49 protein-coding genes and 1 pseudogene are annotated in these 57,671 nt (G+C 47.0%); 17 read left to right on the top strand and 33 right to left on the bottom strand.

Features of this window, described 5'->3' with window-relative positions:
• Positions 1 to 8 precede the first annotated feature (8 nt).
• The 3 genes from AB4Z29_RS23475 to AB4Z29_RS23465 are packed head-to-tail and all read left to right on the top strand — an operon-like array spanning position 9 to position 3,501.
• Positions 9 to 986 (top strand): ABC transporter permease, encoded by a 978-nt coding sequence (locus tag AB4Z29_RS23475; protein ID WP_441945411.1) that lies wholly within the window; start codon positions 9 to 11, stop codon positions 984 to 986.
• Positions 987 to 1,003: 17 nt separating this feature from the next.
• Entirely contained in the window at positions 1,004 to 1,894 is an 891-nt protein-coding gene (locus AB4Z29_RS23470) for a carbohydrate ABC transporter permease (RefSeq protein WP_441945410.1), read from the top strand.
• A 53-nt stretch (positions 1,895 to 1,947) separates the two neighbouring features.
• Positions 1,948 to 3,501 (top strand): ABC transporter substrate-binding protein, encoded by a 1,554-nt coding sequence (locus AB4Z29_RS23465; protein WP_441945409.1) that lies wholly within the window; start codon positions 1,948 to 1,950, stop codon positions 3,499 to 3,501.
• A 419-nt stretch (positions 3,502 to 3,920) separates the two neighbouring features.
• Here the strand turns inward: AB4Z29_RS23465 and AB4Z29_RS23460 are convergent, their stop codons facing one another.
• The 5 genes from AB4Z29_RS23460 to AB4Z29_RS23440 form a co-directional block, all read right to left on the bottom strand.
• On the bottom strand, positions 3,921 to 4,976 hold the full coding sequence (locus AB4Z29_RS23460; protein WP_441945408.1) for an S-layer homology domain-containing protein: 1,056 nt from the start codon (positions 4,974 to 4,976) through the stop codon (positions 3,921 to 3,923).
• Positions 4,977 to 5,093: 117 nt separating this feature from the next.
• Positions 5,094 to 7,904, bottom strand: coding sequence for a cohesin domain-containing protein (locus tag AB4Z29_RS23455; protein ID WP_441945407.1), 2,811 nt, complete (start codon positions 7,902 to 7,904; stop codon positions 5,094 to 5,096).
• A gap of 929 nt (positions 7,905 to 8,833) precedes the next feature.
• Complete coding sequence (locus AB4Z29_RS23450) at positions 8,834 to 9,391, bottom strand: eCIS core domain-containing protein (RefSeq protein WP_441945406.1); 558 nt, start codon at positions 9,389 to 9,391, stop codon at positions 8,834 to 8,836.
• Positions 9,392 to 9,500: 109 nt separating this feature from the next.
• A complete protein-coding gene (locus AB4Z29_RS23445) occupies positions 9,501 to 10,562 on the bottom strand; it encodes a Gfo/Idh/MocA family protein (RefSeq protein WP_441945405.1) in 1,062 nt (353 codons plus the stop codon).
• Positions 10,555 to 11,655, bottom strand: coding sequence for an FG-GAP repeat domain-containing protein (locus AB4Z29_RS23440; protein WP_441945404.1), 1,101 nt, complete (start codon positions 11,653 to 11,655; stop codon positions 10,555 to 10,557). Before AB4Z29_RS23440 ends, AB4Z29_RS23445 begins: the two co-directional genes overlap by 8 nt.
• 128 nt (positions 11,656 to 11,783) lie before the next feature.
• Here AB4Z29_RS23440 and AB4Z29_RS23435 point away from each other — a divergent pair, with 128 nt between their 5' ends.
• Both AB4Z29_RS23435 and AB4Z29_RS23430 read left to right on the top strand, forming a co-directional pair.
• Entirely contained in the window at positions 11,784 to 12,626 is an 843-nt protein-coding gene (locus tag AB4Z29_RS23435; protein ID WP_441945403.1) for a helix-turn-helix domain-containing protein, read from the top strand.
• A gap of 304 nt (positions 12,627 to 12,930) precedes the next feature.
• The gene (locus AB4Z29_RS23430; protein WP_441945402.1) at positions 12,931 to 14,280 is read left to right on the top strand and encodes a lytic polysaccharide monooxygenase; all 1,350 of its coding nucleotides are present in this window, start codon (positions 12,931 to 12,933) and stop codon (positions 14,278 to 14,280) included.
• Positions 14,281 to 14,580: 300 nt separating this feature from the next.
• Here the strand turns inward: AB4Z29_RS23430 and AB4Z29_RS23425 are convergent, their stop codons facing one another.
• Together AB4Z29_RS23425 and AB4Z29_RS23420 are read right to left on the bottom strand one after the other, a co-directional pair.
• Positions 14,581 to 16,413 carry a UbiD family decarboxylase gene (locus AB4Z29_RS23425; protein WP_441945401.1) on the bottom strand — a complete coding sequence of 611 codons (1,833 nt, stop codon included), beginning with the start codon at positions 16,411 to 16,413 and terminating at the stop codon, positions 14,581 to 14,583.
• A gap of 170 nt (positions 16,414 to 16,583) precedes the next feature.
• Positions 16,584 to 17,780 carry an MFS transporter gene (locus AB4Z29_RS23420; RefSeq protein ID WP_441945482.1) on the bottom strand — a complete coding sequence of 399 codons (1,197 nt, stop codon included), beginning with the start codon at positions 17,778 to 17,780 and terminating at the stop codon, positions 16,584 to 16,586.
• 203 nt (positions 17,781 to 17,983) lie between these two features.
• Here AB4Z29_RS23420 and AB4Z29_RS23415 point away from each other — a divergent pair, with 203 nt between their 5' ends.
• Entirely contained in the window at positions 17,984 to 18,565 is a 582-nt protein-coding gene (locus AB4Z29_RS23415; protein WP_441945400.1) for a TetR/AcrR family transcriptional regulator, read from the top strand.
• Between the two features lie 254 nt (positions 18,566 to 18,819).
• Here AB4Z29_RS23415 and cysC read toward each other — a convergent pair whose 3' ends face one another.
• Entirely contained in the window at positions 18,820 to 19,434 is a 615-nt protein-coding gene (gene cysC, locus AB4Z29_RS23410) for an adenylyl-sulfate kinase (protein WP_441945399.1), read from the bottom strand.
• 17 nt (positions 19,435 to 19,451) lie between these two features.
• Entirely contained in the window at positions 19,452 to 20,477 is a 1,026-nt protein-coding gene (locus AB4Z29_RS23405) for an AraC family transcriptional regulator (protein WP_441945398.1), read from the bottom strand.
• Positions 20,478 to 20,649: 172 nt separating this feature from the next.
• Between AB4Z29_RS23405 and AB4Z29_RS23400 the strand changes: the two genes are divergently transcribed.
• Positions 20,650 to 21,231 (top strand): NAD(P)H-dependent oxidoreductase, encoded by a 582-nt coding sequence (locus AB4Z29_RS23400; RefSeq protein ID WP_441945397.1) that lies wholly within the window; start codon positions 20,650 to 20,652, stop codon positions 21,229 to 21,231.
• A 97-nt stretch (positions 21,232 to 21,328) separates the two neighbouring features.
• On the opposite strand, the gene AB4Z29_RS23395 is transcribed toward AB4Z29_RS23400, so the two are convergent.
• The 5 genes from AB4Z29_RS23395 to AB4Z29_RS23375 all read right to left on the bottom strand — a co-directional run bounded on the left by AB4Z29_RS23395 (position 21,329) and on the right by AB4Z29_RS23375 (position 27,419).
• A complete protein-coding gene (locus AB4Z29_RS23395; protein WP_441945396.1) occupies positions 21,329 to 21,919 on the bottom strand; it encodes a TetR/AcrR family transcriptional regulator in 591 nt (196 codons plus the stop codon).
• A gap of 58 nt (positions 21,920 to 21,977) precedes the next feature.
• On the bottom strand, positions 21,978 to 22,406 hold the full coding sequence (locus AB4Z29_RS23390; protein ID WP_441945395.1) for a VOC family protein: 429 nt from the start codon (positions 22,404 to 22,406) through the stop codon (positions 21,978 to 21,980).
• A gap of 180 nt (positions 22,407 to 22,586) precedes the next feature.
• Positions 22,587 to 24,299 carry a helix-turn-helix domain-containing protein gene (locus AB4Z29_RS23385; RefSeq protein ID WP_441945394.1) on the bottom strand — a complete coding sequence of 571 codons (1,713 nt, stop codon included), beginning with the start codon at positions 24,297 to 24,299 and terminating at the stop codon, positions 22,587 to 22,589.
• 97 nt (positions 24,300 to 24,396) lie between these two features.
• Positions 24,397 to 25,347, bottom strand: coding sequence for an ABC transporter substrate-binding protein (locus tag AB4Z29_RS23380; protein WP_441945393.1), 951 nt, complete (start codon positions 25,345 to 25,347; stop codon positions 24,397 to 24,399).
• Positions 25,348 to 25,499: 152 nt separating this feature from the next.
• Positions 25,500 to 27,419, bottom strand: a complete 1,920-nt coding sequence (locus AB4Z29_RS23375) for a serine hydrolase domain-containing protein (RefSeq protein WP_441945392.1) — start codon at positions 27,417 to 27,419, stop codon at positions 25,500 to 25,502.
• A gap of 309 nt (positions 27,420 to 27,728) precedes the next feature.
• On the opposite strand from AB4Z29_RS23375, the gene AB4Z29_RS23370 reads away from it, so the two are divergent.
• Positions 27,729 to 28,616, top strand: a complete 888-nt coding sequence (locus AB4Z29_RS23370; protein WP_441945391.1) for an ATP-binding cassette domain-containing protein — start codon at positions 27,729 to 27,731, stop codon at positions 28,614 to 28,616.
• Positions 28,613 to 29,401 (top strand): ABC transporter permease, encoded by a 789-nt coding sequence (locus AB4Z29_RS23365; RefSeq protein ID WP_441945390.1) that lies wholly within the window; start codon positions 28,613 to 28,615, stop codon positions 29,399 to 29,401. The genes AB4Z29_RS23370 and AB4Z29_RS23365 overlap by 4 nt, the downstream gene beginning before the upstream one ends.
• Positions 29,402 to 29,599: 198 nt before the next feature.
• On the opposite strand, the gene AB4Z29_RS23360 is transcribed toward AB4Z29_RS23365, so the two are convergent.
• Entirely contained in the window at positions 29,600 to 30,394 is a 795-nt protein-coding gene (locus tag AB4Z29_RS23360) for a TetR/AcrR family transcriptional regulator (RefSeq protein WP_441945389.1), read from the bottom strand.
• 391 nt (positions 30,395 to 30,785) lie between these two features.
• On the opposite strand from AB4Z29_RS23360, the gene AB4Z29_RS23355 reads away from it, so the two are divergent.
• On the top strand, positions 30,786 to 31,415 hold the full coding sequence (locus AB4Z29_RS23355; protein ID WP_441945388.1) for a transmembrane-type terpene cyclase: 630 nt from the start codon (positions 30,786 to 30,788) through the stop codon (positions 31,413 to 31,415).
• On the opposite strand, the gene AB4Z29_RS23350 is transcribed toward AB4Z29_RS23355, so the two are convergent.
• The 7 genes from AB4Z29_RS23350 to AB4Z29_RS23320 form a co-directional block, all read right to left on the bottom strand.
• Positions 31,402 to 31,689, bottom strand: coding sequence for a hypothetical protein (locus AB4Z29_RS23350; protein ID WP_441945387.1), 288 nt, complete (start codon positions 31,687 to 31,689; stop codon positions 31,402 to 31,404). The two genes, AB4Z29_RS23355 and AB4Z29_RS23350, sit on opposite strands and share 14 nt — an antisense overlap.
• Positions 31,686 to 32,300, bottom strand: coding sequence for a glycerol-3-phosphate acyltransferase (locus tag AB4Z29_RS23345; protein WP_441945386.1), 615 nt, complete (start codon positions 32,298 to 32,300; stop codon positions 31,686 to 31,688). The genes AB4Z29_RS23350 and AB4Z29_RS23345 overlap by 4 nt, the downstream gene beginning before the upstream one ends.
• Positions 32,297 to 33,391, bottom strand: a complete 1,095-nt coding sequence (locus AB4Z29_RS23340; RefSeq protein ID WP_441945385.1) for a glycosyltransferase family 2 protein — start codon at positions 33,389 to 33,391, stop codon at positions 32,297 to 32,299. The genes AB4Z29_RS23345 and AB4Z29_RS23340 overlap by 4 nt, the downstream gene beginning before the upstream one ends.
• A 217-nt stretch (positions 33,392 to 33,608) precedes the next feature.
• Positions 33,609 to 34,604, bottom strand: a complete 996-nt coding sequence (locus tag AB4Z29_RS23335) for a cell wall hydrolase (protein WP_441945384.1) — start codon at positions 34,602 to 34,604, stop codon at positions 33,609 to 33,611.
• Positions 34,605 to 34,788: 184 nt separating this feature from the next.
• Positions 34,789 to 35,808, bottom strand: coding sequence for a glycoside hydrolase family 43 protein (locus AB4Z29_RS23330; protein ID WP_441945383.1), 1,020 nt, complete (start codon positions 35,806 to 35,808; stop codon positions 34,789 to 34,791).
• A gap of 110 nt (positions 35,809 to 35,918) precedes the next feature.
• Positions 35,919 to 38,645, bottom strand: coding sequence for a LuxR C-terminal-related transcriptional regulator (locus AB4Z29_RS23325; RefSeq protein WP_441945382.1), 2,727 nt, complete (start codon positions 38,643 to 38,645; stop codon positions 35,919 to 35,921).
• A 153-nt stretch (positions 38,646 to 38,798) separates the two neighbouring features.
• Complete coding sequence (locus tag AB4Z29_RS23320) at positions 38,799 to 39,422, bottom strand: hypothetical protein (RefSeq protein ID WP_441945381.1); 624 nt, start codon at positions 39,420 to 39,422, stop codon at positions 38,799 to 38,801.
• A gap of 186 nt (positions 39,423 to 39,608) precedes the next feature.
• Between AB4Z29_RS23320 and AB4Z29_RS23315 the strand changes: the two genes are divergently transcribed.
• Positions 39,609 to 41,069, top strand: a complete 1,461-nt coding sequence (locus tag AB4Z29_RS23315) for an MFS transporter (protein WP_441945380.1) — start codon at positions 39,609 to 39,611, stop codon at positions 41,067 to 41,069.
• A gap of 18 nt (positions 41,070 to 41,087) precedes the next feature.
• Here the strand turns inward: AB4Z29_RS23315 and AB4Z29_RS23310 are convergent, their stop codons facing one another.
• Complete coding sequence (locus AB4Z29_RS23310) at positions 41,088 to 42,002, bottom strand: NAD(P)-dependent alcohol dehydrogenase (RefSeq protein WP_441945379.1); 915 nt, start codon at positions 42,000 to 42,002, stop codon at positions 41,088 to 41,090.
• A gap of 201 nt (positions 42,003 to 42,203) precedes the next feature.
• A complete protein-coding gene (locus AB4Z29_RS23305) occupies positions 42,204 to 43,007 on the bottom strand; it encodes an AraC family transcriptional regulator (protein WP_441945378.1) in 804 nt (267 codons plus the stop codon).
• 187 nt (positions 43,008 to 43,194) lie between these two features.
• Between AB4Z29_RS23305 and AB4Z29_RS23300 the strand changes: the two genes are divergently transcribed.
• Complete coding sequence (locus AB4Z29_RS23300; RefSeq protein ID WP_441945377.1) at positions 43,195 to 44,679, top strand: FAD-dependent oxidoreductase; 1,485 nt, start codon at positions 43,195 to 43,197, stop codon at positions 44,677 to 44,679.
• 188 nt (positions 44,680 to 44,867) lie between these two features.
• Here the strand turns inward: AB4Z29_RS23300 and AB4Z29_RS23295 are convergent, their stop codons facing one another.
• The 4 genes from AB4Z29_RS23295 to AB4Z29_RS23280 form a co-directional block, all read right to left on the bottom strand.
• Positions 44,868 to 45,398 (bottom strand): GNAT family N-acetyltransferase, encoded by a 531-nt coding sequence (locus AB4Z29_RS23295; protein ID WP_441945376.1) that lies wholly within the window; start codon positions 45,396 to 45,398, stop codon positions 44,868 to 44,870.
• Positions 45,399 to 45,452: 54 nt separating this feature from the next.
• A complete protein-coding gene (locus AB4Z29_RS23290) occupies positions 45,453 to 46,610 on the bottom strand; it encodes an acyltransferase domain-containing protein (RefSeq protein WP_441945375.1) in 1,158 nt (385 codons plus the stop codon).
• 405 nt (positions 46,611 to 47,015) lie between these two features.
• The gene (gene sigJ, locus AB4Z29_RS23285) at positions 47,016 to 47,882 is read right to left on the bottom strand and encodes an RNA polymerase sigma factor SigJ (RefSeq protein WP_441945374.1); all 867 of its coding nucleotides are present in this window, start codon (positions 47,880 to 47,882) and stop codon (positions 47,016 to 47,018) included.
• A gap of 32 nt (positions 47,883 to 47,914) precedes the next feature.
• A complete protein-coding gene (locus AB4Z29_RS23280) occupies positions 47,915 to 49,099 on the bottom strand; it encodes an NAD(P)/FAD-dependent oxidoreductase (protein ID WP_441945373.1) in 1,185 nt (394 codons plus the stop codon).
• 141 nt (positions 49,100 to 49,240) lie between these two features.
• Here AB4Z29_RS23280 and AB4Z29_RS23275 point away from each other — a divergent pair, with 141 nt between their 5' ends.
• Positions 49,241 to 49,891 (top strand): glycosyltransferase, encoded by a 651-nt coding sequence (locus tag AB4Z29_RS23275; protein ID WP_441945372.1) that lies wholly within the window; start codon positions 49,241 to 49,243, stop codon positions 49,889 to 49,891.
• A 253-nt stretch (positions 49,892 to 50,144) separates the two neighbouring features.
• Here AB4Z29_RS23275 and AB4Z29_RS23270 read toward each other — a convergent pair whose 3' ends face one another.
• Both AB4Z29_RS23270 and AB4Z29_RS23265 read right to left on the bottom strand, forming a co-directional pair.
• Positions 50,145 to 50,930, bottom strand: coding sequence for an IucA/IucC family C-terminal-domain containing protein (locus tag AB4Z29_RS23270; protein ID WP_441945371.1), 786 nt, complete (start codon positions 50,928 to 50,930; stop codon positions 50,145 to 50,147).
• 1 nt (position 50,931) lies between these two features.
• Complete coding sequence (locus AB4Z29_RS23265; RefSeq protein ID WP_441945370.1) at positions 50,932 to 52,893, bottom strand: ABC transporter substrate-binding protein; 1,962 nt, start codon at positions 52,891 to 52,893, stop codon at positions 50,932 to 50,934.
• A 195-nt stretch (positions 52,894 to 53,088) separates the two neighbouring features.
• Here AB4Z29_RS23265 and AB4Z29_RS23260 point away from each other — a divergent pair, with 195 nt between their 5' ends.
• The 3 genes from AB4Z29_RS23260 (at position 53,089) to AB4Z29_RS23250 (ending at position 54,422) form a co-directional block, all read left to right on the top strand.
• Positions 53,089 to 53,433, top strand: coding sequence for a ribosomal protein L7/L12 (locus AB4Z29_RS23260; RefSeq protein WP_441945369.1), 345 nt, complete (start codon positions 53,089 to 53,091; stop codon positions 53,431 to 53,433).
• 130 nt (positions 53,434 to 53,563) lie between these two features.
• Positions 53,564 to 54,016 carry a VOC family protein gene (locus tag AB4Z29_RS23255; protein WP_441945368.1) on the top strand — a complete coding sequence of 151 codons (453 nt, stop codon included), beginning with the start codon at positions 53,564 to 53,566 and terminating at the stop codon, positions 54,014 to 54,016.
• A 265-nt stretch (positions 54,017 to 54,281) separates the two neighbouring features.
• A complete protein-coding gene (locus AB4Z29_RS23250) occupies positions 54,282 to 54,422 on the top strand; it encodes a hypothetical protein (RefSeq protein WP_441945367.1) in 141 nt (46 codons plus the stop codon).
• Positions 54,423 to 54,565: 143 nt separating this feature from the next.
• Here AB4Z29_RS23250 and AB4Z29_RS23245 read toward each other — a convergent pair whose 3' ends face one another.
• Positions 54,566 to 55,444 carry an SDR family NAD(P)-dependent oxidoreductase gene (locus AB4Z29_RS23245; RefSeq protein ID WP_441945366.1) on the bottom strand — a complete coding sequence of 293 codons (879 nt, stop codon included), beginning with the start codon at positions 55,442 to 55,444 and terminating at the stop codon, positions 54,566 to 54,568.
• Between the two features lie 152 nt (positions 55,445 to 55,596).
• Between AB4Z29_RS23245 and AB4Z29_RS23240 the strand changes: the two genes are divergently transcribed.
• A complete protein-coding gene (locus AB4Z29_RS23240) occupies positions 55,597 to 56,073 on the top strand; it encodes a MarR family winged helix-turn-helix transcriptional regulator (RefSeq protein WP_441945365.1) in 477 nt (158 codons plus the stop codon).
• A gap of 269 nt (positions 56,074 to 56,342) precedes the next feature.
• Here the strand turns inward: AB4Z29_RS23240 and AB4Z29_RS23235 are convergent, their stop codons facing one another.
• Entirely contained in the window at positions 56,343 to 56,711 is a 369-nt protein-coding gene (locus AB4Z29_RS23235; protein ID WP_441945364.1) for a DoxX family protein, read from the bottom strand.
• A 477-nt stretch (positions 56,712 to 57,188) separates the two neighbouring features.
• Positions 57,189 to 57,671, bottom strand: a pseudogene (locus AB4Z29_RS23230) (ABC transporter substrate-binding protein); the annotation flags it as partial.

The raw sequence follows: 57,671 nt of genomic DNA, 5'->3' as shown, positions 1-57,671 counted from the left end.
GATCACAAGTGGCCAAAACAGAACCGGGACTTTCGGGTCTAAAGGCAGCAAGCAAACAGAACAAGCCCGGCTGGCTTCGCACGGAATGGAAGCATTTGAAAAAAAATCGGGAGCTGCTGCTGCTCGCCATGCCAGGCATATTATTTAAGTTTGTAATCGCCTACATTCCTATGATCGGGCTCATTCTAGCCTTCAAGTATTTCAGGTATGATCAAGGCATCTTCGGCAGCAAATGGGTCGGCTTCGACAACTTTGAATTTTTATTCAAAGCACAGGATGCCGTCCGTATTATCCGCAACACCCTGCTCTACAATATGTCGTACATCATCCTGGGAACCGTAGCCGCCCTGCTGCTCGCCTTGCTCCTCAATGAGCTAAGCGGCAAGCTCATCAAGATTTATCAGACAACGATGTTTTTACCTTACTTTATATCCTTTGTGCTCGTCGGCTATATCACGAACGCCTTTCTCGATCATAAAGGCGGATACCTTAATACGATTATTGGCTGGTTTGGCTTAGATCCTCACAAATGGTATTTGGAAACGGCGCCTTGGATCTTTATCCTGCCGCTCGTCTCCTTGTGGAAAGGCATCGGCTTCTCTACGCTCGTCTATTATGCCGGCATTACAGGCATTAGCACCGATTATTACGAGGCTGCCAGGCTTGACGGTGCTTCCCGCATTCAGATGATGTGGCGGATCACGCTGCCGCTCCTTAAACCGCTCGTCATTATATTGTTCATTTTGGGACTGGGCAACATATTCCGCGGCGACTTCGGCTTGCATTATTTTGTACCGAACAACGTCGGTCCGAATTTCCCAACCACCGATATTATCGACACCTATGTATACCGCGCCCTTACTAAGCTAGGCGACATTAATTCCGCGGCGGCGGTCGGCTTCCTGCAATCAGTAGTTGGTTTGATCACAGTTGTATCCGCCAATTATCTGGTGCGCAAAACAGACAAGGATAATGCGCTCTTTTAAAAATGGAGGAATCATATATGCCAACTACCAAAAAATTCAACGTGATGAACGGGGTCATCAATGTTTTTCTAACCGTGCTTTGCCTGATGATTGCCCTTCCATTCGTACTCGTGGTTATCATATCCATAACCTCTGAGAACAGCCTTGTCCAGAATGGCTATCAATTCTTGCCGAAGGAATGGAGCTTCGAGGCTTATCGAATCGTGTTCCAGAAGCCTGATCCCTTAATTAAAGGATATCTCGTTACGATACTGATCACGGTTGTCGGCACCGTGCTCTCGCTGCTTCTGACAGCCATGACCGCATATCCCATCTCACGCATGGACTTTCGCTACAACAGGCCGATTACGTTTTATATTTTTTTCACCATGCTGTTTAATGGCGGCCTCATCCCGTTCTACATTATGATGACGCAATACTTGCATTTGAAAAACTCGCTGCTCGCTCTCATTCTTCCGACGCTGCTTAGCCCCTTCAATATTATGATTATGAAGGGCTTTCTGGACAAAATCGGTAAAGAAATTATTGAATCGGCAAAGGTTGACGGAGCCAAGGAATTCAGGATTTTCTTCCGTATCATTTTGCCGCTGGCTACTCCCGCACTAGCTACGCTAGGCTTATTCATCTCTTTTGGCTACTGGAATGAATGGTTCTATGCGCTGTTATTTATTGACAATGACAAATACATTCCTTTGCAGCTGCTGCTCGTGCGCATTTTGTCACAGATCGAGTTTTTGGCTAATTCACCGCTTGCCCAGGTCGCTGATAAGCTGGCATATGCGAATTTCCCAACCTTATCTGTCCGAATGGCCATGGCTATTCTCGCAGGCGGTCCTATGCTTATCATATTTCCTTTCTTTCAGAAGTATTTCGTGAAGGGTATTACAGTAGGTTCCTTGAAAGGATAAGGAGCGACTATTGTGCCATATAAAAAAACATTATATAAACGGAGGGTTCAAACGTGAAAAAAACAAAAACAGCGTTACTGATTAAATGCTTCGCGCTCATGCTTTGCCTCGCAATGATCGCGGCATGCTCCAACAATGGCAATACGCCGGCAAACACTAACGAGCCTAGCAACGCCGCCGAAAAATCTCCCGAAGCAGCAGCTTCAGAAGAACCTGCGCTGCCCGAAGCCAAGCTGACCTTTATCTACCCGGTTTCTGCCAATCCAGGTCCGGACCAAAAGCTTGTCAACGATGAGATCAACAAATATTTGAAAGAAAAAATCAACGCAACGGTTGATCTGAAGCCCCTTACCTTCGACGAGTATGAGCCTAAGCTGAACGCTATGCTAGCTGCAGGCGAGGACTTCGACTTGGCATGGAGCTCCAAAGGATGGCTTGGCAATTACCAGCCGTATATCGATAGGGGCGCTTACCTAGAAATTACAGACGAGATGATCAGCAAGTTCGCGCCGGAAGCCCGCGCTAACATTCCTGATAAATTTTGGCCGGATATGCTTGCGGTTGACGGGAAAGTATACGGCTTCCCAATTTATCAGGTTGCTGCCAAATCCAAAAGCTTAGCAATCCAAAAACGCTTTATCGAAAAATACAATCTGGACGTCAGCACGATTCAAACTTACAAGGATATCGAGCCATTCCTGAAAACGCTCAAAGAAAGCGAGCCTGACATTATTCCGCTCGGCCTTGCTCAAAACTCTTGGGGCTTGTACACGGACCGCACAAAGGTCGGCGAGGGGCTGCCGCTTAGCTACGCTAAAGACGATGCGTCGCTCAAATACATTAGCAATCTGCAAATCCTTGACGAGAAAAAAGCTTATTATGATGATATGCGCAGCTGGTACCAAGCTGGCTATATTAACGAGGATGCTCCCATCATTCAAAACATCAATGATTTGAAAAGCAAAGGAAATGTAGCTGTTTCACTTGAATTCACATCCAAGCCTGGCGGCGAAGTTGGGGAAATGGCCGTTAACGGCGGCAACGAGGCCGTCTACGTTCCAATCTCTGACAGCTACTTCACAGGTATCGCCGGTGCTATGCACGTCATCAACAAAGGCTCCAAAAACGCAGAACGCACGCTTATGCTGATTAACCTGCTGAATACGGACAGCTACCTTTACAACCTCATTTGCAACGGCATCGAGGGCAAGCACTACAACAAGGTTGACGATAAAAATATCGAGCCGATCAAGGATTCCGGTTATGCGCCAAACGGCGACTGGGTATTCGGCAATCAATTCAACGCATTCCTGAAGCCAGGCCAGGCTGCAGATACATGGGAGAGAACCATCGCACTTAATGAAAGCGCGATTGTCCCAGCAACAAGCGGCTTTGGCGTAAACGAAGAAACGATTAAAGCGGAGATTGCGAACATCACAGCCGTCAACAATGAGTATCAGGTTGCGCTTGAATCCGGCTCGGTTGATCCTGCCAAAGAGCTTCCGAAGTATAAGGAAAAGATGATTGCTTCCGGCCAAGAGAAAATCCAGACAGAAACAGAAGCACAGTGGGAGAAATTCAAGCAAGAAAAAGGCCTTGTAAAATAATAAGTACTGACAGTACTGACAGTACTGACTTGATAGACGGAATTTACAAAAGGGGCTGTCTCAAAAGTAGCAAGCTCGCTGAAGAGATAGCTCGCTTTGAACAGAAATGTTGGAAAACATGAAAAAACAGCGCTACAGCGGGCTATTACTGTAGCGCTGTTTTTCTATTCTGGTCTATAGCTGCTTGCTTATGTAGATTGTGGGCAAGCATTTTCGAATTCGTCTACTTCGCAGAGGGATCACCATTTTATTAATCGTAGTCAATAAGGTAAGAACTGGAATACGAACTACTTTATGATGGTACGGGGGGCGGCAAGTTCAATACCTAATTATATAGCCTGTCTGTACATAAGAGCGACCCCCGCTTGGAGTCGATTCTTCGTGTATAGACAGGCTATAGAGGATGTGCCGAATGAAGGTCAGCTGACGGTGGAAGTGGAAGAAATACGGTCTAATATTCTTAGAATCAAGGTAACAGATTCTGCCCGGGTCGTATAACCGCCTGGTGCAAACTTATTATTGCCCCTTCCCTTGACTATGCCTATGTCCGAGGCTGTTGCAATGGCTGGGTAAGCCCAATCTGGAATTTGGACAGTATCATCATAGGCGAGCGGAGGACTCGAGTCCAACTTGTCTTCGTACCCTAATACGCGCATCAGCATGACCGTAATCTCAGAGCGAGTAATCCATCGTGACGGCCTGAACGTCGCGTCTTCGTATCCCCTCACCAATCCGGCAGCAGCCGCTTGCGATACATGGGATTTTGCGTACTCCGGAATGCTCTCATGGTCCTTAAAGGTCTGTGCTAGGTCTGATGGAGATGATGGAGATGATAGAGCGAGCGCTCTTGATAGCATCGTGGTGAATTGAGCACGAGTTACCTCGTTCTGCGGAGCGAATCTGCCATCCGGATAGCCGTTGATCCAGCCCATTTCCGTCGCCCTTGCAATGTTTTCCTCGGCCCAATGCCCTTTAATGTCAAGATAGTTAATCGGATTCTTCATAGAAATATTGACCTTCAACAACAAGCCGGGTTCTGTAATTGTGCTGCCACCTATACTGTCAACCAATTTGACACGCGTTAATTGAATAGCAGCATCGCTCTGACGTATGGCTTCGAATCGCAACGAAGCGAAGCGCACATGTCCGCTCTCCCCCTTGATATTGCTTACCTTAGTGTGTGCGAATGTCATTTTTCCGTTCTCGACGATTGGAGGGACCGTGAAGCCCTCCCAAGTAGTGGATGCTTGACGGAACTTTAATACCTTCGGGTCGTAGGATAGACGAAGCTCGTATCCATAGACGTCCTTCACGCTATGGCCTTCAACAGTGACGACTACTTCATCGCCAACCTTTACTTTGCTGATGGAGCTGCTTAGTGAGAAAGTGGTTTTGTCCTCGGCGTATGCCATGGTCGGCAAGATCGTGAATAGCAGAAGCGTGGACAGCAGAAGCAGAAATATTCGATTTTTCAAGCGGGTCATCTCCCTTGTTAATAGGCATCGGAAATTGGAATGAATAGGCTAGAACAAGGCAAAGGGGTATCGACAGCATCAAGCTCTATCGATACCCCTTTGGCTGTATTAGAACAATTATTTAGTCAGGATAAGACGTGCCAATGCGACAAGGTCTTCAATGTCGATTGTGCCATCTTTATTGATATCGTACTGTTTAACTTGATTCCAATTTGGACTATCCGAAGATTGGCCATAAGCCTTCGCAATCAAAGCCAAGTCGCCAACACTTACTTTGTTGTCGTCATTGAAATCTCCTGGAATTATTGGTTTGGAAATCTCGACCGTATGCGTATCTCCGCCAATTTCCGCTTCCACGCCTTCGCCATCCGCAATTACTAGATGCGTGACTTTGATATCCGAGATACCAGCTGTGTTCTTTGCCTTGAAGCTAAGCTTAAAGAGATTCTGATTTGGATTAATTACGCTGTCATTCAAATGAGTGCCTATAATTCGAATGCTTCCTTCTTGGCTGTCTGTGCCTACAATAACAAACTTCTCGGAATCCACGGATACTGGCTGACCAACAAGCTCCAGCTTATTAGCGTCATATTCGATTGTAATGTCTTGTGCATACACTTCCTGTTTCAAGCTTTCAAGACCGTAGGTCACATCGAATGTATCACCAAACTGCACTAAAGCTGGACCTGACAAAGTTGCTGAGCTAGTCGTGCTGTTTCTGTACTGCGCGAACATCCAATCGAAGATGTTCTTATCTGCGTACTCTTCTTGGCTTGCGCCATACCTGAAGCTGGCGTTTGATTGGCCGAGAAGGTTGCTGAACACTTGGGCTTCGGTTTCGTGCGGTGTCCAGTCAAAGCCGTAGTACGGGAAATTAAAGGCCTGGTTGGTTTCCAGAACATTCACATTGGCTGCTGAATATAAGCCGCTTGCGCCAGCGCCTGTTGTGAAATACTGTGTCCATGCATTACCAGCGCCGTCATTCTTATGTGTATGCGCCCATATGGCCGTTTTTGTGAGCTCGGGGTTCGCGGTAAGCTGCTCCACGGTTGGCAAGGTGCCTCCTGCAAGCGGAACGATTGCTGCGAGAAACTCAGGATTGCGGTTATAGAAACCGATTGTGTACATGCTGCCCATCGAGAAGCCGGACATGTAGATACGGCTCAGATCCACCTTGCCCTCAGCGGCAAGTTTCTCCACGTATGCCATAAGGGCCTCGTTGTTGTCCTGATTGTTCGAGTGGTTCTGCGTAGCTATGATGTGCACGTTGTACTTGCCGGGGTTCTCCAATTGGCGCTTGGAGAGCACGGCTGCGCCGTTCGCGGTTTGCACTGGCGCGAAGAAGTCCCCTGAAGGACCGCCGCGGCCGCCGCCATGATTGTAGATGAACAGCGGGAGAGGACCGAGGTCTTCCCAGGACTCGTCGATCGAAATCAGGATGTCCATGCTGCCAGTGCCGTCCGGGTTTGTTTTGTCCGGGACAAACTTGTCGAGCGCCGGGTTTACTACCGCTGCTTGAGTGAATCTCGGGGTTATGGTAGTGCCGTCTGTCAGCTTGATCTCACGATCCATGTTGACGCGGTAATTGAGGAGTGCCGAGAATGCGTTTTGCAAGGTGCCCGAAACCATTGCGCCGGATGTATAGCCATTGGCATTCCAGAACTCAAGTTCGACGATGATGTAGCGTCCGCTCGGGGGCATATTTGTTACGAGGTCGTCGGATCCCGGTGCGGGCGAAATGTAGCCAAGCGGATTGGGATCATTATTTACGTATACTCTGGTGATATTGCGCAAGCCGTCGAAGATCACGGTCGAGCCATCAAGCCTTGTGTTCCTCGCGGCCGCCGTGAACATGTCGGCGCTCAGGTCGGCAAGGTTTGCCGCATTGCCTTCGCCAAGGTCGATGATGACCGCTGTAGTGACGTTGCCGACTGAGAATATGTCGTTATACACTGTGAACGGTAAATCCGCTGCGTTTGAAATAGGCTTGAATGTCACGTGGATGCTTGTGCCGCTCGCGGTGACGTTCTTTAAGGTGTATGTGTTGTCTGCAACAGCCACTTCTTCGTCGTTAACCGTAACCTTTGCCACTTCAAACCCGAAAGCGGGATTTAACGTGAAGGTCACGTCTTTGCCATCGTTTACCCAAACATGGCCTGCCAGAGAGGACGGACTTATACTGCCGTTCTCGCCCGATGACGCCATGACGTAGTGCTGAACGCCGACGTTCACGTTCGGTTCATACAGCCGCAATGACGGTGACTCCTGCATCTGCTCAATCAATTGAGCTGCGCTCGTCGTGCCCGCCGCCTTGCTCTTCGCGGTGAAGCCGTCTTCCGTACTCGTCAGGGCAAAATTAAACTGGTTGTTTCCGCCCCAAACGTACAGGGACACTGTGTCTTCTTTTTCATCCAGAACATGCAGCAAAAGGCTCTGCTGGTTGCCATTGATGGCTGCGCCGGTCGTATTGAGGGGCGCATGCTGCGCGTTGAAGCTGGATTCCCTTCTCAGAGGTTCCGTGCCTCCGCCTGCGCCGGGAGCGTTGTTCAATACATAGTAGCCTGGGCCTTCGCCAAGACCGCCGGATGCCGCCGCAGTATTTGCGCCAAGGCCAAACTGCCAGATCATGTCGTCCGTCACTTCGGATGTGATTAAGCCGTCTTCAATCGTCACGGTTTTGGACACCATGCCAACCTGAGTGTCGCCGGTGACGTCGCCGGGTGTGTTGATTGTCGCTTGAGCGTTAGCAAGCGCGCCGTGCTCGGACACGATAAGATAGCTTTTGCCAATCTGGACATCAGCAGGGTCGACCTGCCTCCACGTGTCGTTTGGTTCCGGCGCTGCCTCCGCCTTGGTCTGGTGTAAGTTGAAACCTGCAACCATAATGAAGCAAACCAAGAGAGCCACCACTACTCTTATTTTACGCATTACCTAAAACTCCTCTCTTATTCCTTGTCTCTTCCCTTTCATTTACCGGTATCATAAGGAGAACCGGCATTGTTCACCTGGCAAGTATAAACAATCTTGATCTCGCGGGTACCGATATAGAAAACAAAATCAGGTCTGACTTTTCTTGTCGCTTTCACGTTCGCGATAAAGTTCGATACAGCAAATTCGGAACCGCTTACATTTTTTCCTACGACAATAATGACAGCATCTGTACGCTCGTGAAAGGAAAATTAAGTTACCGATTGATACTCTCTATCGTATATAATTCCATTCCCCCTTTTCATTTGTTAATACATGTGTGTGTTTCAGGAGCTCCTTTTGTATACGCTTTCAGTATATGAACATTTTTATTGAACAACAATGTGCATTTTTTTACTTACTTACCAGATGTTTACCTGAATATTATTTTCTTTTAGGACATTCCATGTACAAAGATTATTTCGGACCGAACATTATGCAGCATGGAGAACCCAACTGCGAACGCCAAAAAAACCTACATCCGATAGGAAGATAGGCTAGAGCACTAGTGTTGCATAAACCTTCAGATTTATTTAGTTAGAATATTCAGAGAGGTCGTTTCATACGTCTTAGCCATTGCCCCTATGGTTTCAACCATGTGTTGGCTACGCGGAACTACGTGATGTCGGTTACCCAATTTCATGCCCCCCACCACATGTAAACGCAGGGCTCTAACCGTTATTAATTCTACATAAGCCTCATACTTTTGTCCCTTTAACGCTGGCATAAAAAATGCACCACTTAGTATTTTCACCGGTTTAACCCTTGGGTTTTTCCAATGTCAATTCTAAGTGGCGCACTTCAGCATGCATATTCCAGACTTTTACGTATGTATAACTATTCCAAATAAATGGATCCGGTTCTTTCTGCTAGTCATGACTAACGAACGATTATTTAGTGCTGTCCATCTTGGCTGCCTTCGCTCCCATAATGTCCGCTTCATGCTCCAATCCGACATCATCGTTAATGGCCGCATCCTTCATTTGAACAGTCGGTTTCACCCTGCCTTGCTTCTGCTGGGCTACATGCCATGCCTCATGCGGCAAATGCTTTTCCTGACCCGGCCCGATATGTATATCCGTTCCTTGAGCATACGCGAGTGCGTTTACACCAGAGGGCTTCGCAGAATTGTAATGCACCTTCACATCATCCATAGCAAGACCCGAAAGATTCTCAACACCCGCTTTCAGACCATCAGGCATGCCGGTTTGATTTCCCTTTTTCTGAATCGTATTCTGAGCTTGATTGCCCGATTGCGATCTCATTAATTGCGTAACGCCCCGATTGCCAATTTTGCTCTGCAATTGCAGAAGTGCGCTTGGCTGCATCCCTGACACCTGCTGCGAAGGTGCGACTTCAGATGACAGGGAGCCTGGTGTGCTGTTAGATAAAGACTTCTCGGCTCCCGCGCCTCCGGATTTGTTTTTGTCCATCCTTTGTGATACCACGACCGGCACCTACTCTCTCGTAATTGATCTGCTAGCCTAATAGTATCACATCGGACGAGGTGCATCATAGAGAAATGATCAGGTTTTGCCAACTGGCTTCGTATATTGATCAACGCGCAGAATATGCAGACATAAGACGAATGTAATTTTCTGCAAGCTTCAAATCCTCAAGCGCTTCTTTGGCTGTGCAAATCCCTGTTGGAGCTCCCTTAACGGCTGCCAAAAAGTTGATTGCTTGCTTTCTCATCGCCGATACGTTAGGCATAATGGGCTGGGTTAATGCTGGCTGTCCATGACCGTTATCGGTCATTACCGACACCTTTCCTGCCAATTGCCTAGCTAATGGGGCAGGTAGCTCAACTTGAATATAACCTTTTTCGAAAGCTATGAATACGGTCTCATGCCATGCTATGCTCGTATGGTAAGCAGCCATTTCAAGGGACACACATACGCCGCTTTCACTTTCGCCAGTCAATAGAACGCCCGACCGATCACCGAATGTTAATTGATAGGGCTCACCCAACACATACCGTATCGCGTTAATTTGATGAATATAATAGTTGACAAAGCTGTCATAATTACGATTTTGCTGTTCAGAGAAATGTGGCGAGTACGGCTCCCACTCTCCTTCAGGGTAAGGCTCATCAGTCATAAGCGGCTTGTCCGCGCCCATCCACCAGTCACCCGGCGGCATTGAAATACGGACATAGCGCAGCTTGCCGTAATCACCGGAGATCTTCCAAGCTTCCACGCATGCTTTGGCGTACTCCATTGCCGGATCCGATCTTTTATGATAACCAACCATATGCCGCGTTTGCAGCTGCTCCCCCATACGTACAAGCTGTTCTCCTGCTTCTACGGTCAAGCAAAGCGGCTTCTCGGTAAGAATCGGCTTGCCTGCTCGCAATAAATCCGGGATGATAATGCTATGCTTTCGATATTGCTGCGGCGCTATTATAGCATCAAAGGAGCTCTCCTTCTCCAGCAAGGCTTGGTAATCATGATAGACCTGTCTAACGTTATATCGGGCCGCCACTGCCGCAGCCAGCATCGGGCGAGGCTCAACAATAGCCGTAATTTCGCAAAGCTCATCCAGCGCAGCATAATTAGCGAGATGCGCCTGCTGTCCCATGCCGCCAGTACCAACAAAAACAACCTTCACTTTATCCATTTAAGATGTCCTCCCATCCAAGATTCTCAAAAAGATAGAGCCCCTCCTTCCCTGGTGCGATAATATCCAGGTACCCATTGCCTGTCAGATCCTGCAGCCAGAAATAAATGCCAACACCTGAAGCCCCGTCCTCGGCTTGCCCAAAATCGATTACATGCTTCTCAAAACGCCCCTGATCGATTCTATAATAGTAAATGCCAATGGGATCGAACGCCCCCGGGTCTCCATCGTTATGCGCGCGGTAACGTTTTCCCGTTACAAGCTCAAGCTGTCCATCTCCGTCGATGTCGGCTAGCTGCATATCGTGGAATTGCGACCCGGCCAATTCGATATCATGTTTCTTCCATACGCGAGCACCATCGACCCCAATCTGCTGCTCCAGCCAAAATAACCCGTAATCATGAGCCGCCCCATAAATCAGATCGCAAAGCCCGTCTCCGTTTACGTCATAGCCCAGAATCGGAATGCTGGCAGCACCTAGGTCAAATTCCTGATGAAATACCCATGGTCCGGCATAAGGATCTTCTGGGTGCTCCAACCATCCCTTCTGCAGGACGACATCCATTCTCCCATTTCCGTTAATATCGGCAAAGCCCATTCCATGCCCGGCATTTTCGCTGCCGATTACTATCTTTGTGAATTGGCCAGTACCCTTGCCCAAGGCATCGCGAACAAGCTTAAAAAAGGCTTGCGGCTCGTCGATCGCATTAGGAAAAATTTCGGGAGTACCGCATCCGTCGATGTCATAAAACCGCAGCGTTTCCGTATGGCCCGTCGGACCCGCTTCTACGGTTTCCCATAACGTTTCCGTATCGCCTGGGTTTCTGCGCCACCGAACGGAGAGACTCCAGAATGATGCCGTAACGATATCCATTCTGCCATCACCGTCAACATCCAAGGGGTAGTCGCAAAAGTCATCATAATAGCCGTCTATTTCTGCAATATCGCAGATTCGATGCTTCTTCACGTAGTCGGGACCTTCATACCAATACGCCCCGCTAACAATGTCCAATACGCCATCACCATTGACATCAAACACAGAGCAGGCCTCGAAACGCTCGTCGGACAGCTTTCTTTTACGGAAGTTAAGCATTCCAACTATCTCCTTTCTTCTTATATTGCTATTTTCACAACCCTAATATATCCTATAATCTAAAAGGTTTTTATGTTCTTTCTTGCTATTCCAGCTCTTCATTCTTGCTTTTCTAAAGGAGAGTTCTCATGTATCGCTCAATTATTGAAAAGCTGCCTAAACTACAATTCGTTTCCCCGTTCACTTATTCCGCCAAGCCTGGCATGCATTACCCCTTGCATCACCATTCCGATCAGACCGAACTGTTGTTTATTGTTGACGGTCAAGCGAAATACGTCATTGATGGCATAAGCTATCGAGCAGAAAAACATCATTTTGTTCTCTTCCAGCAAGACCTTTGGCATGAGGAATGGAGCTTGCCGAACGAAGACATCGCGTTTTTCTGCGTGAGCTTCTCCGGTCTGCAGCTAACCGGTCTTCCGCCTAATTATTTGCTTGACCCCGAGAAACCAGCTATCTTCCATATGCCCACCTTCTCTACGGAAGCGCTTTCGATAATTCGAGAGATGTATGAGGAAGCAAGCAGCGGTGCTCCGGAGTCTGCGCTCATCGCTGAGCAGCAGCTTGCGATTTTAATTGCCCGATTATGCAGACATTTGTATTATGCGCCCTATGCCCCAGCAAATGAGCAAAACAACCGTGCCCATGTCGTTAAACTTGCCAAAAAATTTATTGCCGAGCATTATAACCAACCGCTTTCGCTAGCTGAAATTGCTAGATCGGTATGGGTAAGTTCCTCGTATTTAAGTCATTTGTTTCAAACAGAAACGGGTATAAGTCCGATACAATATACGATTCGCCTTCGCATGGATGCAGCCAAGCATTTGCTGAAAACAACGAACGATGCGGTTGAGCAGATTGCTGAACGTGTAGGATATTCGAGCGCAACCTCCTTTCATAACATTTTCAAACGTGAAGTTTCCCTAACTCCGGGAGAGTATAGAAAAAGCGTGGTGCATACGGTCAACTAACCGAATAATGAGTGGAGAATACTTCCAAAGACCTACAAGCAAAAGGCTGATGCTAGCATGCATCGGCTAGATTTTACGCTGCCAATTTTACCAATAACCCAGGAATTACGTATGTTTTTAATATTAATAAGGGATTTAAATACATATTTATTCGCATTTATTTCGATTAAATTTATATTAATCCAAAGTACCCTCATCTTTTTTCAGTTTATGTTGTACACTGTACACACACCATCATGTTGCCGCATACATCCTAAATTATATTTTTAGTCACTAATCTCACATCTCAAAGGAGGCAATGATATTGTCAACCATCCGTTTCAAGCACATGAAGGCTAGACAACTCTTTACTTACTGTACCATGGCACTTATTGCAGCGCTTAGCTTAACGCTTTTCTCGAATCTCGCTTCTGCACATGGATATGTAGAAGGACCTGCAAGCCGGGCGGCGCTCTGTAAATCAGGAGAAAATACGGATTGCGGATCAATCGTTTACGAGCCACAAAGCCTAGAAGCGCCAAAAGGATTTCCTGCCGCTGGTCCAGCTGACGGCAAGATCGCCAGCGCAAATGGCGCATTCCCTAAACTCGATGAGCAATCCGCTACCCGCTGGGCAAAGGTCAACCTATCCTCCGGCCAGCATACTTTTACTTGGAAGCTAACAGCCAACCATTCAACAGCAAGCTGGAAATACTATATAACAAAAGCCAACTGGAATCCGAATGCCGTGCTGAAGAGAGATTCCTTCGACCTTACACCATTCTGTTCCGTCAACTATGGCGGCGCTCAACCGCCATTCTCCTATTCCAACAGCTGTAATATCCCCCAGCGCAGCGGCTATCATGTCATTCTTGCCGTTTGGGAAGTCGCAGACACAGCCAACGCCTTCTATAATGTCATCGATGTCAATTTCAGCGGCACCAATCCAGTAGACACGCAAGCGCCTACAGCGCCGTCATCCCTCACATCCCCTGCCAAAACAGCAACAACCGTATCCTTGGCATGGAAAGCATCAACGGATAATGTCGGCGTCACCGGCTACAACATTTATAATGGCGCAAATGTCACTGCAACAGTTTCCGGAACGACACTAGCTTATCAAGCGACCGGCTTAACCTCGAATAGCGCTTATACCTTTAACGTCAAAGCAGTGGATCGTGCCGGCAACGAATCAAAAGCAAGCAACGCCATCACGGTGACAACGAATGCCTCTGTCGGTGTTGATACGCAGGCTCCGACTTCTCCAGGCGGGCTGCATGTCATGGGAGCTCCAACATCATCAAGCCTAATGCTGATGTGGAACGCTTCGACAGACAACGTTGCTGTAACCGGTTATAAAATTTACCGCGGTACGTCATTGGTCACGACCGTCCCTGCAGCTAATGCTTCCTATACGGTTACGGGTCTAGCTGCCAATACGACGTATTCCTTCAGCGTGTATGCAATCGACGCTGCAAACAATCAATCGGCAGCAAGCAGCATTAACGGCAAAACAGCTGCTTCTTCTACGGCTCCTGCTTGGTCAGCAGGGACGGCCTACAAAATCGGCACGCTCGTGACCTTTAAAGGCTCCGTATACGAATGCCGTCAAGCCCATACAGCTATTGCAACCTGGGAGCCTTCCATCGTCCCTGCGCTTTGGTTGTTGAAATAATTTACCTTTGCATCAGCAAAATGAATGACCGGTATGCAGCTTAATTGCTCCGTACCGGTCTTTTCTTTGTTTCCTGTTACCTTTATTTCAGACAAATCATTCGCCTTATACAATTGCTTCACTATCGAATTCGGGGAGGAAATATAGCTGAGCCGAGGAATAAAATGGTACGCATATGAGAGAGTTAAGGGATTATTCCATTGCGGTGCCGTGTGCCTTAAAATAAATAAAAGCGTCTGAGATCTATGGACCTCAGACGCTAGTAGATGAACAGCTTGCAGACTGCTGGAAGGATTAGATTTATAAAATCCCGCCTAAGCTGGCTCCTTTCGCGAACAAGCGCTCAATTCCCTTCTCCACTGCGGGATCGGGAATAAGAGGCGGCGCTTGATGCGGTTTTACGCGCGCATCGATAATCACATTGTCACATGCCCAATGCTTGTAAGCATAAGAGCTGTTAATGCCATAGATATCATGCGAGGGATTGCTTCGCGTAAATGCAGCCCATAAAAAGTTGTTTGTCGTTTCACTCATAAACGCACTATCATCGCAAAGAATGATCATCGGGCAAGTAGGCAGCTCGCCTCTCTCTGCTATAGCATCACATAAGCTATGCAGTTCATGCTGCGCTTCCTCATAGCTTTTAAAGCCCGAACCTTGAATGGCTACAATGCCCGGCATAATCAAAGCAGCTTTTCCGAATCCATTCAAGTTAATTAACGCATCGGGCACAGCTTTGCATAGCTCTCTTTTGCGTTCACCCGCGGCAGCGAATATGACCTTGCTTCCGGTATTGAGACCCGTGCCGGAATAATCAAGGGTATCGATCGTTGTATTCGTCTGGAAATGAATATCACGGCGCAGATCGATTCGCTCCAATATATAACCAAGGAAATCCTCGACATGATGCGTGTCCAGCTTCCTGCTCTCTTCCGCCGCTATGAATAGAAATTTAGCCAGGCTAAGCTGACCGGTTCCTAATATACGGTTGGCGATCGTAAGAATTTCTGCTGGCTGCTTGACTGTCTGGTACGGAGTATACCGCTCACTGCCAATGGCAAACAGCAGCGGATGCACGCCAGCGGCGTCAACGGCATGAACCTCTTTTACACCCGGAATTTCCTGCTTAATAGCACTGCCGGTCAATTCATGAATCAATGCGCCAAACGCCGTATCCTCTTGCGGTGGACGTCCCACCACTGTAAATGGGTAAATCCCGTTTTGCCTGCCATATACTTTATGTACCCGCATTACCGGAAATGGATGGGTAAGGCTGTAATAACCCAAATGATCGCCAAAAGGTCCCTCCGGCTTCGTTTCTCCTGGGTGAATTTCACCCGTGATGACGAAATCAGCATCATGGCTTATGCAGAAACCATCGATATAGCTGTAGCGAAAGCGACGGCCGGACAACAATCCCGCAAACGTAAGCTCGCTCATGCCTTCAGGCAATGGCATAACGGCAGACAGCGTGTGCGCTGGAGGACCGCCAATGAAAATACTAACCTTAAGCGGCGCGCCTTGCCTATTCGCTTTATCTTGGTGAATCCCGATGCCGCGATGGATCTGGTAGTGAACGCCAACCTCCTTATTCAGCACGTAATCGTTTCCATCGAGCTGAATGCGGTACATTCCCAAATTGGAATTCATTATTCCCGGCTGGTCCGGATCCTCTGAATATACTTGCGGCAGCGTCACAAACGCGCCGCCATCTTCCTGCCAATGCTTGATTAAAGGCAGCTCAGCAATGCTGATTTCGTGCATGGAAGCAGGCAGGCCGCCGGACTTTTTCAATGGAAGCGCATTTTTGGCAGCCCATCCCGCACCGACATGCTTTAACGGGTTCTTCATCGCTTTCATCGGATCATTCCGAAGGGCAATAACGTCCTGCACCGATTCCCACGTATCGCGGAAGATAAACTTGCTTCGCTCTACCGTACCGAACAAATTCGATATCGCCCGGAACTTTGAGCCCTTTACTTTCTCGTACAATAAGGCAGGACCGCCAGCTTCAAACACTTTCATATGAATGGCAGCCATCTCCAGATGAGGATCAACCTCTTCATGAATCCGGATCAAGTGCCCATTTTTCTCCAAGTCGATGACACATTCCTCTAAATTGCGATAGATCATTTTAATGCTCCAATCTATAAATAAATATGATGATGATCATGACATAGCCATTTGAATCTAAAGCGTCTTACTAGGTATTATAATATAAAAACAGCGTGCAACCAATCAAACAGCAGATAAAGCACCATAATAAAGCATATCACCCGTGACAATTCGTACACAAAGAGCGATTACCCGTCTGACCCAGACTGCATCGTGCAAGCCCAGAAAAGCAAGGCCAATGCGCTAACCGCTGCGCCTAGAATGCAAACAGCCAGCCATCCCCAATGCGCGTAAACCGTCGTCGCAGATATTGAGCCGGCCGCGCTGCCGAGTGAATAGAAAATCATATATGCCGCGGTCAACCGGCTGCGCGATTCAAGTCGTAAATTCATCAGCATGCTTTGACTCGTCACATGCACCGCTTGTACCGCGAAGTCCAATGCAACGACACCGATAATTAGAAAAAATATGGAATGCCCGGTAAGCCCGATTGGCAGCCATGACGCTAATAATACGGCTAGTGCTATTCCCGTTGTTCGCTGTCCGAACCCTTTATCGGCCCAGCGCCCTGCCCTTGCAGCTGCTAGCGCGCCAGCAACGCCGGCAAGGCCAAACGCTCCTATTGCAGTATGGGACAAAGAATGCGGTGGAGCGCTAAGCGGAAGTACTAGCGCCGTCCACAAAACGCTAAACGCGGTAAATAAGAGAAACGCCAGTACTGCGCGAATTCGGAGCACTCGCTCCTCTATGAATAAGCTGAACATCGATTGCAGCAGCTTAGGATAGGACAATGGCATGACAACATATTCGCGATGCCTCGGAAGCATTCGATACATGACGATCGCAACCGTTAGCATCAACCCCGCAGATACCAAATAAACAGACCGCCAGCCCGCTAAATCGGTTAAAACACCAGCAAAGGTTCTTGCTAACAAAATACCCATGACGATGCCGCTCGTAACCATACCAAGGACCCTTCCACGCTCGGCTGGTGCAGCAAGTGCAGCTGCGAATGCTACAATTACCTGAACGACTACCGCAAACAATCCAATGACCGCCACCCCAGCCAGCAGGACCATAACGTGACTTGCAATCGCTGCCGTCAATAATCCGAGGACGGACAACAGCAGCAAGCCGATTACCAATGAACGTCGTTCCAGCATATCGCCAAGAGGCACGAGTAAAAACAACCCCAGTGCGTAGCATGCCTGAGTAACCGTTATGACTATCCCGATGGAAGAATGAGGGATGCCGAAATCATTCGCAATTGTTTCCAGCAATGGCTGCGCGAAATAAATCGTTGATACCGCAAGACCGGCGGCGAATGCAAACATTACTGTCAGAATGCGCGGCAGCGCAGCCGCCTGTATGCCCATTGGAGACATAGCCTGCTTGCTTTGTTTTTCGCTTGAAAATTCCAATCCCCACACTCCTCTAAAACCTAATCGTTTATTATCATTTACCGATCGGTATGTTATAATATCGATTAATATACGTTTTAGTTGTCATAAAGTCAACAGATTGACAAATGATAAGCTATTCACATAAAATCTTTATTAACCGATCGTTATGAAAAGAAGGTGGACTTATGGTACGACTCCGTGAATTCGACGAGCATAAAGTACTCGATGCCGCGATGCATTTGTTCTGGGAGAAGGGGTACGAAGCTGCCTCATTAAACGATTTAACCGCAGCAATGGGCATTCAGAAGCCAAGCATTTATTCCGCATTTGGAAATAAAGAAGAGCTGTTCGAAACCGTACTGCGCAAATACACACAAATGCATGCTTCTGCTGCACGAGCCCAGCTGAGCAGAACCGCCTCCGTAAAGGAAGCGTTTCGCGGATATTTTGAACAGATCGTCGCGCAGGAATCAGGCACGGAACCTAGCCGTGGCTGCTTCTGTATCAATACGATGGTTGAGCTTGCCCCCCACCATGCCAAGTTTGAGATATTGACTAGAGAGCATCAGAACTATTTGGCTGCACTCTTCGAAGAAACGATTAAACGCGGGATTCGCACGGGGGAATTAAACGAGTCAATGAACGCACAGGCCGTTGCGCAATCGCTGCTTATCGCCTTAATTGGACTAACCGTATTGCTGAAATCACGCCCTGAGCCTTCTTTTGTCAGCAATGCAATTACAATTACGCTTACCCTGCTGCATTAGCGCACATGCTGTTTGATGATAATGCTGCAGCCTCATTATGGCTTAACTTGCTTGCTTTCTTACTCTCTTCACTTGCATATCGTATGAATTAACATTCTTTGCTGAACATAAAAATAACCGTTTCTTTAGAAGTCGCTTGTCTTGCCTAGCAACTTCTAAAGAAACGGTCCGATGCTTAGTTGAAGCTGGGGAAACGGCCGCCGGCTGCTACGTCTTTTAGCACCCTTCGCTTGCCGTACCCTTCCTATCCCAGCTTACCCTTCAGCTACGAATGCCCTTAACACCACTTTCCTCCATATCGTATCGACTGTTTCATCGATGGTCAGCTCATCCGTCTTCACGATAACCTCTGGGTCGATCGGTTTTTCGTAAGGGGACGTGATGCCGGTAAAATCCGTTATTTCATCAGCCCTTGCCTTTTTGTAAAGGCCCTTCGGGTCTCTTTGCTCACAAACTCTCAACGAGCAAGAAAGAAAAACTTCAAAAAATCGGTCCGCTGGGAATAATGACCGTGCTTGATCCCGATCGATTCGAAACGGGGAAATCGCGGCTACGATTACGACTAAACCTGCATCAACAAACAGCTTTGCCACCTCACCGAGCCTGCGAATGTTCTCTTTGCGGTCTGTCTGGCTAAAGCCAAGGTCACTGTTTAGTCCATGCCGCAGATTATCCCCGTCCAGTATAAACGTATGTATATGATGACTGAATAATCGTTTCCCAAGCTCGCTTGCCAACGTAGACTTCCCCGACCCGGATAATCCCGTAAGCCAGATAACACCGCCGCGATGCCCTTTTAATGACGCATGATTGTCTAGGCTAATCGTGCTTTGCTGCCAAGTTACGTTTCTCTTCTGTGTATTTGTCAAGCGCAGCGGCTCCTTTCTTACTTCTTGCTCGTTTGCTCTTGGCTCAGAGCAGTACGGTATTGCCTTGGAGTCAACCCCGTCCATTTCTTGAACGCGTTTTGGAAAGCACTCGGCTCCGAGAAATGCAAGGCATAAGCGATTTCACCAACCGAATATTCGCGTTTCTTAAGGTACCCTATCGCCATTTCTTTGCGAACGAGAGTAGATAAATCGTTGAAGGTCGTTTTCTCTTCCTTTAGTTTCGACTGAAGAGTACGTGTACTCGTCCCGAACGATTCAGCAGTCTGCTGCAGCGAAGGAAAAAAAACGGGCATAGATCTTCTCATCCACTGAACAATTTGCTCGGATAACACGCTATCCTCGGTCAGCTCAATCCTCGTTTCTTCAGCAATAGCCTCAAAGACGCTTCTTAATCTAGCATCGGAATACAGTATGGAATAATCGAGTATTTCCTTTCCCATTCGAATGACGTTGCTAGTCGAACCAAATTGGGGAGCTATTCCAAATACAGGAAGATACGGCGCTATATTTGGCGGAGCTTCGTGCTCAAATGTAATGCCATATAACGGAATACGCCGATTGCTAAGCCTTCCGATTAATCGGTAAAGTGAGCTAGCCATATCCTCTACGCAGTGTCGGGACATCTTTCCCGGATGCTCCAAATACAACCTTATAGCCACTTCATCCCCCATAACTTCCCAGCTCAGATTGAAACCGCTGCAAAGAATGACATTGTATCTTTGATATGCAGCCAGTGAATCGGCGATCGTATTGGAATGCATCATTACGTATCCAAGAATACCCAAGTCTACGAATTCAGTCATAGCGCCTTGATGCAATCCAAAATAGTCGTCCTGCGTGAAATCGGCAGCCGCAATCATTAATCGCTCCAATTCCTCGCCCGCAATTCGCCCTTCCACGTCCTGCAGCAAGCTTGCATCGAATGAAGCATAGCTGCAATAGCGATCCGTCTCAAATCCCTTGTGAACAATAGATTTCATGATGGGATACACCATTGAAACGGCGACTCCATGACTCTTCAAGCTTTTTCCTCCTTTGCGCGAATCATCACCATTTCTGCGCTGTTGATCATTCATTTATTTTCATAATCGCTTTATGCTAATTGTAGGGTTGCACCATTATATTATATCGAAAACAAGCATAATGGACAGCGTTCATCCCGATAAACAGCCTAAACACAAAGGAGAAATAAATATGAAATCGAAAATTCTCGTCATCAACGGACATCCTGATCCTCAAAGCTTCTGCTCGGCACTTGCCGAGGCATATTCCGGAGGCGCTGTGGGGAGCGGCGCCGAGGTACGCAGAATTGACCTCAGCAAGCTAGAATTTGAGTTGAACTTGAAATACGGATACCGCCAAAGAACGGAGCTTGAGCCAGATTTATTGGAGGCACAGAAGCTCATTAGCTGGTCCGACCATATCGTATTCGTGTACCCCACCTGGTGGGGCGCAATGCCTGCGATTCTAAAAGGCTTTATCGACCGGGTATTCTTGCCTGGCTTCGCCTTCAAATACCGCGAGAATTCCAGCCTATGGGATAAACTGCTAAACGGGAAATCCGCGCATCTCATTGTCACGTCCGATACACCCTCCTGGTACAACAGGCTCATCTACAGACGTGCCGGCCATAACGTAATGAAGCGCAACATTTTGCAGTTTTGCGGCATTACCCCTGTTCGCATAACCGAGGTCGGACCCGTCAAACCTTCTACCTCGGAGCTTCGGGAAAAATGGCTGAAAAAGGTGAGGTCGCTCGGTTCAAAACGATTTTAACTACTTATTTAGCGCAAGAAGGCCGCCTATGGTTATAAAGGCGGCCTTCTTGCACTAATCCTTTGGTTCCAGTGGATCTAGACTGATTCTTGCTCCATTAACGCAGCCCGTCTAGCAATCTTCTAAGCGTATGCAAACAATCATCCAATGCTGCATCCGCTTCTTCCGCGTCCGTTTTCTGAGCGAGCCAGAGCGCTGCTTCATTTAATGCCCCTGACAGTAAATGCGTTGCTGCATCGAGCCGGATGTTCTGAAGGGAGCCTTGCAGCTGCATCAGCTCCAACTGACCGCGCAAGAGCCTCATGGATTGCTTCGCGTCAAGCTGTCGCCACTCCTCCCATCCAAGCACGGCCGGCCCATCGATCAGCATGATTCGCCTATTAGCCGGCTCAGTAGCTGCCGTCACAAAGGCCCGGCATCCAAGGTACAGCTGCTCGAACATGTCCTCGCTTTGAGAGGCTTCCTCTTCGATACACTGCGCAACCTCTTCCTGAACGGATGCAAGCACAACTCGAAACAAGCCTTTCTTATTCTCGAAATGATGGTACAAGGCGCCTCGGGTAACCTCTGCGCTTCTAGCTATTTCCTCCAATGAGCATTCGGCATAACCATGATCGGTAAAATGCTCACGAGCAATTTGCTTAATCTTGTTTATCGTAATCGCCGTATCCTGCTTATTTCTTTTCATTTAGCTTCCTCTGTCTCCTTCAGACATCCTCTGCTGCATGCTGGAGCAGCTCCTAGCCCTAATCCGCTTTCTTCCAGACTACATCCAGGTAATGGGAGCTCTCTTCGACCGAAGGCGGAATGATCGTTATCACGTCTATTAAAACACCTCCGGGATCGGACATTATGAAATGGCGCTGCCCGAAATCTTCATCCCTAATATCCTGTACGAGCGACAGCTTCGCATCTATTATTAAGCGCTCATATTCCTTATCTACATGATCAACTTCCATGTTTAGAATCAATCCCTCCGCTTTCTTGCGATATGCCTCAGGAATCGTTGCATGGTCAGCGGAAAGCAAGGCCAGCTCATATCCATTTTCACTGCGCAGGCTAACGTACCAATTCGATTCATAAACAGATTGGAAGCCGAAATACTGCTTATAAAATTCAGTGCTTTGAGCTACATTTTCAGTTAAAACTACGGGATAGAAACCGTTCATTCTCATGCTCTCATTCTCCTCTATAAAAGATAATATCTTTATCACAATTTAACATACATACTGTATGTATGTAAACAGTTGTAATCAAGCAGTGCAAAAAACCAAGCTTCATCTTTACGAAGTTTGGTTTTACATGATTCTTACTATTTTAATTAGCCGATCGACTACCTGCGCACACGCTAACCATTATTTTGCATGTTCGAGAGCTACACGCGCCACGGAAAACGATGAGGCGTTATCGCACATATCGGAACGAAAGCGCAAGATGCTCGGCATGGCGTACAGCAGCCGGTCCCGCGTGACCGGATCATCGAAATTCCATGAGCTGTCGGCTATATGGTATCGACCTTGCTGTACAGCTTCGAGAGTCCTCCATTTGGGATGATCCATTAACCATAGCATATGTTTATTATTGATCTCCCTGGGGTCCGCGAGCAGAAATAACCGATCACCTTCTAAATCCGAAAGATTGTCAACCTCGATCTTACGGAAAGCGTCGCCGCTGGCATGTATATCCAAAGCAGAAATCGATGCTTTAAAGCCCTGCGGATGATATAAGCTTGCCGCGAAGCCCGACATTCCCATCACATAAAGCTTACCCATATGCAGAAGCACGACGGAAGCCGTTTCACCGGGTCTAATTCCTGAAGCGCTACTCGCCCACATCGACTGCCATCGTCTCTCATAACCCTCGATCCACTCCAATGCCTTATCGCTCATCCCTAGCAATTCCGCGACTGCGAACAGCCTAGCATAGGTCTTCTGATTGCTGTCAAGAATGGCAGTGGGGGCGATTAAGCCGAGCTTCTCATGATGACGATGCAGCTTGCTGCCTAATATAATTATATCAGGACGAAGCTCCTCTATGATAGCTGGGTCCCCCAACAGGCCAACATCGGCTACACCATGCAGAAGATCGCCGAATACAACTTGTCGCCCAATTACCGTAAGCTCTGCGCCGACAGGCTTAATTCCGAGAATCAACAGCTCCCCCAGCGTATAGCCGGTCACAACGATTCGTTTTGTTCTGGCGGATGGAAGCACCGTAGACGGAACAGTACCAATCTCAGCGGCAGGCGTCCTGCTTAGCTTTGCGTATAGCCCGGGAGGAATTCCGATCCTTTTCGTAAAGCGCCTATTGAAATAATATTCGTCGTTAAACCCAACTTGTCTAGCGATCTCACGTAGTGGCTGCTCATTGCCTTCCAGCAGCTGCTTCGCTTTCTCGATCCGCAAATCATTCAAGTATTCCAGCGGTTTTTTCCCCATCGCCAACTGAAAAGCCAAACTGTATTTCGAGCGTCCCATGTCCGCCATTTGGGCAAGCTGATCGACGGTAACTTGATCTAAGTAATGTTCATTCAAATAGCCAACGGTTAAGCGAAGCCTATCCGATTCATCAGCAGACGACAGCTTAATCGCTTGCTCGTTTAATTCCAGAAGCAAACAAATAATTTCTTGCAGCCAAATAAGCTGCCTCATTTTCCCAGCCTGGCTTGCTTGGGCTGATAAAGGGCGAAGCCGTTTAATCGGCTCGAGAAGCCGGGATGCCGGAGAAGCAATGAGCGGCCGATAGTAAGGCCACTGCTTATCAACAATCGGCAGCGGCGCACGATCGCCCCAGCCGAAAACATCAAAGGACACCATATAGCCCTCTATCTCAGATTCGCCTGCATGCCATTCCATTTCACTTCCCGGAGGGAGTAAAATGCACGTACCCGCTTTGAATCTCCATTTGGTGTCAGCAATTCGGTACATGCCTTCTCCAGAAGAAAAAGCAATAATTGCATGCCTATCACAACTGATTGTTAAATCATTATGTTTATCGACTTGCAGATTACGAAGTTCCGCAAGCGAGAACATTAGCGATAAAGTTGAATTCGATGAATTAAGCTGCATATGATGCCTGCCTCAATTGAGAATTATTATCAATATTGTATACAAAAAAGGCAAGCGATTCAACTGTTTCGTTGAAATATCGCTTGCCTATTCATCTTTATTCTATGCCCATTATTTTTGGCAGTTCATCCAAAAAACGCTCCATTGTTATCGGGTCACTGGCGTTCCAGGAAATGCTGGCTAGATAAGCATGATTGTTTTTGACGGCGGGAATGGATTTCCATAGCGGACTCTCGATGAGCGCCTTCGCCGCCTTCTCATCTTCCGTGCCTGGCGCACTTAGCAGAAACACATGATCACCGGCAAAATCAGGGAGAACCTCACGGGATATCAGCGAGAATGGCTCCGCCTTGTCTATTAACGCCTGTACCTTTTCACTCGCGCTAAATCCTTGCGGCTGGTACAAAGACATCGTCAGGCTGAAATGGCCCATGACATAGAAATCGCCTGCGAGACTTAGATAAACAGTCGCGGTTTCACCCGGCTTCAGGCCAATTTTCTCCCATGTTGCTTTCGCCTTGCTCTCATAGCTTGTGATCCAGTCCTCCGCCACTTGCTTCTTGCCGACGATGTCTGCCACTTCGCGAATGCGGTCATACGTGACGGCATCTCGGTTGAATACAACCGTTGGCGCAATCTTGGACATATCTTGGTAAATCTTCTCCTCGTCATCCCCGCCGTATCCCGCCTGCAGGATAAGATCCGGTGCGAGCTCAATCACTTTCTCCATGTTATGCGGGTAACCGATATCGACTACGCCTTCCAGTTCGCTTTTATAAACATAAGGCTCTCCCAGCCAGTCGTTGCCCGCCGGCTTAATGCCTAGCGCAAGAAGATCGCCTGGAATATCGCCGAGTATGACGATTTTTTGGGGATTGGTCGGTATGGTCACTTCATGGCCGCTGAAATCCTTATAGACGCGAGTGGTAGGTTGTTCCGCATTCGAAGCCGCCGATTCGTTATTAGCATTTGAACCGCAAGCAGCCAAGGCGCTAACGGATAATAGCAAGAAGCAAAGAAGAACAAGCCTAGCGTGTTTTTTGTACATTGGTCAAACCCCTTTATCGATTTAATTGAGAACAATTATCAATATAATCGAAGCAAAGAATCCTGACAATGGATAAAAATCACACAAGCTTTTGTACAAAACGTGATTTGCTCTTACCTATCGTCCCCTTACAAAAGCGGACTCCGCAACTTTTAACGATAAAACTGCCAAATAACGAGCAATGCAATTAAAACAGCCAGTAGAATAACGGATAGCCATGCAAAAGCTGCTTCTTTGAACGTCAAGTTCGGATGCTTTTTATACCAATAGATCAACAATAAGCCTGTCAGCAAGACAGCCAACACGGTAAATACATCATTCATGATGATGTGAACGACGATTTCCGAATATGCACGTTCATAATTGCTTAGCATGCGAAGGGCAAGAATAAGATTATTCGCGATAAGTCCGGTACCAACCAAGGTTAACCCTTTAACGATTTTGCCAAATAAGGCTTGCTCTCTCGATTTCAATCGATTCTTTTTCCTAAACAACAATGACTGGATAAGCATAACGATTGGCGCCATGGCAAAGTAAAGCACTGAAACGGCTGCAAGTGCAGCATAACCGGCAAGCAACGCAGTCGATTTGAATTTGGGCAGCGGGAGGTATTCGGTTGTATAAGCCGTTATTTTGTCAACAGCATGATCCGTAACCTTGAAGTGCAGCTGCATAAATACGTCAAGTGAAGAATCGCCGCGTACCTTTTCATAAAGATAAGGCTTTACTTGCTTGTAATCCGCACTCATTCCTGCGAGAGAAACCCTTATTTCATTGGACTCCAACGGAATGACTTTAAGCAGCGTGAGATAGGCATATACGTTCATAAAGCCTTCATATGGTCGCCTTGCTGTAACGTAACTTCCTTCCAGCTCTTGCGGGTCAGGCATTTCTTCTACTGATTCTGGGTAGCTTCGCTGCCCTAGCAGCTCCTTCATCAAGCCATGAACGATAGGGGATTCAGCCGATTGGTTCGTCAGAATCACTACAGCGAACTGTTCCTCCGGCACAAGCTGAAGATTGCTGGAGAATGCAATGGTATTCCCGCCATGCCCGACTCCCTTATGCGCACCTGCATATTCCCAGAAGCCGTGCGCAATGCCAGGCATATCTTTATCAGCCGCATAGCTTGTAGAGAGCATCTCGCTAATCGTAGCTGGCTGAACGAATAAAGGAGATTGCTTACCGGCTTGGGGCATGAATGCCAGTGCAAACTTAGCCATATCCGCTGCCGTGCCATTATTGCCGCCATTCGGGTACATCGACATGTAATTCCATGATGCTGGCGTAAAAGATGATAGGCCAGTGTACAGATAGCCTTGTGCTTTGTTAGCTATTAGATCTGGACGATTCTCCAGCGTTGGATGCGCGGTCGATTGATTCATGGAAAGCTTGGAGAAAATATGCTCATCTACATACTCATGAAATTTCTGACCAGTAATTCGCTCAACAATATATCCAGCCAAAGAGGTCCCATAATTAGAATAAGCGACTGTCTCGCCAGGCTTTCTTACCTGTGCAGGCTCGGCAAGTTTTAGTCCTTCTTCAAGCGATCGAACATCCCCAGGAGATTGATAGGCCATATCGAACATGTATTCTTCGAAACCCGCATTATGATTCATTAAATTCAGCATCGTAATGGGCTCGTCATAGTTGAGCTTGGACAAAAAATCGTTGGGCAAATAGGTGCGAATATCCGCTTGAAGATCCAATTGGTTATTCTCCGCTAATTGCATGACCGCTGTCCAAACTGCAAGCTTGCTAATCGATCCCCATTCAAAAACGGTCTTCTCCGGGTTGATGGGTACCTGGTTCTGAACGTCTGCGTAGCCATAACCTTTTGACAATACTACCTCATGGTCTTTGACAACAACAATAGCTGCTCCTACCGTTGATTTGCCGATATATGCGTCCACGTATTGATCGACAAAAGCTTCCAGGCCAGATAACGGAATACCGGATGGGGTCGTATTGCCGCTCTCTGCCTTGACCACTCTGCCTGGGAAAGCATATAGACAGCCTGATAAAGCGAGTATTACTGCAAACCAGATTGCAATTGCTTTTTTCAACATGCTTCTTCCCCTTTCATACTAATTGGATGTCTTTATTTTGAACAAACAGAGTTCCAATATAGCATGACTGAGAAATCTAGTAAATTCATACAAATATTATTTTTTAATAAAATTCGTTTCGCATTAATCAAAAAAAGCTACCTGAATGAATTTTCGGAAATCCAATAACCAAAATCATGTTCCGCGGCACTTTTCGTAAATTAAGAGTACGGAATCTCAAATGGTAAAAATACCTCACATGAATGGTTGTAAATTAACTGAGTACAACATATACTGTTTATATTATACACTATTTATGAGGAGGAAAACATGAGTATGCTCGCCATTGAAACGATTGGACTGCGCAAAAAATTCGGAAATCAGGCTGTGCTTGACGGAATTGACATCCAAGTTCCTGCCGGCACGATTTATGCTCTTCTGGGGCCAAATGGAGCAGGGAAGACGACCTTGATCCACATTTTATCCACGCTAATCGATCAAGATGAAGGCACTGTAAAGATTGCCGGCTATGATCTCGCGACCGACAAGGATATGGTGAGACAGTCGATAAGTCTGACCGGGCAATTTGCCGCAGTCGACGAAGTATTATCGGGCGAAGAGAATTTACGCATGATCTGCCGGCTCTCTGGCTTAACGGCTGCGGAATCACGGAGCCGTACAGAAAAGCTGCTGCGCCATTTCGATCTTGTGGCAGCGGCTAAAAAACGCGTCAAAACCTATTCGGGAGGCATGCGAAGGCGGCTTGATATTGCGATCAGCCTCGTGGTCAAGCGCCCCATTCTGTTTCTGGATGAACCAACGACAGGGCTTGATACGATAAGCAGACGCTCCTTATGGCAGATCATTCTTCAGCTGAAAGAACAAGGCATCACCGTCTTCCTGACGACTCAGTACTTAGAGGAAGCTGATCAATTGGCCGATATGATCACGGTCATTGACAGCGGCCGCGTAGTTGCGACAGGAACGGCAAAGTCGTTAAAGTCGAGCATCGGCGGCGAAGTCATTGAAATTCGCAACGAAAATGATGACGTAATCCGCACCATGGCTACTAGCGGAACCCTGCTGGACATTAGTCAAGCTATGAGCGAGTTAACGCAAGATCTCTCGCCTGATATGCGCGTAAGTATTCGTAAACCGAGCATGGATGATGTCTTTATCGCACTCACGACCCAAGAAATGGAGAATTCCCAATCATGATGAATGCGACCTCCTCAATTAAGAGAGCCACTTTTGCCACAACAAATGCTGTATTTATCGGACGCAGCATACGGCATAGCTTGCGCAACGTTGAAGCATTGATTATGGCGATCATGCTGCCTGTCATGCTTATGCTGCTCTTCACCTATGTATTCGGCGGATCCATTGATCCAACCGGAAATTACGTCAACTATGTCGTTCCCGGCATTATTCTGCTCAGCGCCGGTTTCGGCTCATCCAGTACGGCAGTCGATGTGTCTATGGATATGACTAACGGTATCATCGATCGGTTTCGGACTATGCCGATTCGAAGCATGAGCGTAGTCACAGGTCATGTCGTCGCGAGCCTTGCACGCAACCTATTCGCAACGGGGATTGTTCTCGGGGTTGCACTGCTTGTCGGATTCCAGCCAACTGCAAGCTTTCTTGAATGGCTGGCAGCTTTAGGCTTAATAGCTTTGTTTATTCTCTCCTTCACTTGGCTATTTGCGGCAATCGGATTGATGGTTGGCAGTCCTTCCTCAGCTAGCGCTTATGGGTTCATCTTGCTTTTTCTGCCTTACTTGTCCAGCGCCTTCGTCCCAACGGATAACATGCCGAGCTGGCTGCAAGGAATTGCGAACCATCAGCCGATTACACCGGTCATTGAAACGATTCGCGGACTCCTTACAGGCACTCCTATTCTAAATAGCGGCTGGATTGCGATTGGTTGGTGCTTGTTCATTATTCTAGTCTCCCTCATCTGGTGTTATTGGGCTTTTCATCGGAAGACGGCTCGGAAATAAGCTCCTTGCACCACTGTTCCGAAGCACTGTTCCGAAAAAGTAAAAGCGAATGGTTAATCCCATAACATGCACTAAGAACCTTCAACACCACTTTTATAGTGGAGCTGAAGGTTCTTCATATTCTACGCATATACCAAACGGGAGCAGAAATTTAACTAACCGACTTTTGGAATAGCCTCTTTGACATGTCCATTTCTTTCAATCCGGCTGCTGCGTTTGCTTACGCTCAAGATAATGCTCAATACCGTCAAGAATTCGTTCTAGACCGAAATCGAAATCATCTCCTACCGTATTCTCGCTCTCGTTTTCCCCTGTGTATGCCCCTGACATGATAATAGGATGCAAGCTTGGAAACCGTTCAGCCTTAACCAGCTGCTTAAGCGCCTTACTGTAGCTAAGACCGCTAAAAACATCTGGGGTTCCTTCCGTTTGAATCATCCGCTGCATATCACGCTGAATGATTCCGCTTGATCGTGAATAGCTGCTTAGCAGGAGAAGAATTGACATTTTTTCGTAATCGTTCAAGGGAAAGTCACGCATGGATCTAAGCACCCAATCTACGAGCTGCAAGTTGTTTGGCGTTATGGGAACGCTTGAAATCGGTATGTCGCCAAACCAGGGATGATTGCAAAAAACAGCAATGCACACCTTCACATACTCCCGCATGCTTGCGCGCCAATCCGTTTCCGCCTCTTGAGGAGGGATCGGAACATCGCATACCGCATCCTGCATGAGCAGAAGCAGATCGTCCTTACTGGCAATATATCGATAAAGGGACATCGTCGTAAAACCGAGTGAAGCTGCAACCCTGCTCATCGATACGCCGGATAGCCCGTCCCTGTCGGCAATGGCAATGGCCGCATCCACTATCTTTTTGATGCTTAGCTCGCCTTTAGGCCCTCGTTTCGACTGCTGCACGATTCCCCAGCTGAGCTTCGCCCCATTAGGGAAACCCTTCAGTCCTTCTTGATCAAAATGCTCATTGTTTTGCATAACTGCCTGCCTCCCCGAGAACGAACCGTCCGCGTAATTGTATACCTGATAAACAGTATATCACAACGAGCCATAACCTCGTAAATCGCTCTCCAGCTATGGTCTATTCGATTAGCTTGTTTCATATACATAGACAAGCAAAAAGCATGCTTGCATGTAAGAAGAAACGCCTGACGGCGTCATATCAATAGACGCCATCATTTTGGCGAAACGTATAGAGAAAGGATGAGCGAACTCATCTCCTTTCCTATACGTCAAGCGTAAACGGCTGTCGCCGTCCTCTGTGGCAAAGCAGTCGTTTCACGGAGATATATAAGCACATTTATATGTGAAACCATATAGATTCTTATATATGAACAAACACGCCAGGAAAGGATGCGGTCATCACCCAATGGAGCTTCAATTGCCGCTTGTCGCCACGTTTCTACTGCTGCTCGGAGTTGCTTTATTCTGGACAGTTGCCTACGTTCTCGTCATTTACAAAGGCTTCAAGGATCAGTTCTGCGGAATGCCGCTTGCTTGCATTTGCGCCAACATCACTTGGGAATTCCTGCTTACGTTCATCATGCCGTTTCATCCGCTTCAACAAATCGTAACCTTAATCTGGTTTTTACTCGACTGCGTCATCCTGCTCCAGTATTTTATTTATGTCAAAGCACCTTATCCCAAACGTACGATATACGCTTCCGTCGCCGGCTTGCTAGTCATTTCGTTTCTGCTGCATTACGGAAGTGCGATTGAATTCCATGACAAAATGGGCATTTATTCGGCCTTTTTCATCAATCTATTGATGTCCATCCTTTTTATTAAGCTGCTGCTTGCCAAAGAACTCCAAGGCCAGTCCCTTTCAATCGCTTATTTCAAAATGATAGGAACGCTCTGTGCCTCCATAATCTGCTTTGCACTTGATCCGCAATCCGTATTGCTCATGATTATGTATGTTTTGATTTTTATATTGGACATCCTCTACATCCTGCTTGTTTATCGTAGAACCGTTAGCACAGTACTCAAACCTGCATGAGCATCAATAACAAGAAGAATGAACCCAGGCCGCTTGCGACTGGGTTTATTATTCTTGCTCTTTTTGTTCTTATTATTCTTATTGTTCTTCTTGCCCCTCTTGCTCCTCTTTCTCTTCTTGCTCTTCTTGCTCTTCTTGCTCTTCTTGCTCTTCTTGCTCTTCTTGTTCTTTTTGTTCTTATTATTCTTCTTGCTCCTCTTGCTCCTCTTGCTCTTCTTTCTCCGCGCCTTTTCCGCATGCCATGCTCATTTGCTGCCGACTCTACCTTCTTCACTTGCCCCTAACGAGCGCTTTTTTCAGCCCTGCACTAATTTCAGACCGGTGGGTATAAATAAGAATGGCCATATTTCCGAGCCATACCCATTGTATCGCGGCAGGGAAGGCCCTTACGTACAAATAGAAGAAGAGAAGCAGCATGCCAAAGACAACCTGTAAACCATCGGTTTGCGCTGAGTGCTGCTTGCTTCTGTACAGCCAGCGTTTCACTGCCGCAAGCAGCGCGAGAATGATCGCATATGCCAGCGCGGCCTCGAACGCCGTTATGGCGCTCCATACCCCGAAGGTGACTGCAATCGCCTTGCCGCCCTTCCCTTTTAGGAATGGGCTGAGGGCATGCCCCGCTATAGGTGCCAAAGCAAGCGGAACGATTAGCATGCCTTCGCTGTAACCACTTCCAATGATGAACAGGAGAGGAAGATATCCCTTCATAAAGTCCAGCAGCATGCCGACAGCACCAAATTGATAACCGGCAGACTTCCAGAGGTTCATCGCTCCGGGGTTTCCGTCGCCTACGGCTTTCAGGTTTTTCTTGCGCAGCAGCGCGATCCAATAGGAGAACATAAGGGATCCGGATAGAAAGAAGCATACGGTCAGCACGATCATCATAATCCCCGCCTGCCTCTTACTTTGACATACCTTCCTTTCCATTTCACTTTCCCGAGTACAACGACCTGATATAGTGAATAACCCATAACGATAATAAAGAAAAGGGAAGAAAAGAAATGGAACACTGGAATCAGAATCCCAAAAACGCCTACGTACTTAGCGAAATAAAACAATTGCAGCATGTAAATGAGGTAGCCGACCATCAACGGCAACGCCCATGAGGTATGGATGAACAACCACACCGTATTCGACAGCAGGAGACCAATTGTCCAAATCGCGATAGGAATGACCGTCCAGAGGCTGAGCGTACCTGTGCTTAAAATAGCGCCTTTGCTTAAGCCTTCGATTTGGCTTCTAATGCCGGTTGGATACATTCGGAAGAAAACCAATCCATATCCGATGAAATTGGTTACGAGTATGCCCGCTTCCATAAATTTCGATCCGATAAGCAAATCATCCAGTACCTCGGACTTCACGCTCTCATGACCGTTAATCGCCTCGTAGTCCTCTCTTAAAGTTAGGATGCACGAGCCATAAACGCCTTTTTGAGGATTGCTTCTCTCGAATACAGACGTGAACGCAAATATCCCCAATATATTCATAATGAGCGCAAGCTTTTCATACAGCCTCTCCGTTTGATGGAACGGAACGACCGATATGACTCCCTTTGAGCGCTCCCTTGCCTTCATTAACAAAGCCAGCGCTTGTGGCGCAAGCCTAATATCCGCGTCCAGAAATGCGAAAGCATCTCCTTTGGCATGCAAATAACCGTTCCATACCGCCCAGCTTTTACCTGTCCAGCCCTGTGGCAAACTTTTGCCCGAAATGACCTTGACCCCATAGCGTTCCGCTATTTCTCTCGTCCGGTCAGTGGAGAAATCATCCACGACGATAATTTCGAAGGGCTGGTACGTTTGTGACTGGAGGGAGTCCAGCAGATAAGGCAAATTAAATTGTTCATTTCTAGCGGGAATGATAACGGAAAGCTTTCTCGACCTTTGTTCGGTTTCGTCCACTACAGGTATTGTATTTTTCCTGAACACGATAAAAGCAGATAGACAGCCGAGCAGCAAGAGCATGGTTATCCACATTTCTTTTCCCCCCTCTATATCTATATATGAGGGAACGATGCCCATTATAAGAGCGTCCTGCTAACATTATTGTTTAAGAAGAATCGGCTGACGGCGTCCTATATGGCAAAAGCAGTCATTTTGCGGAGATATATATGCACATTTAAATGTGAAAACATATAAATGTTTATATATCAAACAAAAAACCGTTATGGCTGATACGCCATAACGGTTTTTCCTATCTTGCGAAGCTATGATGGCCGATTGTCACAATGACATCCAAACTTGACCAGAAAGCGCCTTTGGATACATTTGGATTAAAGAAATAAACGGCGTCCTTAACATTGTTTTTCCCATTCAGGGCATCCTTCGCGGCGCGCAGCACGCTTGCATTCGGTTTACTCTTATCCAGCATGCCGTTATGGGCAGGAGGGAATTGTTTGCCTGAATAAATGACATCCCGTATCGTATCCGGGAAACTTGCGCTCTTCACTCGGTTAAGAATGACATTCGCCAGGGCAAGCTGCCCTTCATAAGACTCATATCCTGCTTCAACCATCGTAATCTTGGCAAGCAATTGAAGCTCCGATTCCGTATAAGGCTTAATCGGCTTGTCAAAAACGGAAGGGATGACGATCTTCAGCTTCGTTCCGGACTGGATTACTGCCTTCCCATCCAGCTCATTTCGTTTCAACAGCTCTGATTTGCTGCTGCCTTGCTCCTTGCTAATGTCTTCAAGGCCATACTCTTGTGAGATGACAACTGGCTGTACGGTGATCAAATCCACAACATCCGCTTCGGCATTCAACTGCACTTCAGCGTGCAGCAATTCCGACAGCTGGCGCAGTGGCGCGTATAACCTGCCATCCTTCAAGACCGGAGCTCCATCCAGACGGTAACGGTCTTCGTTAAAATACACAACGGGTACTTCGTTACCCATTATGATGGTATCGCCTAAAGCCGTATGTATCGTTGCTTCCTCATTGATCTTATCCCAGCTCGAAGTGGCTCCGAGCAGTTCGGCTATGCGAGCTGCAGGGGCATATAATTTCCCATTCAGCATGAACGCAGGATCGGTCATCTTCACGATCTTGCCATTTTGTTTGATCGTCACAGCATTCGCGGGCACCGCTTCTCCCGCCGAGACGATAGACAATGGTCCGCTGCAAAGCAAAAGCATGCCCAAAACCATTGTGATAATAAGTCTGTTAACATGTCGGCCTTCTCTGATCATGCGTACCTCCCAGCACTACAAGTTGGTCTAAACTGCCAATGCTTACCTCTGGGCAAAATTATAACACAGCTAAATGTGCCTGTAGGATTAACATTTTCACAGAATTACACAAAAAAATATAATAAAGCGCTAAAAACACAAAAAACCATCTCATTTGAGATGGTTCATCTTCGGATACCGCGTTTTATTCGACAGCGCTTACAATTTCACTTCCATCGAGATCGCGCCTTGACGATTTCACGATAAAGGTTTCTCCGGTATCGGTCATTTCATAAAGCTTGCATCTGGAATCGGGCATCCGGAACGGGGCATGAAGGATGAGCATCCAATCTTGCTGAAACGTTCGGAAGAGCATGCCATGCCCGCTGTCGTCGTAAACCAGAGGCTCCAGCTGTTCCCATGGCCCTTCCAGCTTGCCTGTCTGGGAACGCGCAATGGTCTGCACATAGCTGCCCTTGTCGTACGTCGACCAAAGCATGATTAACCGATTGCCGCTTGTGAGGTAAAGCTGACACCCATCTGTCACATACACGGACTTCGAGCCGTCAGGCGAATGTTCGCCATTATCCCATGGCGCCTCCGAGCCATTAAACAAATGAACGGGCTCAGCTTCACTGTCGGTAAGCTCCGCATTCAGCCGAACGGCTTCCACCGTGCCGTCACCTGTCTGCACCCATTCATGGCAGTATACCATCCACGGCTTGCCTTCATCATCTATAAACAACGAGCCGTCAAGCGTCATCAACTGCTCCGATACAATCGGGGCATTCTTCTTAACGAGTTCGAATGGCCCGTCCAACGAATCTGACACTGCAACGGCAGTACCGCGCCATTGCAGCGGATAGCCTCCGTATCCCTCTCCGGCTAGCTTCCTATCGTTATTGTGGAGCGTCACGAATAAATAATAGCGGCCGCCGTAAGCGTGAACCTCTGGAGCCCATGCGCCGTGCAGCGGATTCGCCCATACACCGTCCGGAATGGTAAAGACGACATATGGCCCTTCCCACTCCGCTAGATCCCGGCTTTTATAGGCGAGCACGCCATAACGCTCCATTCCGTTTAGCTTTGGGCTTCCGCCCGTATATAAATAATAGGTTTGCGTGGCTCCGTCTGCAACGACGAATGGATCATGGGCAGGAATATCAGCAAGCTTCAGCCCTACCCGGGGGTTCGAAACATCGGAAGCAGCATTATACGCGTTCATATTGAACATCCCTCCAAATCGATTAGTTACCCTTATAATGGTAACATGAATGGACAGGACGTGGTTGAACGACTATAAAGAAAAAGGATGCGTATCATCTGGTCATTAAGTTATAGCAGTCCCAGTTCGCGCGCACGAGCCACTGCTTCTGTTCGCCGCTCCACATGCAGTTTGTCAAAAATAATTCGGTTATAGCTTTTAACCGTGCTTAAAGCAAGGAATAGCCGTTCGCTTATCTCACGATTGGACAAACCTAAAGCGATATAATGCAGAACGTTCATTTCACGCTCGCTCAATGGCTCGACAAGCGGCTGAGCGGTTGTCAGGCTCGTTCGAACACGGGTATTAAGCTTGCGGTTCACCTGCGCCTTGGTCCTCGCATCGAATAGGGTTAGCAGCTTCTGCCCATAGTCAGTTACGGCTCCTTGGGCAACCGCTTCACTCAACAGTGCTGCCATAACATGGCCTTCATCGATGAAGATACGCATGAATCCTTCGGGCTCCGCAATCGTCAGCGCGGCGCGCAGCATGGAAATGGCTTGGCTTGTATCACCGTGAACATAGAAGGCAGCAGACTGCACAACCATGACTTGAAGCCGTTCATCCTGCCACTTCTTTGCTTCTGCTTGCAGGAACAAGCGCTCCAGCAGCGCAAGCGCAGCTGCCGTATTCCCTTTGGCCAGCAGTACTCTTGCTTGGCTGAGCGGAATATCCTGAGTCTGAGCCAGCCGTTCTGCTTCAGCTAGATTGCCTTGGCGGAGCAGTCCAAGCACCTGAACGCCAGCAACCTGAAGCGTTTGATGTTCAAAGTGATGCTTGGCAACACTCGCTGCAGTGGCAACCGCAGCTGCGGCATCTCCTTGCGCAAGCTTCACGCGTGCAAGCAGCATCTCGCCGGCAACGAATCGATCTGACCGTTCAATCAGCTTCGCCAGCTCAACACTGCGGATTGCATGCTGTTCAGCGGCAGCCAAATCGTTCCACTCATACAGAACGCGGGCAAGCCCTAGATGCGCCTCGCACGCAATGGACAGGGGCGGATCTCCTGCCAGCTGTAAAGCTTTCCGATAAGATTGGGCAGCCAAATAGAGCTGGTTATCTGCTTCCTGTATGCTGCCAAGACCAATTGCAGCCATAATGCTGACGATAAAATGTCCAATCTCTTCACTAGTCGATAGGGAGCTGATATAAGCCTGTTTCGCCGCCGCACGGTCGCCTTGGAGCTGATAAGCATATCCAAGCGCAAAGGTTGTCGCGGTTCGAACTGGCAAGTTATCGGGATGCAGATTATCCAGTGCCCGCAGAGACTGGTTCATGATGGATTCTGCGTCATGCTGGCTGACAGCCAATGTGGCACGAATGGAAGCAATATGTCCGATAAGATCCCGGTTTGCGGCATTCGGCTCAGCCTCCCGAAGCGCAGCTTCCGCAGACCGCAGCTTCGCTTCGACGCCGTTAATCTGACTATCGAACAATAAAACCGAAGCATATATCACCCATAACGAGGGTTGCCTATTCATGGCTTGAGCTGGCAGCGACTCCAACCATCTCCGTACGGCAGCAGCAGCACCGCGAAAATGCAGCGGCATCCCTGCTCCCTCTACTAATCGGGCTGCCCGCTCCATATCGCCTGCGGCGGCTGCATGTTGAAACGCCTCAATGTCTAGGCCATGATTCTCATACCAAACACTCGCGCGTGTATGCAGCTCTGCTACAGCCACCTCGAACTTACTGACAGCTGAATTTTGATTATTGATCAACCGCTTCCGCAGCAAATCAGCAAATAGATGGTGATAACGGTACCAGCGCCCTTCGTTGTCCAGCGGAACGATAAACAAGTTGGCACGTTCGAGCTCCTCCAAGGTGTGCTGCTGGGGAGCAGATGAGTCATGGCTCAGCACCGCAGCGCACAAAGAATCGCACATCCGCTCCAGGATCGCCGTACGCAGCAGAAACCTTTGAATGCTCGGTGATTGCCGCTCAAGGACTTCTTCTATTAGATAATCCAGCACGAAACGATGGCTGCCCGTGAATGATTGAATAAATCCGGCAGCATCGTTATGACCTTGCAGTGAAATCGCAGCTAGCTGCAAACCGGCGATCCACCCTTCCGTCTTCGTTTCAAGCTGGCTGATATGAGTCGGCGATAGCTGAAGACCCATCACTTTGGTGAGAAACCCTGTTGCTTCGGAGGACGTAAATCTCATGTCCTGCACGCTCAGCTCAGTCAACTGTCCACTGGCGCGCAGCCGGGCCAATGGGAGACGAGGCTCATGACGCGACGCGATGACCATATGCATTTGCGGCGGCATATGCTCGATCAAATAAGCAAGCGCTTGTTCGATGGTTGGTGCATCAATCACATGATAATCATCAAGCACGAAGATAAAAGGATGCGGTGCGAGCGCGATTTCATTTAGAAAGGATACGAGAATCGATTCGATTGGCGGCAATTGCGGAGATTGGAGCACTGCAAGCAAGCCTGCTCCGATATGTACGCCAACGGTCTGCAAAGCAGCGGATACATATGTGAAAAACCGTGCGGGATCATTGTCCGCTTCGTCCAGCGATAGCCATGCTGCTGGCTGCTTACAGGTTGCAAGCCACTCCGTTGCCAGCGTTGTTTTACCAAATCCGGCAGATGCGGAGATCAGCGTCAGCTTGCGTGGGAGACCTTCATTCAGCCTTTCGATTAATCGGGAACGGGAAGCTGTCTTGAGCCTCTGCGGCGGGATATATAGTTTCGTAGCTATAATGGGTATGTTCATAAGCTGATTATAATGATCTCGTTTCTGTGGCGTCAACAACTGAGCCGTTTTGGGCAAAGATGGAGCCATTCGTTTTCCAGGTCATAGCTTGCGGCAAAATCCGACGTTTGGTACGAGCGCAAATGCGACCGTCATGGACGGGATCAAATAACAATAAAAAACGCAACCTCTAAAGGTTGCGTCGCGTGTTTCTAAGATTGGTTTCTCAACGGAATTCATGTTTTATTCTATTCCATGCTGTTCTCGAATACCATACAAGCCTTGCAGCAGAAGCTCCGCTGGATCACGGTTCAACTGCAAGTGCGTCAACAATAGATGCAAAGGAATTGCACATACGTTATTTCCTTCAGTGATAGCTGGGAATCCGGCTTCAAAGACTGGACCGTGTTCTTCGTTCCATGCTAAACCTGCATGTACCTGTTCAGGGGCAAATTCCTCACGGACTGCCTTAATGCATTGCGGTACGAGAATGTTGTCGATGATTGCTTTTGCCTCATCTTCGCTTGTGGCCGGCTTCGGAAGTGCTTTCCCGCCCTCGATTTCCATCAAATCGGTGAAGAATGAAGACATCCATACATCAGGTGCATTGCCCGATTGGAATCTCGCGATCAACTCGCGCAGAAAAAAGCCGCAGGCATATACATTCGACGATTCATCTTTCACATGAAAAACAAACACAGGGCCATACGCTTCCATATTCAGCACTTGCCCTTCAACTTCGTTAAAGTGCATTTTTAAAGCGATAATGCCGTTATGGTGAACAGCCTTTATCAGCTCGGCCCATTTCTCCTCGGTCATCGGTTCTTGCTTGCCGTTTATTTCCTCGTCAGTTGTCTCATTATTCATCAGCTTGTCCCCCCTGCTCCCTATCATACCATCTAGAAGCAGCGGCTGGAAATCACATGACGCAATTGAATTTCGCGCATAAAGAAGGAGTTCTTAGAATGTTCCCATTTCGAGGCGTATTTAGACGGCTCATATCATGATAGAATAAAGTATTCCAATTCAAAATATAAACGAGGAGCATATAAAGTGCGGGCACATCCAATCCATATTTTACGTATTACGGGTCTTTTAGATGGTATTTCATTATTAGTATTGCTAAGTATCGCCATGCCTTTGAAATATATATGGGGAATCGARAAAGCGGTAACGATCGTCGGCAGCATTCACGGCGGCATTTTCAGCTTCTATGCGCTTGCTGTACTTTACGCAGCCATTCGGGTGAAATGGAGTATCCTTTGGCCTGCTGCAGCCGTTATCGCAGCTTTTGTCCCATTCGGCAACTTTTTGCTGGACTGGCAGTTGAAGAAGGCGCTTGCCAAATATAACGTAAGGCCCTTCAACTATGCCCTGCTTGTATACAGCATCGTATTTTTCTCTTTTTTTGATCTATTCTCGCAGCTGCCTGTCATGAGCACATTCGCCGCATCCGTCGGTGCCAGCTCATTTGTTGTTGGTTTTGTAATTGGACTGTATTCGCTAGCCAATACGGCCGGCAATATTTTATCCGGCATTATGACCGACAAAGTTGGACCTTTCAAAATTCTTATGGTCGGTCTGCTGCTGTCAAGCGGCGCTCTGCTTCTCTATCAGCTCGTTGATCAACCGCTCGTTCTTATCTTTGTTCGAATTCTGCATGGCTTTGTTGCCGGTCTCATTGTACCCGCTGCTTTCACATTCTCAGCGAATACGACTATGAATGACCAGCAAGGGAAGAAAGTCGCCTTTACCGGTACTTTTGTCGGGCTTGCAGCCATTATCGGTCCAGCATTCAGCGGGATAATGGCCAGTAAAACCTCTGTGCCCTTCGTCTTTACATGCGTAGCCCTATTGGGATTTTCCCTCTCGGTCCTATCGGCTGTTTTTCTTAGATCATATACCATTTCTCGGAAAGAAAAAAACACTGCCGTCCTTGCCTCTAGTGCCTCTCTCTTCAACGCAGGCGTACTCAAGGCTTATGGCGGTGCCTTTTTCTTAATGTTCTCACAAGGCGTCATTGCATATTTGCTGCCCTTGCACGTACAAACGCTTGGTTATGATTCGAAATTAAGCGGCACGCTTATGAGCACATTCGGGATTATTGCCGTACTTATTTTTGTACTACCCACGAATCGGATCTTCGACCTTGTTGCTTCATCGCATACGATGGCTATCGGTATGGGATTAATGGGCGTGAGCCAGCTCCTGATTAGCCAATCGACGACAACATTAGCGCTTTACTTTGTTTTAGGCTTATATGGCGTCGGTTTTGCCTTCTTGTTCCCATCGGTCAATACGATGCTCATCAAGGCAGTGCCAGCCGAGCTGCGCGGGAAAGCTTATGGCTACTTCTACGCATTCTTCTCCCTTGGCGTGGTTGCCGGTTCTTCTACGCTCGGATGGCTGCCCTTCGACATTGCCGAAGGATTTATATTTACAGGTTTCGTCCTGCTAATCTTTGCTGCTTTCGTCGCCTTCAATAGAGTAAGAAACCAGGCGCCGATGACCTGATCAGGCTCAGGCAACCCCTTATTGTACGATTGTAATCACTACATTTCCTTTTTTGCGTCCTTGTTCCACATATCTATGGGCCTCCGCCGTTTCTGCGAGCGAATAACGCCTGTCAATGACGGGTTTCAGCTCCCCTTTTTCCACCAGCTCTTTAATAAACAATAAGTCTTCAACCCGTTCCTTTACCATCCCTTGCCCCTCGACAGTCACATAAGTCCCATTGGGAGCAAGGGCTTTTTTGGCAGCTGCTTTCGAAAGCTTTCCAACGGCATCGAATATAAGATCATAAAACTCGCCCTTTTTCGTGAAATCCTCCGTTGTGTAATCAATCGCTCGTTCAGCTCCCAAGGACTTTGCCAAATCCATGTTCGAGGCGCTGCATACTCCTGTAACCTGTGCGCCAAAATGCTTCGCCAGTTGTACCGCAGCGGTCCCTACCGCACCGGAAGCTCCATAAATCAGCACTTTTTGACCGCTTCTGATATTCCCTTTTCTAAAGAAATGAAGTGCGGTAGTACCTCCGAATGCTAAGGCAGCCGCTTCGTCGTAGATCACATTAGCCGGCTTCTCAGCCATCATCCCGGATTCTGAAAGACAGGCGTATTCGGCATATCCACCGAATCTCATCCCTGTTAGTGCGTATACATGATCACCTTTTTTAAAGCGTGTCACATTCTTGCCAATCGCTTCAATTTCACCAGCCAGTTCCACTCCAAGAATTGGCTTTCGCGGCCGCTTGAAGCCTAATACGGCTCTCATGGGCAGCCAGAGCAAAACCGGACTTTTAAAGCTTCTTACTCTGCAATCCCCTGATGTAACCGTAGTCGCAAATACTTTTACCAATACTTCATTATCCTTAGGAACAGGTTTTTCTACCTCTCGGAGCTTAAGAACTTCAGGCGAGCCATATCCCGTGCAAATGATTGCTTTCATGACTTTCCTCCTTATTTTCATTTGCAAATAGTATAACTGCCGCACCTCTCCGTTTTATAGCTACTTAAGTATGATAATGGATTCGTTCATCAAAGCTTGCATAAATGATCAGCCTTTGCTCCGAAGCCGCCTCGTCCGTTGTCGATCGCTGCCGCCGCTATACATCCGAGGCACTTGTCTATGATCCTGGCTTCTACTCGATTAACGGTCCCCCTTCGGCTTCAAGGCATGATTGCGCTCCTTCAATAGAATGGATGGAGGGAACCCATATACTTTCTTAAATACGCGATTGAAATAAGCTTGATCACAAAAACCGACATATTCGGCTGCTTGTCCGATCGTTACCTGATGGTGATAGAGCAGATCACGCGCAGCGGATACCTTTACCTGATGAATATATTCCTTCAATGAGCCGCCGGTCAGCCTTCGGTACAACGTTGATATATAATTAGGCGAACGGCTAACTAGCATCGCCAGCTGGTCAACCCGAATGTCTTCGCGATAATGGGTTAGCACATATTCTTGAATGGTGGCAATCATCTTCAGCATAGGAGAAGGGTATTGCTTTGCATCGAGCTCGCGATTCATACGCCCCAGCATATCGGTTAGCGTAGCGGCACATATTGGCTCGTAGTAGGGCAGCTTGCCCATCCATTGCTGAATGAGCTGAGCGAATCGCTGCTTCATATATTCGTATTGCCCCGTCTTCACCACAATAGGAACTTGCTGATTAAGCATTGGCAGCATCCCCGCACCCGCTTCATCCATAACAAAGGTAGCCCAATATTTCTGATGGTGATCCTGATCCGAATGGAATGCTTCTCTCATCCTTCCTTCTGGAATTAAAAGCAGATCACCCTTGCTTAACTGATAGGTTACGCCATCAATTCGATAAACAAGCTTGCCTGAAATGATCAGCGCTAATGCGCATGCCGTTGTTTTTGATCGTTGCCGCTTCCAGCTTGGATCCCGGTCATCAAAGCCTGCTCCGAATAGTTCAATCATTTCCGCTTCTCGCCACCTCTTTGATTTCATGTGTAGATTTATACAAACGTAATAGATTCGTTAATCGTGTTGCCATAGCAGCTTCGTATACAATGATTCTAGCATAATGATTCCCTTACTCGTAGACCCACCACTTTTAAGGCTAATATTTGAGCATTGATTTATACAAACGAATAGGAGGATGGATATGATGAACTACGATCTTGTCATTTACGGCGGAACATCTGCGGGTATTGCTGCAGCCGTTCAGGCCAAACGAATGGGCTTAGCCCCTGTCATCATCGAGCCTACTGGACGGCTTGGCGGGTTAAGCAGCGGAGGGCTTGGCGATACCGACTTTGGCCAAACGGCGGCAATCGGCGGCATTTCGTTGGCTTTTTACGAGCAAATTGGGCAAAAGTACGGACAGCAAAATCCCGTTTGGATGTTTGAACCTAAAGTAGCTCTGGCCGTGTTTCTGGATTGGATAGAGGCTGAAGGGATCGAGGTGCTTTATCACGAGCGGCTGATGCAAACGAATGGCGCTACAATGTCTGCCTCTCGTATCGAAACGATTCGATTGGAATCTGGAAAAGAGATTTCAGGCCGTATGTTCATCGATGCTACCTATGAAGGCGATCTAATGAAAGCTGCCGGAGTTTCTTATGCTGCCGGCCGTGAAGCGGGCAATGTGTACGGGGAAACTTACAACGGCATACAGACGGCCACAGCTTTGAAAAATCAACTGCCGAGTGGCATCGATCCTTATATCGTGAAAGGCGATCCAGCTAGCGGCCTTCTGCCAGGTGTCAATCCGGGTGCAGGCGGTGAAGACGGAGAAGGCGACCATCGCCTTCAAGCCTACTGTTATCGCATGTGTCTAACCGATGATCCGAGCAATCGCGTCATGATCGATAAGCCAACACAATACGACGAGCGGCAATATGAGTTAATGTTTCGTGCTGCGGAATGCGGGCAAACCATTTTTTTCAAATTGCGAATGCTGCCTAATCGCAAGACAGACTCCAACAACGATAAAGGTTTTTCAACCGACTACATCGGCTTCAATTACGATTATCCAGAGGCTGATTATTCGGAAAGAGCACGTATCGCCGCTGCCCATGAAGCCTATCAAAAGGGTCTCGTCTGGACGCTGCAGAATCATCCGCGCATACCTGAAAGCATTCGCGATTTCTATAAGGAATGGGGACTTCCGCTCGATGAATTTACGGATAACGCTTTCTGGACTCCGCAGCTATACATCCGTGAATCTAGAAGAATGGTCAGCGATCTCGTGATGAATGAGAATCATCTGTTCCTCCGGTTGCCTATTGCGGACAGCGTCGCCATGGGATCCTATACAATGGACTCGCACAATGTCCAGCGCCATGTGAATGAAGCTGGATTCGTCACCAATGAGGGCGATGTGCAAATCGGACTGAACGCACCGTATCCGATCAGCTATCGCTCGATTGTGCCTAAGGAATCCGAGTGCGTTAATTTATTCGTACCTGTCTGCTTGTCCTCCTCCCATATCGCCTATGGCTCGATTCGGATGGAGCCCGTATTCATGGCGCTCGGGCAATCCGCGGCAACCGCAGCGGCGCTTGCGATCGAAGCAGGCAGCAGCGTGCAGTCCGTGCATTATGGACAATTGCGTGAACGGTTGATCCAAGATGGCCAAGTTTTATAACGAAGTATTTGAGATGACACGGTTATACAAACGAAGCTTTAGGTTTGATCAGTATCATATCGAATCTGATAGCGAAGCAGTAGCAGTAGCAGTTATCATACGCGCCTGCTTCGAGTACATATAGGTTATGATAACTAAAATAAGCTCCCGTCATTTGCGATTCGCACATAACGGGAGCTCGTTTTCTATTAATTATTTTTAAGGTATGAATATACACAGGTGTCGTATGCTTTTCCGTTTTGATACATATAGTCTCTTAATATTCCCTCTTTTTGAAAACCAGCTTTGACGAGCAATTGATGAGATGCTTCATTTTCTGTAAAAACAACGGCGCCTATTCGAGTAAGGCCAAGCTCATCAAATCCGTATGAAATGACTTTAGCTAAAGCCTCCAAGCTATAGCCCTTTCTCCAATGATCAGGGTGAATTTCATACCCTATTTCAGCACGTTTATGTTTGGAGGACCAAGCATTAAACCCAATCGTACCAACTAACCCCTCATATCCTTTTATTTCAATTCCCCAACGTATTCCTCGTCTCTCCCTGTAACTATTTGCAAAAAAATCAACAAATGCTTCTGCTTGTTCGAAATGAGTTAATGTTTCTTGCCCATAATAGCGCGTCACATTTTCATTGGAAAAACAAGCGAATATGCCAGCCGCATCTTCCATTACAATCTCTCTTAGCAACAATCTTTCCGTTTCCAATAGGGGAAACATGCTCTCACTCCACTCTGTCTCTCTCTACATAGCGATTGGATCAAAAGTGATGTTCTAATGAATACTGCTGAGCTCCCCAGTCAGCAGCAATCCGCCGCCCCCATGAAGACGGTGGCCGCTCTCGACGTGCTGGATGATTGCTCGCCGCAATCCCGAGTCCTTCTTGGCGGTTGACAGGTCAAGCTTGTCTGTTCCGAACACTCTTTCATACGTTTCACAATCATCCGACCGAACCGGGAACAAATGAAGCATCTTCTGGAAAGCGGAAATATTAGAAGATTCGGGAACGAGTTGTCCAAGCTGAGGGTCCAGCAGCCATGAAACGCAAACGAACGAGGCAATCAACTGCTCCGGCATCCGATCATGATAGAATGAAATCGCACGCGCAAGCGATTCACTGCATGACTGCGGTGTCATTGGACTCCCCTCCGGGATGTGAATTTCAAGCGCGGAATCTCCTCGTTGAATGACGATGCGCCACTCTTCGGCAGATAACTTTACGATCGAATTCGCTGCGAAGCCGCTGGGCAGAATCGGGTTGCCTATATAGCTGTCAGTCTTCTGCTCATAAATGGCAGTCCAGCCCTGCTCGGCATCCCACTGCCCGTTCGTGCCGTCCACTCTTCCATCACTGCGATAAGCGATTCCCTGCTCGGATAGGAGGACGACTTGACCATTGTTAACATTGCGCAAACCAATAACAGCTTGATCAAATGCTTTCTGTATAAATTGCAGCCTGCCGAGTCGAAATAGCTTTCCTCCCATATGGTTAAGCATCCAGGTTAAGTTGCTAAGGCCCCATACTCCTTTTTCCTCGTAATGATGCTTCATCCAGATTAATAAATCGTCCAACGTGTCAATCTGAACATTCTCCGCTATTCCTTGTGAACGATAATAGGCGGACATCCAATCCAGCAAGCCGAGCAGGAGAATAACGCTGAACATGCCTGCAAGATCTCCCATGGTCGATTTTAGGTAAGTCTCTTGATCCGCCACAAATTTCGGATAACCTTCCACCGCTGCCGCAAATGTATTGATATCCGTCTCTGATAAGGCATCGAGTTTGCATTGTCGCAGCAGCTCAAGTAAACCCTCATGCCCGCGGACAATAACAGCCGACTCATACAACGCGTCCAAAGCTGTTGGAGGCAGGCGCAGCAACCTATTCGCCTGTGTAATATATACTTCCTTCAAAAAATCCAACTTCTCCATTATTGCTCCCCCCTTATTCGCATTAACCTTATTCAATATTACCTCATGCTTCTGATTCGCTGCCATACCAGAATAGCCTGCCATCCATCTACTTGCATATTTTTTCAATGATTTGATCCATTGGCATTGTGCTGATTATACGAATCTAGCGCTGTCAATAAGTGAAGTTTTATCTTTCCTTATTCTACCACAACGCCTAGTAGGTTAATTGCTGTTTTAACCTTATCGTTAGCGTTCCAGTTGTGTATGACTTGCGAGACTTGCACATAAATGAACGAATCGATTTGAAAAATGAAAAACCGTCCTCCCGCTGCAAGAACGGAAGAACGGATTTTTTAGGTAACCTATATCTATACGCAACGGAATAGTAGAATGAATGACTGATCCTCATCCGCTTTATCCATTCTATGAAAAGTGTTTCAATTTGTCCGGGTTTCTGACAATGTAAATATGGTGTATTAGACCCTCTTCCACTTGGAACATAAAAACGGAATCGACCTTTTGCCCAGAACGAATAATAAGACCTAATTGACCATTGATTTCACTAAGTGTAAATGTCCAGACTCCACCTTGCTGCTTATTTTTGCGAACAAGCCCCAGAAGGAATCGAGAAACCGCATTTGGACTTACAATCGGATTAACTGCAGCAAGTACCTTCCCGCCGCCATCGGAGATCAACACCACATCCTTGCCTAACATCGCCAATACCTGATCCACGTCATCCTGGCCGAGCACAGACAGAAATTGATTCACCCATGCAGCATTTTCTGCCTCAAGGTCAACTGACTCTTCCCGATCGAATGGACCTAATTTGCCTCTTGCACGACTATACAGCTTTCTGCTGTTTGCCTCACTTTTATCGATGACCGCCGCTATGTCTACATAACTGAACCCAAATGCCTCGCGCAGTACAAATACGGCTCTTTCAGCAGCAGACAGCTGTTCGAGAAGCACCAGCATGCCATAAGACAACATTTCATTGCGGGCAATCATTTCAAATGTTTCATCGGTTGAGGTAGGCACCGGTTCGGGCAGCCACTCGCCAAAATATTTTTCTTTTCGCTTGGTCGCTGATTTGTGCAGATCACGGCAGCGATTGGTTACCATTCTGCACAAATAGGCTTGAGGGGCTTCTATTAGCCCCTGCGGCTTTGCATCATAAACCTTTAAAAATACGTCCTGAACGACATCCTCCGCATCAGAGAATGATCCGGTAAGCTGGTAGGCAAGTGATAGCAGCAGCCTTTTGTATTGCATATATAAGTGCTCCATTCCATCACTCCCTTCTATTAGGATTGGTTTGTTTATTTAATGGAGCTGCCTAAATTCCATACCAGCTGCTTGATTCGATAACCCATCTTGCCTGTGATCATAAAATCTATCCCCCATTTATTTACCCACGTTAATCCATTCTTTGGACCAATACCGATACTAAAGCTATCCATATAGCTAGTATGCGTAGGCGCAGGATGCCCTTCCAAATCGGCTGCAACCACTTTACCGAGCCGTGCGGCTTGAGGAATGGCTTCCTTACAGGTCATGCCATCTGTCTGGCCCGTAGCTGGATTAATAACTTTCGCGCAGTCTCCAATGCTATAAATACCGCGAGTTCCTTGTACCCGGTAGCTTGCATCAATCTTCACAAATCCGTCTTGTGTTACTGGCAAGCCCCATTGTTTTACAATTGGATTAGGGATTAGTCCCAATGTCCAAACGCATAAGCCTATCGGCAGCTCCGTTCCGTCAGACAAGCTAAGTCTCCCGTTCTCCTCTTGAAGCACGCGACTCCGATGCACAACTTCTACGCCATTTTCCTTTAGAACAGCCTCAAGTTTCACGGCAACCTTGTCAGGACCATCTAAAAATAATCTTTCATGCGCATTGTACAAACGGATGCGCACCTGATCGGGGTTCAAGCCTAACCGCTCGGCATCTAACCGTACATGATAAGCTAACTCAGCGGCTGTTTCAATACCGCTTATGCCTGCTCCCGCTACAGCAATTGTCATTAAGCGCTCTCGTTCGATCGGATCGGTTTCTTTGGCAGCTTGCCTCATATTAGCAGACCATGCCATCCGAATGTTTAACGCATCTTCCAATGATGCAAGCGACAGTCCGCCTTGCGATTCATCCGGACAACGGATCATGCTTCCAGCTGCAACTACAAGTATATCGTAACTCAGCTCTTGTACGACATCATTTTGACTGCGCAGCAGCAGCTTATTTTCTGCTTCTTTAATCTCCGTAACGATCCCCTGAAGAAGCTCGACCCCCTCGGGAAACAACTGAGTAAGCGGCGTACGAATATCTTCATCTGTTACCGCTGGCTTGAACAGCATAACCTTGCGCAGGTGATACTTATTTTTATCGATGAGTATAAACTTCATAGACTGGCTTTTATTTCTATGAGTCACGTTTTTGCGAATTTCATTCATTGCATGGATACCCGCGTACCCCGCGCCGATGACAATACAGGTCAATGTCTTCATACCATTCACTCCCAAATTCGTTTTTGTGCCTGTATAACGATTTAGGAGATCGTAATGTGACATATGGCTATTGGTTGGAATAAAATAGACGATTTTGTCCACATTAATAAGGCTAGTTCACATACAAAGGAGTTAATCAACTTGAAAAAAAGATTCCCAGTGTCCATGCTACTGATTATGTTACTCGTATTCAGCTTGTCCCCATTAAGCGCACAAGCTAATGGAACCGAGCAAGGCGCCAGGTCATGTTTACAGCCAAAGGAAGTACAGCTTCAGCAAAATTTGAGGAAGCTGTGGATGGATCACGTCATTTGGACAAGAAGCTATATCGTGAGCGCCCTTGCAGGATTAATGGATCAACAGGACGTTCTGGCGAGACTATTACAAAATCAGCAAGACATCGGAAACGCGATCAAGCCTTATTACGGGGAAGAGGCGGGCAATAAGCTCGCTGAGCTGTTGAAGGAGCATATCCTTATTGCAGGAAAGGTTGTCGATGCGGCAAAAAGCGGAAATCAAGCGGATTTGAAAAAATATAATGAAGAGTGGCACCGGAACGCCGACGATATCGCCAAGTTTCTAAGCCGCGCCAACCCGAACTGGTCAGAGAAATCTTTCCAAGATCTTTTGTACACCCATTTGCAATTGCTGACGGATCAGGTCACGGCAAGGATCTCCAAAGACTGGAAAGCGGATATCATTGCCTTCGACAAAGGGGAAGACCATATTATTATGCTAGCTGACGCGCTTGCTGAAGGAATTATTAAGCAGTTCCCAGAGAAGTTTAAATAAATTTGTCCCAATGACGATCATCATAATCCAATTAGGGCAGCTATTTCAAACCGCATAACGAGGAAAAGCACCCCGAAGCGTGCTCAGCATGCATAGAAACCGACATTTTTCAAAACGATGGGTTTCTCATTAGTTTACTAAAGCGGCAGATTCGTTGCCCTTCATATTCAAGTTGGCGTTCAACGCAATAAAGGCTATCGAGAAAAACTCGATAGCCTTTATTGCGTCTCGGCCGTCCATTTTCGGATGAATGCTATCCTTCTCCGTTAACTGGTTTCGGGCAAGCTCTGCAGCATTCCGGAGACATCTCATCGTAAAAGCAGCAGGTTTGGCGCATGTAGGCTGCCTGTTTGCCAGTCTGATCTGTGCTCTTTCCACGAATAAACATCTTTAGTGGATTTCTACGTTCTCCGAATAAGCTTGGCGGTGCCGTCTCAGTTATAAACTTAAAATCATCATGCAGCCGCATTAAGATGAACGGATCCTCTTCATCCGCCAATCCATCTTCATACATTGGAATAATCCGGACCATTGCATTCTCCCACAACACTGCCCGAGGCACTTGTCCAACCATAGACAAGGAATGAAATAATGGGGTGAGATGACCCTCGAATAGTTGGCGCACCACTTGATCCCGCCACTCTTCCCGCTTCCCTGCTTCTGGTTCAGTAACATTCAAACCGCCTAAGCTCAAATGAGGAAATCTAGAATGGCTTTGTAGATATTCGCTGTCGCTAGGCGAAACCAATCGGCAGTGGCTCGGTGCAAGCTCCAAGCCTTTGTTAAATACCGTCATTGCATAGAGAACAGGGGCAACGGCTAGAAAAGCATAACGCTTCGCGAGCATGGATGCTGTTACTCTTCTCGAAGGAGAGCCAATTTCCGCTGCTAACTGATCTAAGTAAGGCTCGCATTTGTCCCGATCCAGCAAATCGCTTGAAACGATAAAGCGATCCGTGGGCAAACTATCACCACTTGGTGTTAGGTTATATCTGCTGCCTAAGTCGCCCCACTCAGATGCTGATAGTGTAACGGTCATGTTATGGCGTACCCAGGAACACTTCCGCAACTCGATCTACGACCATGTTGATGGCAATCGGACCATAATAAGCAATCCATACATTCGAGTCTACATCATAGATTTGATTGTTCTTCACTGCCTCGACGTTTTTCCAGGTTTCCGTCTGTTGGAACTCCTCAACGATCGCTTTGAACATATCATCTTGAACGAGGAAGTAATGATCCGCACCTACTCCCGGCAAAGCTTCTAAAGGAACCTGATAGGCTGTGTCCTTTTCATCAAGTACCTGCTGCGGCGCAGACAAGCCAAGATCGTTGTAGAGAATGGATGCTGCCCGGTGGCTTGGTGTATGAATTCGAATGCCTTCATCCCGCGGGCGTATCAATGCCACAGTCTGCTCACCAAGCTTAGCCTTTAATTCCGCCTTCAGCTTCGTCGTTTTTTCGTTATATTGTTCGAGGACGACGCTCGCTTCTTCTGATTTCCCTACAATTTTCCCGAAAGTAGCGAGTGTATCCCGCCAATCTTCGTTAAAGTCCAGCATAATGGTTGGTGCAATCTTAGATAAGCTTTCGTATACTTCTTCCTGAAATTCCGTACAAATGATTAAGTCCGGTTCCATGGCCGTAATAGCTTCCAGATTCGGTTCATCCCTCGTTCCCAGCACTTTAACGTCTGTAAGCTTATCCATCAAGTAGGCAGGAAAGTCCGATTTATCTGCTGCAGCTTTCACGCTGCCCGCTGGCTGCTCATTTAAAGTAACGAGTTGATCAACAAATTTGGTATCGAGCACCGCAATCTTTAAAGGATGCTGCTCCAGCGTTTCTTCTCCCTTCATATGTTTAATCACGACAGGGTACGCTGGCTGCGATGTTGGCGCTGCATTTGTATTTGAAGAAACGTTAGTAGATGCTGCTGTAGGACTAGCCCCTCCCGAATTGCTGCCCACATTGTTCCCAGTCGAGCATGCGCTCAACAGCAGAATCAAACTCAACATTAAACTAACCGCCAATACTGATCTCTTACTCCGATTCATTCCAAAAACTCCCCCGTCAACTTGTTGATAATGATTATCACAATCATTATTATAAGAGACATTGTCAGCCGAGCCAATGGAATACCGCGACATGTAAGATGCACTTATCCGACGGTTTTGCCTGAAATAAAGAGGGGAAACACCGCAATGCTTCTTGAAAGCGCGGCTGAAATAATAGCTATCTCCGTAGCCTACCGATTCTGCAATGATCTTAAGCGGTACGTTCGTGTTCAATAACATCGCTTGTGCATGATTCATCCGAACTTGAATGAGATATTCCATTGGCCCTATCCGAAGCTTTGCTTTAAATAACCGCTGAAGCTTTCTCTCATTGCATTGCATAGCTTGAGCAAGATCCTGCACACTAATCGGATCAGCATAATGCTCCTCCAAGAAGCGGATCGTTTGGCTTACATAATCGGGCTGTAGTGCAGCAGCTCCCTCCAGCGTATGGAGCTGCTGCAAGAGGTCATACACCAATTGATGAAATAAAGCTCTTACATGAAACCGCTCAAGCTCGCCATCGAGCAGCCAATAGGCATGCATCTGTTCGATTCTCGTGAGGAGACCCAAAGGATATACAGGAGCAAAACCGTATTGCATATGAAATGGATTATTGCTTTTAAACACATGCAACAATTCCTTGCGCGATGGCAGAACGAGAGCCGCTTTATAAAAAATGAAATAATAGTCGAATGGTTCTACCACTTGAATAATGTCCATTGTCGCGCCTTTGCCAGCATGGCATACGTAACAGCGATCAGTGAGATGTTCGACTCCATCGATAAGAATTCTCGCCTCCCCAGCCACGGCAATCAAAAATGCACTCGCTGGCAATCGAAACCCTTGAACGCTCTCGCTCGCTTGCAATAGGGCTCGCCTTATATCAAGCACCCTTATAGCCGCATGATTCCATAGTGGCAATTGTTCCAGTAACGTCATCATGTTCACCTTCCATATCTAACTGCACCTTCCAACTCTCTTATTATAGTAATAATCATTCTCATTATCAAAACTTTTCCACTTCAATAAGCCGATCGATTGCGCTTTTCTGGCAAGGGCTTGCGGGAGGTAATTTCTTCCTACTCTCAATAAATGATGTGATATAATCAATTAACAAACAGGAGGGAGGGATTGCAAGTGGATATCGTGGAATTTGTTGCTTCGAGCGCTTTAATTCTGTCACTTCTGCTGCTGCTAAAGGTGATCAGCCTGCAAAAACAGCTTAATGAAATGAAATCAACCATGGACTGGTCCAATAACCGAGCCGATTCATCTGTATTGCCCAAGTCCAGCTTATCTAGTTCTCCCTCTTCACCGAGTAAGAACCGTGCCGGCTCGCAATCAAATATCGATGAGCGATTGCGTATGCTAACTGCTTCGGGAAAAAGAATTCAAGCTATCAAAGAGTTTAGAAAAGCGAGCGGCGTTGGCCTTAAAGAAGCAAAAGAATACGTAGACCATTTGGAGAGAGCTGACCGCTGAGTCCCTGTATTTTTTTCATTGTTTCCTTTACGTTACTGTCCCCCTCGGTTGGAAGGTATTAGTAATTGCTGATAGAAATATATAGGAAGATGATCAGGTAATACATTTGTACACATAAGGAGATAAAACTATGGCAAAAAACAAATTGCTACGAATGGACAATGTTGGCATCGTTGTAGAATCCCTTGATAACGCAATCTTATTCTTCGAGGAGATTGGCTTGAAGCTCGAAGGGCGAGCTACGATCGAAGGTGAATGGGCTGGACGCGTAACCGGGCTCGGCTCACAACATGTAGAGATTGCTATGATGGTTACCCCAGATGGCCATAGCCGACTTGAACTTTCCCGATTTCTCACCCCAGCTCCTATAGCAGATCACCGATCTGCTCCTGTCAATGCCCTCGGTTATTTACGCGTCATGTTCACCGTTGAACACATGGACGAATTGGTAGCCCGACTCATGAAGCATGGTGCTCAGCTCGTTGGCGAAGTGGTTCAATACGAGAATTCGTATCGGCTCTGCTACATTCGTGGAAATGAAGGACATCTAATCGGTTTGGCGGAGCAACTCGGCCATAAATAAGTGACGATTATTTAACATACCCTTTCCTACTATCCAAGCCTCTTTCCTCCATCTGAAACAATCAATAACACGGTAAAAATAAACAAATGGATGGCAGCAATTATCCGTTAACGCTAGGTAATTTTTACCACAAACAACGATTCTCATATAACCTAGGGCATAAAGTAATAGTCTATTTATCACTAGTAAACATTTACCTATTCCTGTTAAAATATGTTTTTCACGATTTATAGCGTTACTCAAACAAAAAAGGAGACTAATATTGATGAGAAAATTAAGACTAGGCTTAATTACAGGGTTTTTAGCTGTCAGTATGTTTCTAACGTTTGCGGGTGCCGTAAGTGCAAAGGACTATCCCGGTCCAGTGATTTATGCGGAGGATTGGCCTGAGCGTGGCTGGTGCTAACTTTTAGTTCAAAATTAGCCATTATTTTATGAAGCCATTTGTAAAATTCGAATCCTACATAAAAAGAGCCAATAGAATGGCTCCTATGGCTCATTTTTGGATGGAGGGAGCTCTTCTTGGAATGAACAATATCACATCGCTGATTAGCTTTCAAAAAACCCTTTTTCTCGTAGAATGGCGCTTGTCTCGTTCCATAATTCACGCTGCATTACCTTATCTCCTCCAGGATTTATGGGTACGATGAGATCGCCAGATCCAACATTATAATAACCCCCTGTCATTCCCTGATACTTCGAATCTGTCATTAAACGAATCATAATATCAGCTCCTCTACGCGGATCGCCAATTCGAAATAAATTCAACAAACGCTCAAGCATGGAGGAAAACCAAAGTTCCCTCCCGAGACCGGTAACGTTAAAACCTGGATTCAGCGCATGAACGCTAATGCCCGTCCCATCCCACTGACGTGCAAGTTCAGCAGTAAACATAATATTTAACAATTTGGTTTTTCCATATATCTCTGAAGAACCTCTATAAGTAAAAGGGGCTGTATTAAGCAAATCCTCCGGTATTTGGAATTTGCCATGACGACGGGATGCTTCAGAAGCAACATTCACGATAGTTGCGCTGCCCGCTTTCTGCAAGGAATGATACAAGGAATGCGTTAAAATCCATGGCGCAAAATAGTTCACAGCCATCATTTCTGCGAATCCCTCTGAAGTAATCCGCTGTTCAAATGCGTGGAGGCCTGCGTTATTCAATAACACGTCTATCTTAGGAAACTTTTCCGATATTTCTTGACCTAATCGTCTGACATCCTTCATTAAGGACAAATCTCCAAAGAAAAAGTTTATTTGTGCCGAAGGCATCCGCTCCTTTATCATTTTTTCAGTTGCTTCTGCGCGACTCTTACTCCTCGCTGTAAGAATCAATTGAGCGCCTCGATTAGCCATTTCACATGCAACGAGCTGCCCCAAACCACTTGTAGCGCCAGTAATTACAATGACCGGATTTGACATCATCTTCATTCTCCTTTAAATGGGGCCTATGTGCTTTGACATTTTCATACCGTATTCATATAATTGATATATATCAACTATATAACTTTTAATTGATATATGTCAACTAAATGATAGATGTCTCTTTTAATCATTCAAGTTAGGTGGTAGCCATTATGAATTTCAAACGCAAAGACATGTCGAGAGGACCATTGGAGCTAAAGCTCGGCGAACAGATTAATGCCCTCATTAGTGCAGCACATGCGCTAAATGTCAGAACCTCAGCCTATTTCGATTCCTCTATACAACCTGCGGCTTTCCATATCGTCCGTTGGATATACGCACACGGTCCAACAAGCGCATCTGAATTGGCAGATTCTACTGCAATGGACCGAAGCTCGGTCAGCCGTCTTGTGAAGCAACTTGAGCATTTAGGTTATGTTAGAAGGGAAAGCGCTCCCCATGATCGCCGGGCAATCCTTCTCACTCTTACAGAGCTTGGACGACAAAAAACGTTTGAAGCTCTGCGTGACAAAGAGAACTTTTTTTACGAACGCATATCCAAATGGGATAATCGGCAGCTTGAAGCATTTATCGAAATGCTTCAGGCCATTAATGGATTTGAGCAAACAGGAATAAATTCCTCTGAATAATACGGTTCATCTCGATAATTCCGTGCAGAATCAACATCGAGGATTGTCCCGTCTTAGGCTTCATAAAATAAAAATTAAACCACATCCGAAAAAATGAAGAGCACCCCTATAATTTCATCAGTTTTCCCAGAGGGGTTAACCAATGCCAATTATAGGAGGTGCTCTTCTGAACGTGATTGTATAGTTTGATTGTGGAGCCTATTGGGATCGAACTCCCAACCGCTTGCAAGCCATTCTGCATTCTCTACCTAAGTATGCTGCACTTGAGCTTAGCCAAAAAGTTGGGGCAATTCGTCTGCGTATAAGAGTACTAATGCAATAGCTATCGCTAGATTTAACAAGGCAGGAATGACTTTCCCAATTGAATGTTTGACTCTGAAGTGCGAAAGGCACGCCAACAGCATCATAATGCCGATTCCTATTCCGGTCCAAGCGGCAACAGCAGGATACCAGTATCCGATAATGAGTCCTATACATCCAACAATTTGAAAGCAGCCTGTTACGACCCGGAACCATTGAGGAAGTTTAATCGAATCGAAAAGTTCGATCTGATGTTTAGCTCCTGCGAGCTTGCTTCCACCAAAGAATGCCATGGAGAAAAGCAGCCAGCTTTGAAGAACGATGGTTAGAATGTGCATATGAGTCATCTTCCTTATCCATTTATTATTGGACACCATTCAGTGTCCTAATTCATCATATAACACCATTAGGTGTCCTGTAAAGCAATAATTTGATGAATACAGTGGAAATCTTTCTCAGCTCATCGTTCATTCAAAAAAGTGGGTTATCCAACAACATTCCTGTTGTCGGATAACCCACTTTAGATTAAATCTCCCGCTTTGACCGTGCAGCACACTCAGCTGCCCTAGCATCGGGAACCTTATTTCTTAGCATCCATTTATAAATAAGGTGGCATCTTGATTCATGAATTTTACTGCCCGTATTAATGGTTTAGATTTGGTTTCTTTGAATCCAATCCTGGTCATAAGCGCAATAAGATTTCCCTGATCAAATCCGTTATGAACCTTATCAGCTATGACCTTTTCATTATTATCAAAATCTACAATCAGCAAATGAACTCCCGGTTTCAACACGCGCGGTGTGGTTCCGTACGATTAACCGTTTACTTTCGTGTACCATTCTCTGGCGCGCTTCGTTACTTCTTCTCCGCCCGATTTGTTCCACTTTTCCACGAATTCGTCAAATTTGCTGATCGGGTACTGGCCAAGAATGATTTTCGAAGCATATTCCACGAATAACGTACGGTTGTTAATATCAGGGAAGCCTTCATAGATGCTGGCCGATATGCCGTCGCCGGCAATGACCTTCGCATACTTCTGGGCTTCATCCATATTTCGGGTCAGCTGGTCGATTGCCCACTTGCTGTCGTCCGAGGCGGTATCATTATAGAGATCTTTTGTAAATGCTAGTGTTGCCGAGCTCGAGTACGGATTAAGCACTTGATTCTCCATCGTGCTCTTGTCATCCGGCAGCTTGGTCGCTTTGCCGTCTTTCATCGTGTAATGCATGCCCTCCACGCCGAGGTACATTTCTTTCCAGTTATCCTTGTCGTACATGTTATTCAACAGCTTCAGGGT

Source organism: Paenibacillus sp. 2TAB23, from assembly GCF_052115165.1.
GTDB lineage: Bacteria > Bacillota > Bacilli > Paenibacillales > Paenibacillaceae > Pristimantibacillus.
The sequence above is the reverse complement of the archived record's forward strand: the minus strand, read 5'-3'. Positions and strand labels throughout refer to the sequence as shown.

Bases quoted from the DNA above. Each gene is read 5' to 3' on its own strand.
- AB4Z29_RS23470 (WP_441945410.1), top strand. From the start codon at position 1,004: ATGCCAACTACCAAAAAATTCAACGTGATGAACGGGGTCATCAATGTT.
- AB4Z29_RS23455 (WP_441945407.1), bottom strand. From the start codon at position 7,904: ATGCGTAAAATAAGAGTAGTGGTGGCTCTCTTGGTTTGCTTCATTATG.
- AB4Z29_RS23445 (WP_441945405.1), bottom strand. From the start codon at position 10,562: ATGGATAAAGTGAAGGTTGTTTTTGTTGGTACTGGCGGCATGGGACAG.
- AB4Z29_RS23440 (WP_441945404.1), bottom strand. From the start codon at position 11,655: ATGCTTAACTTCCGTAAAAGAAAGCTGTCCGACGAGCGTTTCGAGGCC.
- AB4Z29_RS23435 (WP_441945403.1), top strand. From the start codon at position 11,784: ATGTATCGCTCAATTATTGAAAAGCTGCCTAAACTACAATTCGTTTCC.
- AB4Z29_RS23425 (WP_441945401.1), bottom strand. From the start codon at position 16,413: ATGATCTATCGCAATTTAGAGGAATGTGTCATCGACTTGGAGAAAAAT.
- AB4Z29_RS23420 (WP_441945482.1), bottom strand. From the start codon at position 17,780: ATGTCTCCAATGGGCATACAGGCGGCTGCGCTGCCGCGCATTCTGACA.
- AB4Z29_RS23415 (WP_441945400.1), top strand. From the start codon at position 17,984: ATGGTACGACTCCGTGAATTCGACGAGCATAAAGTACTCGATGCCGCG.
- AB4Z29_RS23400 (WP_441945397.1), top strand. From the start codon at position 20,650: ATGAAATCGAAAATTCTCGTCATCAACGGACATCCTGATCCTCAAAGC.
- AB4Z29_RS23395 (WP_441945396.1), bottom strand. From the start codon at position 21,919: ATGAAAAGAAATAAGCAGGATACGGCGATTACGATAAACAAGATTAAG.
- AB4Z29_RS23390 (WP_441945395.1), bottom strand. From the start codon at position 22,406: ATGAGAATGAACGGTTTCTATCCCGTAGTTTTAACTGAAAATGTAGCT.
- AB4Z29_RS23385 (WP_441945394.1), bottom strand. From the start codon at position 24,299: ATGCAGCTTAATTCATCGAATTCAACTTTATCGCTAATGTTCTCGCTT.
- AB4Z29_RS23380 (WP_441945393.1), bottom strand. From the start codon at position 25,347: ATGTACAAAAAACACGCTAGGCTTGTTCTTCTTTGCTTCTTGCTATTA.
- AB4Z29_RS23375 (WP_441945392.1), bottom strand. From the start codon at position 27,419: ATGTTGAAAAAAGCAATTGCAATCTGGTTTGCAGTAATACTCGCTTTA.
- AB4Z29_RS23370 (WP_441945391.1), top strand. From the start codon at position 27,729: ATGAGTATGCTCGCCATTGAAACGATTGGACTGCGCAAAAAATTCGGA.
- AB4Z29_RS23365 (WP_441945390.1), top strand. From the start codon at position 28,613: ATGATGAATGCGACCTCCTCAATTAAGAGAGCCACTTTTGCCACAACA.
- AB4Z29_RS23360 (WP_441945389.1), bottom strand. From the start codon at position 30,394: ATGCAAAACAATGAGCATTTTGATCAAGAAGGACTGAAGGGTTTCCCT.
- AB4Z29_RS23355 (WP_441945388.1), top strand. From the start codon at position 30,786: ATGGAGCTTCAATTGCCGCTTGTCGCCACGTTTCTACTGCTGCTCGGA.
- AB4Z29_RS23345 (WP_441945386.1), bottom strand. From the start codon at position 32,300: ATGATGATCGTGCTGACCGTATGCTTCTTTCTATCCGGATCCCTTATG.
- AB4Z29_RS23340 (WP_441945385.1), bottom strand. From the start codon at position 33,391: ATGTGGATAACCATGCTCTTGCTGCTCGGCTGTCTATCTGCTTTTATC.
- AB4Z29_RS23335 (WP_441945384.1), bottom strand. From the start codon at position 34,604: ATGATCAGAGAAGGCCGACATGTTAACAGACTTATTATCACAATGGTT.
- AB4Z29_RS23330 (WP_441945383.1), bottom strand. From the start codon at position 35,808: ATGAACGCGTATAATGCTGCTTCCGATGTTTCGAACCCCCGGGTAGGG.
- AB4Z29_RS23325 (WP_441945382.1), bottom strand. From the start codon at position 38,645: ATGGCTCCATCTTTGCCCAAAACGGCTCAGTTGTTGACGCCACAGAAA.
- AB4Z29_RS23320 (WP_441945381.1), bottom strand. From the start codon at position 39,422: ATGAATAATGAGACAACTGACGAGGAAATAAACGGCAAGCAAGAACCG.
- AB4Z29_RS23310 (WP_441945379.1), bottom strand. From the start codon at position 42,002: ATGAAAGCAATCATTTGCACGGGATATGGCTCGCCTGAAGTTCTTAAG.
- AB4Z29_RS23305 (WP_441945378.1), bottom strand. From the start codon at position 43,007: ATGATTGAACTATTCGGAGCAGGCTTTGATGACCGGGATCCAAGCTGG.
- AB4Z29_RS23300 (WP_441945377.1), top strand. From the start codon at position 43,195: ATGATGAACTACGATCTTGTCATTTACGGCGGAACATCTGCGGGTATT.
- AB4Z29_RS23295 (WP_441945376.1), bottom strand. From the start codon at position 45,398: ATGTTTCCCCTATTGGAAACGGAAAGATTGTTGCTAAGAGAGATTGTA.
- AB4Z29_RS23290 (WP_441945375.1), bottom strand. From the start codon at position 46,610: ATGGAGAAGTTGGATTTTTTGAAGGAAGTATATATTACACAGGCGAAT.
- sigJ (WP_441945374.1), bottom strand. From the start codon at position 47,882: ATGGAGCACTTATATATGCAATACAAAAGGCTGCTGCTATCACTTGCC.
- AB4Z29_RS23280 (WP_441945373.1), bottom strand. From the start codon at position 49,099: ATGAAGACATTGACCTGTATTGTCATCGGCGCGGGGTACGCGGGTATC.
- AB4Z29_RS23270 (WP_441945371.1), bottom strand. From the start codon at position 50,930: ATGACCGTTACACTATCAGCATCTGAGTGGGGCGACTTAGGCAGCAGA.
- AB4Z29_RS23265 (WP_441945370.1), bottom strand. From the start codon at position 52,893: ATGATGACGTTACTGGAACAATTGCCACTATGGAATCATGCGGCTATA.
- AB4Z29_RS23255 (WP_441945368.1), top strand. From the start codon at position 53,564: ATGGCAAAAAACAAATTGCTACGAATGGACAATGTTGGCATCGTTGTA.
- AB4Z29_RS23250 (WP_441945367.1), top strand. From the start codon at position 54,282: ATGAGAAAATTAAGACTAGGCTTAATTACAGGGTTTTTAGCTGTCAGT.
- AB4Z29_RS23245 (WP_441945366.1), bottom strand. From the start codon at position 55,444: ATGATGTCAAATCCGGTCATTGTAATTACTGGCGCTACAAGTGGTTTG.
- AB4Z29_RS23240 (WP_441945365.1), top strand. From the start codon at position 55,597: ATGAATTTCAAACGCAAAGACATGTCGAGAGGACCATTGGAGCTAAAG.
- AB4Z29_RS23235 (WP_441945364.1), bottom strand. From the start codon at position 56,711: ATGCACATTCTAACCATCGTTCTTCAAAGCTGGCTGCTTTTCTCCATG.